At 66.8% G+C, this 57,671-nt stretch carries 49 protein-coding genes, 1 other RNA gene and 1 riboswitch (2 of these 51 cut by a window edge); of the genes, 31 read left to right on the forward strand and 19 right to left on the reverse strand.

Features of this window, described 5'->3' with window-relative positions:
* From ftsW to rsmI, 10 genes are all read right to left on the reverse strand, one after another.
* Positions 1-666 carry the 5' portion of a putative lipid II flippase FtsW gene (ftsW, locus tag IHE47_RS11440; RefSeq protein WP_192106012.1) on the reverse strand. The gene continues 573 nt to the left of window position 1, outside the view, so 666 of the gene's 1,239 nt are visible here — the first part of the coding sequence; the start codon lies at positions 664-666; its stop codon lies off the left edge, out of view.
* Positions 667-1,767 (reverse strand): phospho-N-acetylmuramoyl-pentapeptide-transferase, encoded by a 1,101-nt coding sequence (mraY, locus tag IHE47_RS11445; protein ID WP_192106013.1) that lies wholly within the window; start codon positions 1,765-1,767, stop codon positions 667-669. It abuts the gene before it with no gap.
* Complete coding sequence (murF, locus tag IHE47_RS11450; protein ID WP_192106014.1) at positions 1,757-3,154, reverse strand: UDP-N-acetylmuramoyl-tripeptide--D-alanyl-D-alanine ligase; 1,398 nt, start codon at positions 3,152-3,154, stop codon at positions 1,757-1,759. Before murF ends, mraY begins: the two co-directional genes overlap by 11 nt.
* The gene (locus IHE47_RS11455) at positions 3,151-4,626 is read right to left on the reverse strand and encodes a UDP-N-acetylmuramoyl-L-alanyl-D-glutamate--2,6-diaminopimelate ligase (RefSeq protein ID WP_192106015.1); all 1,476 of its coding nucleotides are present in this window, start codon (positions 4,624-4,626) and stop codon (positions 3,151-3,153) included. Before IHE47_RS11455 ends, murF begins: the two co-directional genes overlap by 4 nt.
* Positions 4,623-6,488: a penicillin-binding protein 2 gene (locus IHE47_RS11460; RefSeq protein ID WP_192106093.1), complete on the reverse strand. Its 1,866-nt coding sequence runs from the start codon at positions 6,486-6,488 to the stop codon at positions 4,623-4,625. Before IHE47_RS11460 ends, IHE47_RS11455 begins: the two co-directional genes overlap by 4 nt.
* Positions 6,488-6,760: a cell division protein FtsL gene (gene ftsL / locus IHE47_RS11465; protein ID WP_192106016.1), complete on the reverse strand. Its 273-nt coding sequence runs from the start codon at positions 6,758-6,760 to the stop codon at positions 6,488-6,490. The genes IHE47_RS11460 and ftsL overlap by 1 nt, the downstream gene beginning before the upstream one ends.
* Positions 6,757-7,692: a 16S rRNA (cytosine(1402)-N(4))-methyltransferase RsmH gene (gene rsmH, locus IHE47_RS11470; protein WP_192106017.1), complete on the reverse strand. Its 936-nt coding sequence runs from the start codon at positions 7,690-7,692 to the stop codon at positions 6,757-6,759. The genes ftsL and rsmH overlap by 4 nt, the downstream gene beginning before the upstream one ends.
* 44 nt (positions 7,693-7,736) lie before the next feature.
* Positions 7,737-8,183, reverse strand: a complete 447-nt coding sequence (gene mraZ / locus IHE47_RS11475) for a division/cell wall cluster transcriptional repressor MraZ (RefSeq protein WP_192106018.1) — start codon at positions 8,181-8,183, stop codon at positions 7,737-7,739.
* A 320-nt stretch (positions 8,184-8,503) separates the two neighbouring features.
* An RNA gene (gene rnpB / locus IHE47_RS11480) (RNase P RNA component class A) lies at positions 8,504-8,866 on the reverse strand.
* A gap of 50 nt (positions 8,867-8,916) precedes the next feature.
* Positions 8,917-9,744, reverse strand: coding sequence for a 16S rRNA (cytidine(1402)-2'-O)-methyltransferase (rsmI, locus tag IHE47_RS11485; RefSeq protein WP_192106019.1), 828 nt, complete (start codon positions 9,742-9,744; stop codon positions 8,917-8,919).
* A 77-nt stretch (positions 9,745-9,821) separates the two neighbouring features.
* Between rsmI and IHE47_RS11490 the strand changes: the two genes are divergently transcribed.
* From IHE47_RS11490 to IHE47_RS11555, 14 genes are all read left to right on the forward strand, one after another.
* Positions 9,822-11,693 carry a penicillin-binding protein activator gene (locus IHE47_RS11490; RefSeq protein ID WP_192106020.1) on the forward strand — a complete coding sequence of 624 codons (1,872 nt, stop codon included), beginning with the start codon at positions 9,822-9,824 and terminating at the stop codon, positions 11,691-11,693.
* Positions 11,693-12,046 carry a YraN family protein gene (locus IHE47_RS11495; RefSeq protein ID WP_192106021.1) on the forward strand — a complete coding sequence of 118 codons (354 nt, stop codon included), beginning with the start codon at positions 11,693-11,695 and terminating at the stop codon, positions 12,044-12,046. The genes IHE47_RS11490 and IHE47_RS11495 overlap by 1 nt, the downstream gene beginning before the upstream one ends.
* A gap of 504 nt (positions 12,047-12,550) precedes the next feature.
* Positions 12,551-13,009 (forward strand): hypothetical protein, encoded by a 459-nt coding sequence (locus IHE47_RS11500; RefSeq protein WP_192106022.1) that lies wholly within the window; start codon positions 12,551-12,553, stop codon positions 13,007-13,009.
* Positions 13,010-13,049: 40 nt separating this feature from the next.
* On the forward strand, positions 13,050-13,964 hold the full coding sequence (locus tag IHE47_RS11505; protein ID WP_192106023.1) for a type IV secretion system protein: 915 nt from the start codon (positions 13,050-13,052) through the stop codon (positions 13,962-13,964).
* Complete coding sequence (locus IHE47_RS11510) at positions 13,961-14,728, forward strand: TrbG/VirB9 family P-type conjugative transfer protein (RefSeq protein WP_192106024.1); 768 nt, start codon at positions 13,961-13,963, stop codon at positions 14,726-14,728. The genes IHE47_RS11505 and IHE47_RS11510 overlap by 4 nt, the downstream gene beginning before the upstream one ends.
* A 59-nt stretch (positions 14,729-14,787) precedes the next feature.
* Positions 14,788-15,915 carry a TrbI/VirB10 family protein gene (locus tag IHE47_RS11515; RefSeq protein WP_192106025.1) on the forward strand — a complete coding sequence of 376 codons (1,128 nt, stop codon included), beginning with the start codon at positions 14,788-14,790 and terminating at the stop codon, positions 15,913-15,915.
* A gap of 16 nt (positions 15,916-15,931) precedes the next feature.
* Positions 15,932-16,963, forward strand: a complete 1,032-nt coding sequence (virB11, locus tag IHE47_RS11520; RefSeq protein WP_192106026.1) for a P-type DNA transfer ATPase VirB11 — start codon at positions 15,932-15,934, stop codon at positions 16,961-16,963.
* A gap of 28 nt (positions 16,964-16,991) precedes the next feature.
* Positions 16,992-17,879: a lytic transglycosylase domain-containing protein gene (locus IHE47_RS11525; protein ID WP_192106027.1), complete on the forward strand. Its 888-nt coding sequence runs from the start codon at positions 16,992-16,994 to the stop codon at positions 17,877-17,879.
* Between the two features lie 199 nt (positions 17,880-18,078).
* Positions 18,079-18,492 carry a TrbC/VirB2 family protein gene (locus IHE47_RS11530; protein WP_192106028.1) on the forward strand — a complete coding sequence of 138 codons (414 nt, stop codon included), beginning with the start codon at positions 18,079-18,081 and terminating at the stop codon, positions 18,490-18,492.
* On the forward strand, positions 18,485-18,793 hold the full coding sequence (locus IHE47_RS11535; RefSeq protein WP_192106029.1) for a VirB3 family type IV secretion system protein: 309 nt from the start codon (positions 18,485-18,487) through the stop codon (positions 18,791-18,793). The genes IHE47_RS11530 and IHE47_RS11535 overlap by 8 nt, the downstream gene beginning before the upstream one ends.
* 48 nt (positions 18,794-18,841) lie before the next feature.
* Positions 18,842-21,331, forward strand: coding sequence for a VirB4 family type IV secretion/conjugal transfer ATPase (locus IHE47_RS11540; protein WP_192106030.1), 2,490 nt, complete (start codon positions 18,842-18,844; stop codon positions 21,329-21,331).
* Positions 21,332-21,356: 25 nt separating this feature from the next.
* On the forward strand, positions 21,357-22,121 hold the full coding sequence (locus IHE47_RS11545; protein ID WP_192106031.1) for a hypothetical protein: 765 nt from the start codon (positions 21,357-21,359) through the stop codon (positions 22,119-22,121).
* 82 nt (positions 22,122-22,203) lie between these two features.
* Entirely contained in the window at positions 22,204-23,319 is a 1,116-nt protein-coding gene (locus IHE47_RS11550) for a type IV secretion system protein (protein ID WP_225561781.1), read from the forward strand.
* Positions 23,320-23,324: 5 nt separating this feature from the next.
* Complete coding sequence (locus IHE47_RS11555; protein ID WP_192106032.1) at positions 23,325-23,798, forward strand: DUF4189 domain-containing protein; 474 nt, start codon at positions 23,325-23,327, stop codon at positions 23,796-23,798.
* A gap of 28 nt (positions 23,799-23,826) precedes the next feature.
* Here IHE47_RS11555 and IHE47_RS11560 read toward each other — a convergent pair whose 3' ends face one another.
* Complete coding sequence (locus IHE47_RS11560) at positions 23,827-24,012, reverse strand: hypothetical protein (RefSeq protein WP_192106033.1); 186 nt, start codon at positions 24,010-24,012, stop codon at positions 23,827-23,829.
* Between IHE47_RS11560 and IHE47_RS11565 the strand changes: the two genes are divergently transcribed.
* The 10 genes from IHE47_RS11565 (at position 23,990) to IHE47_RS11610 (ending at position 35,118) form a co-directional block, all read left to right on the forward strand.
* Positions 23,990-24,496, forward strand: coding sequence for a hypothetical protein (locus IHE47_RS11565; RefSeq protein ID WP_192106034.1), 507 nt, complete (start codon positions 23,990-23,992; stop codon positions 24,494-24,496). The two genes, IHE47_RS11560 and IHE47_RS11565, sit on opposite strands and share 23 nt — an antisense overlap.
* Positions 24,497-24,581: 85 nt before the next feature.
* Positions 24,582-25,856, forward strand: a complete 1,275-nt coding sequence (locus IHE47_RS11570; protein ID WP_192106035.1) for an XVIPCD domain-containing protein — start codon at positions 24,582-24,584, stop codon at positions 25,854-25,856.
* 81 nt (positions 25,857-25,937) lie between these two features.
* On the forward strand, positions 25,938-26,258 hold the full coding sequence (locus tag IHE47_RS11575) for a TrbM/KikA/MpfK family conjugal transfer protein (RefSeq protein ID WP_192106036.1): 321 nt from the start codon (positions 25,938-25,940) through the stop codon (positions 26,256-26,258).
* Positions 26,259-26,553: 295 nt separating this feature from the next.
* A complete protein-coding gene (locus IHE47_RS11580; RefSeq protein WP_192106037.1) occupies positions 26,554-28,365 on the forward strand; it encodes a type IV secretory system conjugative DNA transfer family protein in 1,812 nt (603 codons plus the stop codon).
* Between the two features lie 189 nt (positions 28,366-28,554).
* Positions 28,555-29,088 carry a hypothetical protein gene (locus IHE47_RS11585; RefSeq protein ID WP_192106038.1) on the forward strand — a complete coding sequence of 178 codons (534 nt, stop codon included), beginning with the start codon at positions 28,555-28,557 and terminating at the stop codon, positions 29,086-29,088.
* Positions 29,085-31,085 carry a hypothetical protein gene (locus IHE47_RS11590; protein ID WP_192106039.1) on the forward strand — a complete coding sequence of 667 codons (2,001 nt, stop codon included), beginning with the start codon at positions 29,085-29,087 and terminating at the stop codon, positions 31,083-31,085. The genes IHE47_RS11585 and IHE47_RS11590 overlap by 4 nt, the downstream gene beginning before the upstream one ends.
* Positions 31,086-31,195: 110 nt before the next feature.
* Positions 31,196-32,569, forward strand: coding sequence for an FAD-linked oxidase C-terminal domain-containing protein (locus tag IHE47_RS11595; RefSeq protein WP_192106040.1), 1,374 nt, complete (start codon positions 31,196-31,198; stop codon positions 32,567-32,569).
* Between the two features lie 35 nt (positions 32,570-32,604).
* The gene (locus IHE47_RS11600; protein WP_192106041.1) at positions 32,605-33,417 is read left to right on the forward strand and encodes a hypothetical protein; all 813 of its coding nucleotides are present in this window, start codon (positions 32,605-32,607) and stop codon (positions 33,415-33,417) included.
* Positions 33,414-34,022, forward strand: a complete 609-nt coding sequence (locus IHE47_RS11605) for a uracil-DNA glycosylase family protein (RefSeq protein ID WP_192106042.1) — start codon at positions 33,414-33,416, stop codon at positions 34,020-34,022. Before IHE47_RS11600 ends, IHE47_RS11605 begins: the two co-directional genes overlap by 4 nt.
* A gap of 190 nt (positions 34,023-34,212) precedes the next feature.
* Positions 34,213-35,118 carry a hypothetical protein gene (locus tag IHE47_RS11610; RefSeq protein WP_192106043.1) on the forward strand — a complete coding sequence of 302 codons (906 nt, stop codon included), beginning with the start codon at positions 34,213-34,215 and terminating at the stop codon, positions 35,116-35,118.
* A gap of 69 nt (positions 35,119-35,187) precedes the next feature.
* Here the strand turns inward: IHE47_RS11610 and IHE47_RS11615 are convergent, their stop codons facing one another.
* Positions 35,188-35,817 (reverse strand): homoserine/threonine efflux transporter, encoded by a 630-nt coding sequence (locus IHE47_RS11615; RefSeq protein ID WP_192106044.1) that lies wholly within the window; start codon positions 35,815-35,817, stop codon positions 35,188-35,190.
* Positions 35,818-36,087: 270 nt separating this feature from the next.
* Here IHE47_RS11615 and IHE47_RS11620 point away from each other — a divergent pair, with 270 nt between their 5' ends.
* Positions 36,088-37,365 (forward strand): nucleoside permease, encoded by a 1,278-nt coding sequence (locus tag IHE47_RS11620; protein ID WP_192106045.1) that lies wholly within the window; start codon positions 36,088-36,090, stop codon positions 37,363-37,365.
* Between the two features lie 24 nt (positions 37,366-37,389).
* Here IHE47_RS11620 and IHE47_RS11625 read toward each other — a convergent pair whose 3' ends face one another.
* A complete protein-coding gene (locus IHE47_RS11625; RefSeq protein WP_192106046.1) occupies positions 37,390-39,168 on the reverse strand; it encodes a GGDEF domain-containing protein in 1,779 nt (592 codons plus the stop codon).
* 107 nt (positions 39,169-39,275) lie between these two features.
* The gene (locus IHE47_RS11630) at positions 39,276-39,893 is read right to left on the reverse strand and encodes a flagellar basal body-associated protein FliL (RefSeq protein WP_192106047.1); all 618 of its coding nucleotides are present in this window, start codon (positions 39,891-39,893) and stop codon (positions 39,276-39,278) included.
* 55 nt (positions 39,894-39,948) lie between these two features.
* On the opposite strand from IHE47_RS11630, the gene dusB reads away from it, so the two are divergent.
* Complete coding sequence (gene dusB / locus IHE47_RS11635) at positions 39,949-40,935, forward strand: tRNA dihydrouridine synthase DusB (protein ID WP_192106048.1); 987 nt, start codon at positions 39,949-39,951, stop codon at positions 40,933-40,935.
* 25 nt (positions 40,936-40,960) lie between these two features.
* On the opposite strand, the gene IHE47_RS11640 is transcribed toward dusB, so the two are convergent.
* The 3 genes from IHE47_RS11640 to IHE47_RS11650 all read right to left on the reverse strand — a co-directional run bounded on the left by IHE47_RS11640 (position 40,961) and on the right by IHE47_RS11650 (position 44,978).
* Positions 40,961-42,328 (reverse strand): lysozyme inhibitor LprI family protein, encoded by a 1,368-nt coding sequence (locus IHE47_RS11640; protein ID WP_192106049.1) that lies wholly within the window; start codon positions 42,326-42,328, stop codon positions 40,961-40,963.
* 122 nt (positions 42,329-42,450) lie between these two features.
* On the reverse strand, positions 42,451-43,278 hold the full coding sequence (locus tag IHE47_RS11645) for a UDP-2,3-diacylglucosamine diphosphatase (protein ID WP_192106050.1): 828 nt from the start codon (positions 43,276-43,278) through the stop codon (positions 42,451-42,453).
* A complete protein-coding gene (locus IHE47_RS11650; protein ID WP_192106051.1) occupies positions 43,275-44,978 on the reverse strand; it encodes a lysophospholipid acyltransferase family protein in 1,704 nt (567 codons plus the stop codon). Before IHE47_RS11650 ends, IHE47_RS11645 begins: the two co-directional genes overlap by 4 nt.
* A gap of 153 nt (positions 44,979-45,131) precedes the next feature.
* A riboswitch (cobalamin riboswitch) is annotated at positions 45,132-45,513 on the forward strand.
* A gap of 205 nt (positions 45,514-45,718) precedes the next feature.
* On the opposite strand from IHE47_RS11650, the gene metE reads away from it, so the two are divergent.
* The 4 genes from metE (at position 45,719) to metK (ending at position 52,208) form a co-directional block, all read left to right on the forward strand.
* Complete coding sequence (gene metE, locus IHE47_RS11655; RefSeq protein WP_192106052.1) at positions 45,719-48,004, forward strand: 5-methyltetrahydropteroyltriglutamate--homocysteine S-methyltransferase; 2,286 nt, start codon at positions 45,719-45,721, stop codon at positions 48,002-48,004.
* Between the two features lie 128 nt (positions 48,005-48,132).
* Complete coding sequence (locus IHE47_RS11660; protein WP_192106053.1) at positions 48,133-49,443, forward strand: GGDEF domain-containing protein; 1,311 nt, start codon at positions 48,133-48,135, stop codon at positions 49,441-49,443.
* 92 nt (positions 49,444-49,535) lie between these two features.
* Positions 49,536-50,879 carry a GGDEF domain-containing protein gene (locus tag IHE47_RS11665; protein ID WP_192106054.1) on the forward strand — a complete coding sequence of 448 codons (1,344 nt, stop codon included), beginning with the start codon at positions 49,536-49,538 and terminating at the stop codon, positions 50,877-50,879.
* Positions 50,880-51,008: 129 nt separating this feature from the next.
* The gene (gene metK / locus IHE47_RS11670; RefSeq protein ID WP_192106055.1) at positions 51,009-52,208 is read left to right on the forward strand and encodes a methionine adenosyltransferase; all 1,200 of its coding nucleotides are present in this window, start codon (positions 51,009-51,011) and stop codon (positions 52,206-52,208) included.
* Between the two features lie 73 nt (positions 52,209-52,281).
* On the opposite strand, the gene IHE47_RS11675 is transcribed toward metK, so the two are convergent.
* Entirely contained in the window at positions 52,282-55,041 is a 2,760-nt protein-coding gene (locus IHE47_RS11675) for a serine/threonine-protein kinase (RefSeq protein ID WP_192106056.1), read from the reverse strand.
* A gap of 161 nt (positions 55,042-55,202) precedes the next feature.
* Positions 55,203-56,363: a D-alanyl-D-alanine carboxypeptidase family protein gene (locus tag IHE47_RS11680; protein WP_343227472.1), complete on the reverse strand. Its 1,161-nt coding sequence runs from the start codon at positions 56,361-56,363 to the stop codon at positions 55,203-55,205.
* Between the two features lie 191 nt (positions 56,364-56,554).
* Here IHE47_RS11680 and IHE47_RS11685 point away from each other — a divergent pair, with 191 nt between their 5' ends.
* Positions 56,555-57,671 carry the 5' portion of an ATP-binding cassette domain-containing protein gene (locus IHE47_RS11685; protein ID WP_192106057.1) on the forward strand. The gene runs 746 nt beyond the window's last position, so the window shows 1,117 of its 1,863 coding nt (coding positions 1-1,117); it begins with the start codon at positions 56,555-56,557; the stop codon falls past the right edge of the window.

Genomic DNA, 57,671 nt, shown 5'->3' on the forward strand with positions numbered 1-57,671 from the left:
CTTCATGCGGTAGCTCTCGCCGGTGGCCGCCATGTACAGCAACGGCATCAACGGCAGCCCCATGCCGCACAGGTAGACCGGTCGCGCGCCACCCAGCCACACCATCCCGATGGTGACCGTGATCACCAGCATGGCCGAACCGAAATCGGGCTGCAGCAGCAGCAGCACCACGAGGATGCCGGCCACCATGAGCGGCTTGATCAGGCCGAGGAACTCCGTCTCGATGCTGTCGCGCCGGCGCACCAGGTAGCTGGCCATGTACACCACCAGGATCAGCTTCACCGCCTCCACCGGCTGGAAGCTGGTCACGCCCAGATTCAACCAGCGCCGCGCGCCGTTGAGGCGCATGCCGAAGTGCGGCACGAACACCGCCAGCAGCAGCGCGAACGCCAGCGCCAGCAGCGGGAAGGCATTCTTCTCCAGCAGCTTGAGTTCGGTACGCATCGCCACGCCGGCCGCCAGCGCGCCCAGCGAGAGGAACAGCAGGTCCTTCTTCAGGTAGTAGAAGGCGCCCATGTTGCCGCTGTCGGCCACCGCGATGGAGCTGGAGGTCACCATCACCAGGCCGACGCTGGCCAGCCCGACCAGCGCGACCAGCAGCCACGGGTCGAAGCTGCCGCGCGGCCCCTGCCGCTTGACCGCCTGCGATGCGCCGAGGCCGAACACTCAGCGCACCTTCAACGTGGCGAGGCCGATCAGCACCAGCACGACGCTGATGATCCAGAAGCGCACGATCACCCGCGGCTCGGGCCAGCCCTTCAATTCGAAGTGGTGGTGGATCGGCGCCATGCGGAACACGCGCTTGCCGGTGGTCTTGAAGCTGGCCACCTGGATCATCACCGAGGCGGTCTCCAGCACGAACACGCCGCCCATCACCAGCAGCACGATCTCCTGCCGCACGATCACCGCGATGCAGCCCAGCGCGGCGCCGATCGCCAGCGCGCCCACGTCGCCCATGAACACCTGCGCGGGATAGGTGTTGAACCACAGGAAGCCCAGGCCTGCGCCTGCCAGCGCGCCGCAGTAGATCGCCAGCTCGCCCGCGCCGGGGATCGAGGGGATGCCCAGGTATTCGGAGAACAGCTTGTTGCCGGCGAGGTAGGCGAACACGCCCAGCGCACCGGAGACCAGCACGGTGGGCATGATGGCCAGGCCGTCGAGGCCGTCGGTGAGGTTCACCGCGTTGGAGAAGCCCACCACGATGAAGTAGGCCACCACCACGAACAGCACGCCCAGCGGAATCGCCACGTGCTTGAACAGCGGCACATACAGCGCCGTCTCCGCCACCGGCAGGCCGCCCACCGCCTGCGGCGCGGTGTAATACAGGAACAGCGCCGCGCCAAGGCCGAACACCGACTGCCAGAAATACTTCCAGCGCGAGGCCAACCCGCGGCTGTCCTTCAGTACCAGCTTGCGGTAGTCGTCGTAGAAGCCGATCACGCCGAAGCTCAGCATCACCGCCAGCACCACCCACACGTAGCGGTTGTGCAGGTCGGCCCAGAGCAGGGTGGCCACACTGACCGCAAGCAGGATCATCACGCCGCCCATGGTCGGCGTGCCGGCCTTGGACAGGTGCGACTGCGGGCCGTCGCTGCGCACCACCTGGCCCGCTTTCAGCGCGGCGAGCTTGCGGATCAGCGCCGGCCCCAGCAGCAGCGACACCGCCAGCGCGGTGAGCGCGGCCATGATGGTGCGGAAGGTGATGTACTGGAACAGGTGCAGCGTGGTGAAGTGCCGCGCCATCCAGTCCGCGAGTTCAAGCAGCATCGGATGCGCCCTCCTGCCTTGCAGCGGCCGGCTCCGCCACGGTTTGTCCAGGCGCGCCTTCGAGCGCCTTGACCACTTGTTCCATGCCCGCCGAATGCGAGCCCTTGACCAGGCAGGTCACGCCGCCATGCAGGCCGTCCTTCAATGCGGCGACCAGGCCCGCCTTGTCCGCGAAGTGCCTGCCGCCGGCGCCGAACGCCTCGACCGCCGCCGCGCCCAGCGGACCGACCGCGAACAGGCGCTCGATGCCCTGCTCGCGCGCCTTCGCGCCCACGCCCGCATGCAGCGCACGCGCGTCGACGCCGAGCTCGGCCATGTCGCCCAGCACCAGCCAGCGTTCGCCCGGCGCCAGCGCCAGCGTGTCGATGGCCGCGGCCATCGAGCTGGGGTTGGCGTTGTAGCTGTCGTCGATCAAGGTGCCGCCGCCCGGCAACGCGATGCGGCGCAAGCGGCCGGCAACCGCGCGCGCTTGCGCCAGCCCGGCCACGATGGTGGCCAGCGGCACGTCCAGCGCCAGCGCAATGGACGCCGCCGCCAGCGCGTTGGCCACGTTGTGGCGACCCGGCAGCGCGAAGTCGACTGCCGCCTTGCCCTGCGGCGTGACCAGCGTGAAGCGCGACCCGTCCGCGCGCGGCTCCACGTCCTCCGCCCCCACGTCGGCCTGGTGTTCCAGGCCGAAACGCAGCACCCGCCGCGTCCCGGCGAGGCCCGCGAAGAACCCGGCGAACGCATCGTCCGCATTGATGATGGCCACACCGTCCGCCGGCAACGCCTGGTACAGCGCACCCTTGGTCTCGGCCACACCTTCCACGCTGCCCATGCGCTCAAGGTGCGCCGGCGCGATGAGGTTGACGAGGCCGATTTCGGGCCGCGCGATGGCGGCGAGGTAGGCGATGTCGCCGGGCTTGCCCGCGCCCATCTCCAGCACCGCGTACTCGGCGTCCCCGGGCATCGCCAACAGGGTCAGCGGCAGGCCGATCTCGTTGTTGAAGCTGCCCGTGTTGACATGGGTGCGGCCGTGCAGCGACAGGATGGACGCCGTCAGCGTCTTCACCGTGGTCTTGCCGTTGGAACCGGTGATGCCGATCACCCGCGCATGGCGCTGCGCACGCACCGCGCTGGCGAGGTCGCCCAGCGCCGCCTCCACGTCGTCCACCAGCACCTGCGGCAACGGGCTGTCCACCTTGCGCGACACCAGCGCGCCGGCGGCGCCGGCGGCCTGCGCCTGCGCGAGGTAGTCGTGGCCGTCCACGCGCTCGCCCTTGAACGCGGCGAACAGGTCGCCGGGCCTGAGCTTGCGCGTGTCGATGGCGACGCCGCCCACCGCGGCGTCGTCGCCGAGCAGGTGGCCATGCGTCCACATCGCGATGGCACCGAGTTGCATCATGCGCGCCGCTCCAGGGCCGCGCGCGCGACCAGCATGTCGTCGAACGGGCGCTTGCCGGCCGCGCCCTCCTGATAGGTTTCGTGGCCCTTGCCGGCGATCACCACCACGTCGTTGGCGGCGGCCATGTCCAGCGCCTGCCCGATCGCGGCGGCGCGGTCGCGTTGCACGCCGTATTCGCGCGCCGCGCCCATGCCGGCCACGATCTGCGCAACGATGGCGTCGCCATTCTCGCCGCGCGGGTTGTCGTCGGTGACAAGGGCGACGTCCGCCAGGCGCGCCGCGATGGCGCCCATCAACGGGCGCTTGCCCGCGTCGCGCTCGCCGCCGCAGCCGAACACGCAGATCAGGCGCCCGCGGCAATGCGCGCGCACCGCGCTCAGGACCTGCTCCAACGCATCGGGCGTGTGCGCGTAATCCACCACCACCAGGGGCAGGCCATCGCGGCCGCCGAGCCGGCTCATGCGGCCGTTGACCGGCTGCAGGCTCTCCAGTGCGGCGACGATGCGGTCGAACGACTCGCCCAGCGCGCCAAGGCAGCCGGCGACGGTGAGCAGGTTGGCCACGTTGAACAGGCCCAGCAGGCGGCTCCTCAGCGTGTGCGTGCCCCACGGCGTACGCAGCACGAAGGCCAGGCCTTCGGCGGAGCTGACCACGCTGCCTGCCGCCACGTCCGCCGCCGCGGCGCCCTTCGCGCTCACGTGCAGCGCACGCACGTCGGCGGGCAGCTGTTCCAGCAACTGCGCGCCGAACGCATCGTCGCTGTTGACGACCGCCGCGCGCAGGCCCGGCCACGCGAACAGCCTGGCCTTGGCCGCGCCATAGGCTTCCATGCTGCCGTGGTAGTCCAGATGATCGCGCGTGAGGTTGGTGAACGCGGCGACCTCGAAATCCACCGCGCCGACACGGCCCTGCTCCAGCGCATGCGAGGACACTTCCATCGCCACGTGGGTGGCGCCGGCGTCGCGGAAGTCGGCGAGCAGGCCATGCACGCTGATCGCATCCGGCGTGGTGCGCTCGCCCTCGCGCAACCGGCCATGCAGGCCCGCGCCCAGCGTGCCGATGGTCGCAGCGCGATGGCCGAGGAACTCCAGCGCCTGCGCCAGCAGTTGCACGGTGGAGGTCTTGCCGTTGGTGCCAGTGACGCCGATCACGCGCAACGCCTCGGACGGGCGTCCATAAAAGCGCGAGGCGATCTCGCCGACCTGCGCATGCAGGCCTTCGATCCACAGCACCGGCACATCCAGCGGTGCGATCTCGACGGCGGGTGCCTCGGCCAGCACCACGGCCGCGCCGCGCTGCACCGCGCCGGCGGCGAACTGGATGCCGTGCCCTTGCGTGCCGCGCAGGGCGAAGAACGCCTCGTCGCGACGAACCTTGCGCGAATCCAGCGCCAACCCGGTCACCTCGATGCGCGCGGCAGCCGCCGGAATGTCGGCGATGCCCAGCAGCAGTTGGTCGAGGCGGCCGGTCATGGCGCGTTCCCTTCCGCCGGCGCTTCGTCCACCGGCGCTTCGTGCACCGGCACATCGTTGGCCGAAGGCTGCGGCGGCGGCGTCTGGCTGCCGACCAGGCCACCGTTGCCCTGCAGCGGGCCGCCCACGTACCAGCGGCCGATGTTGTCCGGCGGGATGTCGAGCAGGCGCACGGCGCCGCCCATCACCGCGGAGAACACCGGCGCCGACACCGTGCCGCCGAAGTAGCCGCCCTTGGTGGTGCCGTTGACCACCACCACGGCCACCAGCTGAGGATTGCTGGCCGGCACGATGCCGGCGAACAACGAGTTGTAGGTGTCCTTGGAATAGCCGCCGGCGATCGCCTGGTGCGAGGTGCCGGTCTTGCCCGCCACGCTGTAGTTCGCGATGCGCGCATTGGCGCCGGTGCTGTTGGGACCTGTCACCGTCTCCAGCATGCTCACCAGCTCGTGCGCCACCTGCGGCGAGATGATCTGCCTGCCCGGGCTGTCGTCGCCCTTGATGAAGGTGGGCGTGTGCATCACGCCGCCGTCGGCGATGGTGGCGTAGGCGTTGGCCAGCTGCAGCGGCGTGACGTTGAGGCCGTAGCCATAGGCCATGATGGCCTTCTCCAGCGGGCGCCAGTCGCGGCCGACGCGCAGCAGGCCCGACGATTCGCCCGGGAAGCCGCTGCCGGTGCTGTTGCCGAAACCGAAGGCGCGATAGGTGTCGTACATCAGCGACGTGTCGAGCGTCATCGCGATCTTCGCCGCGCCCACGTTGCTGGAGCGCGTCAGCACGCCGGTGGGCGTGAGCGTGCCGTTCGGGTCGTCGTCGTGGATGTCGTGGCCGTAGAAAAACCAGTGGCCGTTGCCGGTCTCGATGGCGGGGCTGGTCGGCGTGTACTTGCCGCTGGACAGCGCCGCCGCCAGCGTGAACGCCTTCATCGTGGAGCCCGGCTCCACCACGTCGGTGGCTGCGCGGTTGCGCCGCTGCACCGGCTTGCTGCCGGCCAGCGCATTGGGGTTGTAGGTCGGCAGGCTGGCCATCGCCAGGATCTCGCCGGTGTGCACGTCCATCACCACCATCGAGCCGGAGGCGGCGCTGTACTTGTCCAGCGTGTTCTTCAACTCGTGGTAGGCGAGGAACTGGATGCCGCGGTCGATGCTGAGCGTGAGGTTCTGCCCCGGCTTGGGCGCCCGCACCTGCTCCAGTTCCGCCACCACGTGGCCCTTGCCGTCGCGGATCACGCGCTTGCTGCCCGGCTTGCCGGCGAGCCAGTCGTCGTAGGCCAGCTCCAAGCCTTCCTGGCCGTGGTCGTCGATGTTGGTGACGCCCAGGATGTGCGCGGTCACTTCGCCCGAGGGGTAGAAGCGCTTGAATTCGCGCTGGCCGTTGACGCCGGGGATGTCGAGGTCGAGCACGGCCTGCGCCGCCTCCGGCGGCATCTGCCGGCGCAGGTAGACGAATTCGCGGTCGGAACGCTGCTCGAGGTATTGCTCGATCTGCTGCGGGTCGCCGCCCAGCGCCTTCGCCAGCGCGGGGATGCGGTCGGAGTTCGCCAGCAGTTCGGCCGGGTTGGCCCAGATCGAGGTCACCGGCGTGGACACCGCCAGCGGCTCGCCGTTGCGGTCGAAGATGGTGCCGCGCGACACCGGGATCGGCACCTCGCGCAGGAAACGCGCATCGCCCTGCTTCTGGTAGAACTGCTTGCGCACCACCTGCAGGTCGAACGCGCGCGCCACCAGGCCCAGCGAGATCAGGCCGAGCACGCCCACCACCAGCACCATGCGCCTGCGCGCGCTGGGGCCGGTGCCGCGGCGCCGGCCCGGCGACGACTTGGCGCGCTGCGGCTGCGGACGGGTGCGGTCGCGCCACTTCATCATCGGCGCAGCAACCGGATGTCTTGCGGGCGCGGATCGACCATGCCCAGCTGCTGCCGCGCTTCCTCGTCGATGCGGCGCGGTTCGGCGAACGTGGCCTGCTCCAGCTCGAGCCGGCCGTATTCGATGTTCATGTCGTCGCGCTGGTTCTGCAGCGCGGTCAGCTGCACGAACAGCACGCGGCTCTCGTGGCGCGACCACACCACGCTGATCGCGCTGCCCAGCACGGCGGCCAGCAGCGCGAGCATGAAGATGGCCTGGAGCACCCTCATGCGCGTCCCGCCACGGGCAACTTCTCCGCCACCCGCAATACCGCCGAACGCGCGCGCGGGTTCACGGCCAACTCCTCATCGGAGGGGAACTGCGCCTTGCCCACCGCCGCCAGTTCGGCCGGCTTCGCCGCCACCGGCGGACCGCGCCGACTGCCTTGCACCCGCCCGGCATGGTCGCGGATGAATTGCTTGACGATGCGGTCTTCCAGCGAGTGGAAGCTGATCACGGCCAGCCGGCCGCCGGGCTTCAGCCGCGACAGCGCGGCGTCCAGCCCGCGCTGCACGGCGTCCAGCTCGCCGTTCACGCGGATGCGCAGCGCCTGGAAGCTGCGCGTCGCCGGATGCTTGCCCGGCTCGCGCCGGCCCACCACGCGCTCGATCAGCGCGGCGAGTTCGCCGGTGCGCGTGACCGGGCTTTCGGCGCGGCGTTCGACGATGGCACGGGCGATCTTGCGGCTGAAGCGCTCCTCGCCGAACTGCCACAGCACGTCGGCGATCTCGCGCTCGGCGGCATGCGCGAGGAAGTCCGCCGCGCTCTCGCCCTGGCTGGTGTCCATGCGCATGTCCAGCGGCGCGTCGGCCATGAAGCTGAAGCCGCGCGCGGCTTCGTCCAGCTGCGGCGAGGACACGCCGAGGTCGAGCAACACGCCGTCCAGCCCTGCGGCGGTCTCGTCCCACTCGGCCATGCCGGAGAAATTGGCATGGCGGATCGCCACGCGCGGCTCGGCGGCGAACGACTGGCGCGCCTCGGCGATGGCCTGCGGGTCGCGGTCCATCAGCAGCAGGCGACCGCCGGGGCCCAGGCGCGACAGCACGGCGCGGGCGTGACCGCCGCGTCCAAACGTGCCATCCAGATAACGCCCGCCTGCCTGCACGGCGAGGCCCTCCACCACTTCGTCCAGCATTACCGGGATGTGCCGCAACTCGGCCATGCCGCACCCTCCCGTCCCGTTCGCCCGAAAAACTTCGCGCCGCGTCAAAGCTGCAACGCGGCCATGTCGTCAGTGATGTCGTCTTCGCCGATGGTCTGGCGGATCTTGGCCAGGTGGGCCTGTTCGCTCCACAACTCGAACTTGTTGCCCATGCCCAGCAGCACCGCCTTCTTCTCGATGCCGGCCGCCGAACGCTGGCTGGCCGGCAGCAGGATGCGCGCGGCGCCGTCGGGCTCGAGCACGGTCGCGGCACCCACCAGCTTCATCTGCATGTCGCGATGGGCAGCCTTGACCTTGGGCAACGCATTGACCTGGTCGCGCACCTTTTCCCACTCGTCGTGCGGGAACAGCCACAGGCAGCCCAGCTCGAACGGGTTGTAGGTGACCACCAGCCGGTTCGCGCAGGCGCCCGCCACCAACTCGCGGTACGCGGTCGGTATGGCCAGGCGGCCCTTGTCGTCGACGGTGATGGCGGTCTCGCCCTGGAACACGAAGGAACTCCACGATTACCCACGATTTCACACTGAAATCCACGATAGTCTCGCCCCGTGAGACTGTCAAGGGATTTTTGCTTGTGAATCAATGAGAAAGGCGAAGTTATGACTGTGTTTCCAGCATTTTCTCAGGAACACGTCCAAGGTGTTTGAATGCAGGGAAATTTTTCCGCAGCGCACTCGGTACACAGTGCCCCGGAAACCACCCGCAGCGGCCACAACACCGGCCATGGAATGAACAGCCATTCACGCCACCGCACGCCCGCCCGCCTGCCCGCCCCGGCGCATGTCGCACCGGGGCGGGAGGAGAAAGGGAAAGGTGGAGTCGGCCTGTAAGCCGGGTTCTGTACGCCTTGCGGCGCGACAGTCATTCCTCTCGGCCAGGCGTCGCCGCCTGGCTCCAGCAACCTACCCGGGGACGACGCGGGCCGCGCCAATGTCCCCCTATTTGGTCTTGCTCCGAGTGGGGTTTACCGTGCCGTACGACGTTGGCCCCGTACGCGGTGCGCTCTTACCGCACCCTTTCACCCTTGCCTGTGCCCTTGCGGGCCATCGGCGGTCTGCTCTCTGTTGCACTGGCCGTCGGCTCGCGCCGCCCAGGCGTTACCTGGCACTCTGCCCTGTGGAGCCCGGACTTTCCTCGACGCGCTTGCGCGCGACGCGACTGCCCGGCCGACTCCGCCGACCATTGTAATGGGCGGGATGCGGAAAAGCGCGCCCGCGCGTGCCGTCACGATTCGTACAAGGCCTTGCGCGGCGCGCCGCTGATCGCCGCGGCAAGCTTCGCCGCCTTCGCCGGCGGCAGTTCCTCGCGCAGGATGGCGAAGATGCGCTGCCCTTCGGCCAGCTTCGCATCGGCTTCCTCGCCACGGCCGGCCACCAGGACCACGCATTCGCCGCGCTGCTGGTCGGGATCGTTGGCCACGCGCACGGCCAGCTGCGCCAGCGGCTCGTCGATCACCGTCTCGAACATCTTGGTGAGTTCGCGCGCCAGCACCGCCTCGCGCCCGTCGCCGAACACCACGCGCATGTCGGCAAGGCTCTCGGCGACGCGGTGCGAGGATTCGTAGAAGATCAGCGTGCGCGGCTCGCCCGCCAACTCCTGCAAGCGTGCGAGCCGCGCCGCGGATTTCGGCGGCAGGAAGCCCTCGAACACGAAGCGGTCGCTGGGCATGCCCGCCACCGACAGCGCGGCAATCGCCGCACAGGCACCCGGCACCGGCGCGCAGCGCACGCCGGCCGCGCGCGCCGCGCGGACCAGCCGGAAACCGGGATCGGAAATCAGCGGCGTGCCCGCATCGGAAATCAGCGCCACCGACTCGCCACCCTGCAGGCGCCGCACGATGGCGTCCACCACCTCGCGCTCGTTGTGCTCGTGCAGGGCGACCAGCGGTGTGGCGATGTTGTGGTGGAGCAGCAGCGGCTTGCTGTGGCGGGTGTCTTCGGCAGCGATCACCGCCACCTCGCGCAACGTGGCGATGGCGCGCGCGGAGAGGTCGTCGCGATGGCCGATCGGCGTGGCGACTACCCACAGGCAGCCGGGTTGGATGGAAGGCATGTGCAGGACCGGGTCACGGAAACGATGGGCTATCATCGCTCACACTCGACGCAAACATGCCGACATTGAGAGTCCAGATGCGCCTGCGCCCCGTCACCCGGTCGTCCCTGTCGCCCCTCGGCCCCGTCCTGTTGCTGGCCTGCACGCTGGTTCTGAGCAGTTGCGTCCCCGGCAACACCAAGCCTTCGCCGGCCGAGACCGCCGCCGCGGACGGCGCCGCCGCGCTGGTGCGCCAGGGCCAGTTCGACCAGGCCGCGCAGGCATATCTCTCGCTGGCCTCGCAATACGGCGGCCACGCCGACCAATACCGCCTGCTGGCCGCCGAAGCCTGGCGCGAGGAAGGCCGCATCGACGCCGCCGCGCCCACGCTTGCGCAGATCAGGCGCGAGAACCTGCAGGGCGACGATGCCGTGCGCTACGACCTGCTGCGCGCCGACCTCGCATTGCAGCGCCACGACGCCGCCACCGCGCTGCAGCTCACCACGCAACCCACCGTCGCCGTGCCGGAAGCCCTGCAGCTGCGCCTGTTCGAACTGCGCGCCCGTGCGCAGGCCGCCACCGACGACCACTGGGGCGCCGCACGCACCCGCGTGCAGATGGACGATCACCTGCAGGGACTGGATCGCGCGGAGAACCGCAAGCTGGTCCTCGCCGAACTGGCCAAGCTCGGCGTGAATGCCCTCAAGCAGCGCGCCGCCGCGATGCAGCCGGGCGACCTCATGCTGTCCTGGACGAACGAAGCGCTGAGCCAGCACGGCGTGGCCGTGGCGCAGCCCACACCCTCCCTGCAGCAGCCGGTGGGCACCCTGCTGCCGGGCGCCAACGCCGACGTGCGCGAGGGCTACAAGATGCCTGCCCGCGTGGCCTTGCTGCTGCCGCAGAGCGGCCCCTACGCCGCTGCAGGCAACACCATCCTCGAAGGCTTCTTCGCTGCCTACGCGGAGACCGCGCGCACCCACGCGCCGCGCGCCTCGGTGCATATCTACGACACCCAGGGCGATACCGACGGCGCCATCAAGGCCTACCAGCAAGCCACCAAGGACGGGGCGCAACTGGTGGTCGGCCCGCTCACCCGCGGCGCAGTGGCCGCCCTGTTCGGCCAGCCCGCGCTGCCGGTGCCGGTACTGGCGTTGAACCATCCGGACAACAAGCAGATCCCGTCCAGCGGCGCCAGCGAATTCGGCCTGCTGCCGGAAACCGAAGGCGCCCAGGCTGCCGACCACATGGTCGACCGCGGCCTGAACCAGGCCTACGTGGCGATCTCCAGCGACGACTTCGCCCAGCGCGCGGCCAACGCCTTCAAGGCCGAGCTGCTCGCGCGCGGCGGCAACGTGCTCGGCATGGCCACCGTACCGGCCACCGACACGAACTACGCCAGCACGATCGGCCAGCTCAACATGGCCAACGCGGGCAGCGACACGGGCATCTTCATCAGCATGCACCCCAGCCAGGCGCGGCTGCTGGTGCCGCAATTGCAGATCGCCAAGATCACCCTGCCGGTGTTCGGCACTTCGCACATCTACGCAGGCAGCGACAACCCCACCGCCGACGGCGACCTCAACGGCGTGGAGTTCTGCGACGCACCGTGGCTGTTCAATGCCCAGCCCGGACTGCCGGCCCACGACGACATCACTACCCAGCTGCCCTCCGCACGCGCCGGCAACGCGCGACTGTTCGCGTTCGGCATGGATGCGTGGAGCCTGGTGCCCTATCTCGACTGGCTGCGCGATCATCCCGGCAGCTATCTGTCCGGCGCCACCGGCCAGCTCACCGCCGACCAGTTCGGCCGCATCCGCCGCGTGCTGACCTGGGCGAAGTTCGACAACGGCCTCGCCCGCCCGCTCAGCGGCAGCCTGCAACTGGACGACCAGCCGGCATCGTCCGGCAGCGCTCCCGCCCCGGCCGGCAGCAGCGCGCAACCCGCCGCGGCCTCTTCAGCCGGCAACTGATGCGCAGCACCGGCGCAGCCTTCGAGCAACGCGCCAGTGCCGAACTCGAGCGCGCCGGCCTCAAGCCGCTCGCGCGCAACTACACCACTCGTCATGGCGAACTCGACCTGGTGATGCTGGACCGCGACACCGTGGTCTTCGTCGAAGTGCGCTATCGCGTGCACGCGGGCCACGGCGACGCACTCGCCTCCATTACGCGCGACAAGCAAGACAAACTGATACGTACCGCGCAACTCTGGCTGGCCTCGCATCCGCAACACGCGCAGCGCGCCTGTCGCTTCGACGTGGTCAGCTACGACGGCCCCGGTGCGGATGCACGCATGCAATGGCTTCGTGCTGCATTCGAAGCATGATGCCTTGTAGCCGATGGACTACATAACGTCGGCACAATCCGACGCGCATTTCAGTGCGTCTTCTTACAGGCTCCAATTCATGCGCGTCCTAACATGGGCATCGCGCGGTTTTGGGATGCACTCGACGAAACACACGCGCATGGCGTGACAGCATCCCCGGACGCGACAGGCTCCACCTGCGCTCAAGGGATTCGTCGACCAACTCGATTCGGCATGCACCAGAGCGTGGCACCGCCCTGGGTTCCCACATGCGTATGGTCAATGACTCTGGATTCATCTGGACTGGATGCACGAATGGATATCGCAGTGCGCGGACGACGCAACACATCGCCACGAAGGCAGCCCTTCGGCAACGCCTGCACTGATCCCTCCGAACAAACCCTTGTTTCAAACATCGCCAACGGCCATGGCGCCTCGCCATGCCTGCACGGCATGTGGGCGATGGCATCCAAGCCACGCTCGAGACATCCACATTCACCCTCATCCAGCGGACCAGCCGTGGACATGGATCTACCGAAACTGCCCCGCGCGGGCGCCATGCTGCTTGTCGTCATGGCATTGGCCGGTTGCGGCACCCCGCCAGCCAAAAACTTCAGCGGCCCGTGGAAGCCCGTCAATCACTTCCAGAGCACGCCCACCGAAATACCGCTGAATCCGTCTTACGTGTTCTACGCGTCGCCGATGGACGAAACGCTCAAGGCGATGCTTTCGCGTTGGGCCAAAGACTCGGGCAGGGAACTGTCATACCAGCTTCCTTTCGACGTGACGCTCTACCAGCCCGTCGCCGGCATCCACACGACGGATATCGACAGCGCCGTCGCGCAACTCGACTCCATCTATGCGGCACAAGGCGTTTCCGTCACTGCCAGCCTGCGGCGAATCGAAGTCGGGACGGCCGCCGCCAGCAGCACTGGCGCATCCGCCGGAGGCCCTACCCCCGCGACACCTGCCGGCACGAAATGACCATGAATGCCACGACCACGAAAGGGGTGGGAACCCGCCCATGCTGAAGAAAAACGCCTCCAGCCGGAAAGTAGACGAAGCAGTCACCAAGTCGGTCAATTTCGAATTGACCATTGCCGATCTCGCCAGGCGCAGCGAACGCCGCGCATGGATGGTCGCGTTCGGCGCCATCGGCATGTCGCTCATCCTTGCCGGCGGCTATTTCTACATGCTGCCGCTCAAGCAGAAAGTGCCCTACCTCGTCATGGCCGATGCCTACACCGGCACCAGCACGGTTGCCCGCCTGACGGACGACGTGACCCTGCACAGGATCAGCACGAGCGAAGCGATCAACCGCAGCAACGTCGCGCACTACGTGCTGGCACGCGAATCGTATGACCTGGCCCTGCTCAACCTGGGCGACTGGACGACCGTCCAGACCATGTCTTCGCCCGGCGTCAGCACCGCGTATACCCAGCTCTACTCGTCGATCAACCCCAACGGTCTCTACAAGAGGTACGGCAAGGACACCGCCATACGCATCAAGCTGCTGAGCATCGTACTTGCCGGCGGCGGCCCGGGCATGACGCCCAAGGGCGCCACCGTGCGCTTCCAGCGCAACCTCTACGACAAGCGCACGGGTGGCACGCAGCCCCTCGACAACAAGATCGCGACGATGTCGTTCACCTACAAGTCCAATCTCGACATGGACGACCAGAGCCGCATCCAGAATCCTCTCGGCTTCTGGGTCACCGATTACCGCGTCGACGACGACTACTCGTCGGCTCCGCCCGCCGAAGTCCAGAACACCGTTCCGCGCGCCGCGCCAGCCCAGGGCGTCGACCCGGCAGCGGCCCCGGCGCCAGCTGCCACAGCCACGGAGGCGCTTCCTCCTGCCTCCGTCGTCGCCAACCAGCCCACGCAGGCTCCCGGACAAGCCACCGGGAATTCCGTCACCGGAGTAGGTCGCCCATGAATCGATCCCAGCTGCTTGGCCTGACTCTCGCGACGTGCGCGGCCTGCTTCGGCCTGCCGGCACCGGCGAGTGCGCAGGTCGTGCAACAGTACGAATACCAGCCGGACCGCATCTATCCGGTGCGCACGGGCCTCGGCATCACCACTCAGATCGAGCTCAGCCCGCAGGAGAAGATCCTCGACTACAGCACCGGCTTCAGTTCCGGCTGGGACCTCACGCGCCGCGACAACGTCTTCTACCTCAAGCCGAAGAACGTCGACGTGGACACCAACATGATGATACGCACGGCGACGCACTCCTACATCTTCGAGCTGAAGGTGGTCGCCACCGACTGGAAGACGCTGGACCAGGCGCGCCGCAACGGCGTGGAATACAAGATCACGTTCAACTATCCGGCCGACACCAGCTTCGCCAAGGAAATCCAGAAGGACACCAAGGCATCGGCGCTGAATACCAACCTTGTCCCCGGGCGCAGCTACAACTTCGACTACGACTATGCGACGCGCAGCAAGGCCGCCCCGTGGCTGGTCCCGGTCAACGTCTATGACGACGGCCACTTCACCTACATCAAGATGAGCGATCTCAAGCAGTTCCCGACCGGGGACTTCCCCGCGGTATTCATGCGCGAACAGGAAAAGGGCGAGGACTCGCTGGTGAACACCACCGTCGAGGGCAACACCATCGTCGTTCACGGCACGTATCCCTACCTGGTCATCCGCCACGGCGACGATGTCGTGGGCCTGCGAAGGAACACCCAGAAGTGAACTCCAATACTCCGAACCAACCCGGTGGTGATTCCACGCACCCGCAGGATTCGCACGGCATGCCAGGCAACCAGGCCGATCCGCTGGCCGGCAATCCTTATTCCACCCGCTACCAGCAGGCGGGCACGCCCGATCTCGACGCCGGCGCGCCTCAGCTGCGCTCGCACGATTTGAGGCGCATGAACCAGCGCGCGCTGCTTCTGCTGGGCGCGGTCGTGCTGCTCCTGCTGTTCGTCGCGTACTGGATGATCACCGGCACGGGCAAGCGCAGCGAGCCAGTCAAGCCACGCGAAGAAAGAGTCACGGTGGCGGAACCGCCCAGGTCGCTGGCCTTGCCTCCGTTGCCGCCGTCGACTCCGGCGCCGCAACAGGCCGCGGCCATTCCGCTCGTGCAGCCCGCGGCCGCACCATTGCCTGCCGCACAACCCGTGCCGGCACCGCCCCCCCAGCTGCCATCACTGGTGCAACGCCGGATCTCCGCCGCCGAAGATGCAGGCTCCGCCCAGGCCGCTCCACCCGCCGCCGTACCGGCCGCCACCGGCGTCGGCGCCCCGGGGAGCCTGCACGATTCGAACATCACCAGCGCCCAACCGCTGCGCCGTCCGGACGTCCTGATGCAACGCGGCACCTACATCCGTTGCGTACTGGAGACACGCATCATCTCTGACATCCCCGGCTATGCGTCCTGCCTGGTCACCGAACCGGTCTACTCCTTCAACGGCCAGCGCCTGCTGCTGCCCAAGGGATCGAAGGTGCTCGGAACCTACGACAAGGGTCCGACGGGTGATCGCATGGCGGTGATCTGGGACCGCATCATCACGCCCAATGGCATCGACGTGAACATGGCCAGCCCGGGCATCGACAACCTGGGTGGCGCCGGCATCCCCGGCTATTACGACGCCCACTGGGGCCAGCGCATCAGCTCGGCCCTGCTGATCAGCATGCTCAGCGACGCCTTCAAGTACGAGGCCGCCGAACACGGCCCGAAGACCACCACCATCGGCTACGGCGTGGCGACTGAACAACCGTTCGAGAGCAACACTGCGCAGACCGTGCAGAACCTGGCCAATCAGGCCGTGCAGGCTGCCGCCAATCGCGCACCAACCGTGACCATCAACCAGGGCACGATCGTCTACGTCTACGTCGCCAAGGACGTGGATTTCAGTGGCGTCGTGGCCCGCTTCTGACCGATCCACCGAGCCCATGCAGGAACTGGACGCACACGTCTCGAGCGAATTCCTCGCCTACCAGTATGAGGTACTGGGAGTACGGGAGTTCATGTCCTCGCCGGACGTCACCGAGATCTGCATCAACCGCCCGGGCGAGTTGTACCTGGAAAGCCGCGGTGCGTGGCGCCGTGTCGAAGTACCCACACTCACGTTCGAACGGGCGCGCCAGTTCTGCACGGCGGTTGTCAACGAGAGCAACACCGGCCAGCGCATCACGGACACCGACCCGGTGGTGTCACTGACCTTCCCCACCGGGGAGCGCGCGCAATTCGTGATACCGCCTGCCTGCGAAGCGGGCCGCGTGTCCATCACCATCCGCCTGCCGTCCAAGCAGACGAAAACACTGGCCCAGTACCAGCAGGACGGCTTCTTCGACGAGATCGTCGAAGTGGGCCGGGGCATCAGCGCTGTCGATCGCGAATTGCTGGAATTGCGCGCCAGCCGCCACTACGCCGACTTCTTCCGCAAGGCGGTGCTCAACAAGAAGAACATCGTGGTTTCCGGCGCCACCGGCAGCGGCAAGACCACGTTCATGAAGTCGCTGGTGCACCACATCCCCGACAACGAACGTCTGGTGACCATCGAGGATGCACGCGAGCTGTTCATCGCCCAGCCCAATGTCGTGCACCTGCTCTATTCCAAGGGCGGCCAAAGCACCAGCAACGTCACTGCCAAGAGCTGCATGGAGGCCTGCCTGCGCATGAAGCCGGACCGCATCATCCTGGCCGAACTGCGCGGTGATGAGTCGTTCTACTTCATCCGCAACTGCGCCTCGGGCCACCCCGGCTCGATCACCAGTTGCCATTCCGGCAGCACGGAACAGACCTGGGACCAGCTTGCCCTGATGGTGAAAGCCTCCAACGAAGGCGCCGGGCTGGAGTTCGCCACCATCAAGCGCCTGCTCATGATGACCATCGACATCGTCGTTCACATCAAGGCGCATGCAGGGCGTCGTTGCATCACCGGCATCGATTTCGATCCTGCCCGCAGCTTTTCGCCATCCTGATCCGCGCACTGGCACGGGAGTCCACGACATGTTCGCTGCAATCGGATTGATGGCTTGCCCCAAACTGGCCGTATCGGCCGAGGTGATGAGCCACGTCGTCGACGTCGAATCCGGCGCCAATCCCTATGCGATCGGCGTGGTGGGCGGCCAACTGGAACGCCAGCCCAGGAGCCTGGCCGAGGCGCTGGCCACCGTGCGCATGCTCGACGCCAAGGGTTACAACTATTCGCTGGGCGTGGCGCAGGTGAACCGCGCCAACCTCGGCAGATACGGCCTGGATTCCTACGAAAAGGCCTTCGACACCTGCCCCAACCTCGCTGCCGGCGCGCAGATCCTCGCCGCGTGCTACGCCAGCTCCGGTGGCAACTGGGGCAAGGCCTTCAGCTGCTACTACTCGGGCGACTTCGTCACCGGCTACCGCGACGGCTACGTGCAGAAGGTGTACGACTCCATCAATCGCAACAGGGGTAACGACGTCGGCGTCGGCGCTTCGCAGGCGATACCCCTCAAGGCCGCATCGGCAGCTGTTGCCGGTGGCACACAGGCACCGGATACCCCCGACTACCGCGTGGCGATCCGCAGCGTGTCGTTCTACACGACGACAACGTCTACACCCCCACCGGGCAGTTCACCAGTCCACGACAGCGTGTCGCCCTCCGTCTCGGTGCAGGCACCAGCCAAGCCCTCCGCCACACGGTCGATGGTATCCACACCATCACCCATTCCCGCCAGCGACGCATCGAACCATGTGGATGCCGCCACTTCGGTCTTCGTGCCGCAAGTGACCGGGCCAAACGACCCGCCCCCCTCCACGCCGACCAGCCCGGCGGTCTCGCCACAGTCGACATCCGTAATCGCCAGCAGCACTCCCGCCGCCTCCGCGCAAGAGCAATCCGATGCAGCTTTCGTCTTCTGAAACCGAGGCATGCGCGGTCAAGCGCATGGCTCGCCCCAGTCTGCGGATTCGCCCATCCGCGCCGGTGGCCGCATGGCCGCAAGACCAGCTCGAGTCACTCGAGACAACTCGCGGCAAATCCGGCTGCATGTCACGCAGCCATTCCTGAGACGTCAACGCCAGACCGTCACAACATCCACCCCCACCAAGGAAATCCGACATGGCACCGAACCAGATCGTCACCGACAGCCTCCTCCGCTCCAGCCGCGCCCGTCTTGGCACCTTCCTGTATCTCGCCGTGCTCATCGCCCTGGTCATGCCGGGCATCGCGTTTGGCCAGGACGCCGGCGACACCATCAACACCACCTGCAACTTCGCCAACAACATCAACAAGATCCTCAACGCCATCTCCATCGTGGTGGTGACCATCGCGGTGATCTTTTCCGGTTACCAGATCGCCTTCGCGCACAAGCGCATCGGCGATGTCGCCCCCGTGCTGATCGGCGCCGTGCTGATCGGTGCTGCCGGCCAGATCGCCAAGATGTTCCTCGCCGGCAGCACCACGGCCTCCGGCGCCACCCAGTGCTCGACCACGGCGAGCCTGATTTCACACGCATTGAGCCACTATGCATAAGAACGCGCTGTTCCGCGGCTGCACCCGCCCGCCCATGTTCATGGGCGTGCCCTACGTACCGTTCTTCTTTGCGGTGGGCGGGGTGTTCCTGCTGTCGGTGTACACCAACTTCTTCTACCTGCTGCTGATTCCGCCAGTGATCTTCGTGATGCGCCAGATGGCTCGTCGCGACGAGATGATCTTCCGCCTGCTCGGACTGCGGCTGCAGTTCCGCACCCGGATTCGCAACCTGCAGGAACACGATGGCATGTGGGTGTTCACACCCAACAGCTACCGCGGCCAGTCGAAAGACAAAACGTAAGCCACCCAGGCGCCCCGGATTGCCGGGGCGCCGTCCTGGATCCACATCATGCCCAAGCCCAGCTTCGTCCCCGATGCCGCGATCAGCGAATTCGTTCCGCTGTCCACCCATGTATCGCCGACCGTGCTCAAGACCACGGGAGGCGATTACCTGATGGTGTGGCGCCTGGGCGGCCTGCCGTTCGTAGGGCGCGAGGAATGGGACATCGAGCACCGCCACAACACCTTCAACCGCATGCTGCAGACCCTGCGTGCGCCGGATTTCGTGAACGTGGCGTTCTGGGTGCACGACGTGCGCCGCCGCCGCCGCTTCAAGGACCACAGCCGCTTCGCGCAAGCCTTCAACCAGAGCATGTCGGATGCGTATTACGACGCGCTGTCCGCGCAGAAGCTGATGCAGAACGAGCTGTACCTCACCCTGATCTACCGCCCCATCGTCGAGGGCAAGCGCTTCGCCGAGAAGTCCAGCGACATCGCCCGGCTGGAGTCCGAGCAGTTGCAGGCCGTCAATACCGTATTGGAACTGGCGGGCAACGTCGAGGCCGTACTGAAGGACTACGCGCCCTACCGGCTCGGCATGTACGAGGCCAAGAACGGCGTGGTTTTCTCCGAGCCGCTGGAGCTCTACGGCTACCTGCTCAACCGCATCGACGAGCCGGTGCCGGCGTTGCCCGCACCGGTGTACAGCTACCTGCCGGTGAGCAAGCACCGCTTCTCCGCCAAGACCGGCGACTTCGTCATCACCGCACCCGACGGCGCCAACCAGTTCGGCGCCATCCTCAACATCAAGGAATACACCGACGGCACGTATCCGGGCATCCTCAACGGACTGAAGTACCTCGACTTCGAATACGTCGTCACCCACTCGTTCAGCCCCATGGGCCGCCACGACGCGCTGAAGGCGCTGGACCGCACCAAGGGCATGATGATCTCCTCCGGCGACAAGGCCTTCAGCCAGATCGCCGAGCTGGACCACGCCATGGACCAGCTGGCCTCCGGCAACTTCGTGCTGGGCGAGTACCACTTCACCATCGCGATCTACGCGCCGAACCAGGAAACGCTCTCGCAGCAGATCGCCGCCACGCGCGCCGAGCTCTCCAACGCCGGCTTCGTCTCGGTGAAGGAGGACCTGGCCGTCACCGCCTCGTTCTACTCGCAGCTGCCGTGCAACTGGAAATACCGCACGCGCCTGGCCAACGTCAGCTCGCTGAACTTCCTCGGCCTCTCGCCGCTGCACAACTTCGCCACCGGAAAGAAAGAGAACAACCCCTGGGGCGACTACGTCACCACGCTGCAGACCACCAACGGCCAGCCCTACTACTTCAACTTCCACGCCACCCACCCGGCGGAGAACTCGCTGGGCGAGAAGGCCATCGCCAACACCATGGTCATCGGCAAGTCCGGCACCGGCAAGACCGCGCTGATCAACTTCCTGCTCAGCCAGGTGCAGAAGTACACGCCCTCGCCCACGATCTTCTTCTTCGACAAGGACCGCGGTGCGGAGATTTTCGTGCGCGCCTGTGGCGGCAACTATCTCGCACTGGAAAACGGCCAGCCCACCGGCTTCAACCCGTTCCACTGCGAACGCACCGAAGCCAACGTGCAGTTCCTCGCCGAACTCATCAAGGTCCTCGCCGGCAAGAGCGTCTACAGCTCGCGCGAGGAGGAAGACATCTTCCGCGCCGTCGAGAGCATGCTCGACACGCCGATGCGCCTGCGCAACATGACCAACTTCCAGAAGAGCCTGCCCAACATGGGCGACGACGGCCTCTACGTGCGCATGCGCAAGTGGACGGCCGGCAACTCGCTGGGCTGGGTGTTCGACAACCCCGTCGACACCATCGACCTGACCCACGCCAGCATCATCGGCTTCGACTACACCGACATCATCGACAACCCCGAAGTGCGCGTGCCGGTCATCAATTACCTGCTGCACCGCCTGGAAGCGCTGATCGACGGCCGCCCGCTGATCTACGTGATGGACGAATTCTGGAAGATCCTCGACGGCAAGGGCGGCCTCAAGGAATTCGCCAAGAACAAGCAGAAGACCATCCGCAAGCAGAACGGCCTCGGCATCTTCGCCACCCAAAGCCCCGAGGACGCGCTGGCCAGCGACATCGCCGCCGCGCTCATCGAGCAGACCGCCACCATGATCCTGCTGCCCAACCCCAACGCCAGCCGCGAAGACTATGTCGAAGGCCTCAAGCTCACCGAAGCGGAATACCAGGTGGTGGTGAGCCTGGATGAACGTTCGCGCCGCTTCCTCGTCAAGCAAGGCCATGCCAGCGCGGTCTGCCAGCTCAACCTGCGCGGCATGGACGATGCCCTGTCGGTGATCTCCGCCTCCACCGACAACATCGAGATCATGCACCAGGTGCTGCAAGAGCGCGCCACCGCGGCAGGCGTGAGCGTGGACGACCTGCGTCCCGAGCAGTGGCTCAACGATTTCTACGAAAACCGCAAGGGCAGCGGCAAGTCCAGGCCGACCCAGCCGATGCGCCCGCCCCAATCCGCACGCACCACTATCCAATCAAGCTAAGCCAAGGCCGAGTGAGGAAAACGCCATGAGCAAGACAATGTCTCGTTCCGCCGGGCGCAACGCCGCCCTCGCCGTCGGCCTGTCGGCCGCTGCAACCCTGTTCGCATCGCCTGTGGCTGCACAGATCCTGGTTACCGATGGCGCATCCATCACGGCCAACAATGCCGGCTTTGCGGCGCAATTGGCCAAAACCGTCGCCCAGTATGTACGACAGGCCGAACAGCTCTACCAGGAAACCCAAACCACCTTGCAGCTCATCTCCAGCGTCCAGGGCCTGACAAGCAACATGAGTTTGCTTCCCAACCAGATGCAAGAGATCACGGATGCCAGCCCTATCATCGAAGCCAACTGCGGAAGCAATCTCGGCATCGTGGGCGACTTGCTGAACAACGTCACCTCGTTGATCAATCAGAATATTACGCAACGCCAGGCACAAATCTGCGCACAGATCGTCCAGACACAAGTGGACGAGTACAACCTCAACGTGCAGATGTTGCAACGCTTGGATCAGTACAGCGGCTACTTCAGCCAAGTCGAAGGCATCATAAGCAAGGCAAAAACCTTGGGTGATGCAAACAGTGCGAACAATCAGGCGCAGCAGTACGACGCGTCCATGAACACAGAGATGAATAACTTCCGGACCCTGATCCAGGCCAAGGAAAGCACGATCCAATCGCTACAAGGAATCCAGTCCGCCTTGGCTCAACAAGCCATGCGCGGTAACTCCAGCCTGATAGGCAATGCAGTTCAAGGTGTCGCGCTTACCGCCGCATTCACCATAGATCAATAATTTTCGGCGTATTTGCCATGCATCCACTCCAGCACCGCAACACCACGAATAACCGTGCCTCCCTCGAGGACAGGACTGCGTCATGAACCTTGCCATCTATGTGCTGGTATACAACTACATCAACCACGCCATCAACAACTTCATGGATCAGATCATGACCCAGGTCATGACTTGGGTAAGTTTTGTTGCGGTAACGGTTGTAACGCTGTGGATACTCACTACCGGTTACAAAGTCATCACCGGCCAGATGCGCGAATCGCTGATGGCTGTAGTGGTCAACATGACGCGCATCGCCTGCATCGTCACCGTCGCCGCCAGCATGTCCGTCGGCAGCGCGAGCATCCATGATCTGTTCGCCAGCCAGTTGCCCACCGCGTTGAACCAGTTGTTCACCGGCAGCACTGACAGCATCCCAGACACCATCAACAAGAACTTGGCGCTCACTGTAACTGCGATGAGCGCCATTGACGCGGTGCAGGCGCCCTCCAACGACGTCGTCACGGTCACCCAGAAAGCCCGCGCCACCGATCTGGCCATCTTCGGCACCGCCAGTCCGCCCATGGCAGCGGGCGCCATGCTGCTGATGTACAACTTCGCCATCGCCCTTGTCGTGGGCCTAGGACCATTGTTCATCCTCTGTCTGATCTTCGACCAGACCAAACCATTGTTCCAGAAGTGGCTGATGTATGGCATTGGCACGGTGTTCTCGCTGGCCATGCTGAGCTTCATTTCCACCATTGTGCTCAACGTCACCGCGCGAGCCGCCGCTGCACTGTGGGGTAGCAACCTCATCAACAACATGATTGGCACCAACAGCGAAGGCTTGTCCACACAGTCGCTGGAACAAGGCGGCATCGGCCTGCTGATGACCATGCTGATCATTTCCGTACCTCCCATGGCGGGCAATTTCTTCTCGGCCACACTGGGCAACTTCAATCCCTACAACGTCTTCAGCCGAGCAGGCCAGCCGGGGCCAGCTGGGCAGCCACCGGGGTCATATGGGTATGGTGGACATGGGCCATCGCAAGCAGGCATTGGACAAACTAACGCTGGGCAACTAACTGGAACTGGGGGCTTTAACACATTACCAAGTTCAGCTTCCTACAGTGGCGCTCACTTAAGTAATTCGGGATTTGCGACAGGCAATGATGTAACCAAGCAAGGTGGCGGTTTGGCCAACCCGCTGACAGGAAGGTGATAGTCATGAAAACTCTTTGCTTCCTCACGCTTTTATTGGTCGCCACCTCCACTCATTCCCAAGACTGCGCCGGAGTGAATGCGGGCGGCGTATGCGTCCCCCCCGACGTGGCGATGCCGGGTTATCAGCAACAAGCCCCGCAGCCGCCTCCGCAGAAATGGGTGGATCATTGGGGCGCGATTGCAACCTATGAGCCGAATGGAAGTCTCGGAGCAGCCACCAACATGCCGAGTCAAAACAGTGCTGAACAGGCCGCCCTTGCGGATTGCCAGTCGAAGCACGGATCTGCATGCAAGATTCAACTTTCATATCGCAATCAATGTGCTGCAATGGTGGTGAGTGGCAAAGGATATAACGTGACTCCTGCCGCCACCGTAGATCTGGCTGTAGCGAAAGGCATGAACACTTGCACTAATTCGGGCGACCCCAACTGCCACGTCTATTACACAGCCTGCAGCCTACCCACCCGGATTCAATGACTATGCCAACCATGAAATTGCTGCTTAGTTACACCGGCATGATGCTGATTTCAGGCGCACTGCTGTGCGCATGCGACTCTTCCAATTCGCCGTCAAGCGCGCTGGCGTCTTCAACATCGAGCGCACCTCCTACGTCAAGCGTTTCCGCGACCGCGCCTTCATCGGCGTCTACCGCCACACAAGAAAAACCCATGGATGACTTGAAGACCTTCATTGGCAACAACCACCTACTGGACTCCAAGGCCGGCGACCTCAATGGCAGCGGCAAGCCAGGCGTGCTGCTGGTGCTCGATCCAGCCACTGGCGGTACTGGAAAACTGGGCGAAGGCCCGTCACGCACGGTGTTGCTACTTGTGCGCGACGCCTCCGGGCAACTGGAAAACGCCGTGCAAAACGACAAATTTGTGCCTTGCGCACAATGTGGCGGCATAGCAGGCGACCCCTACAGCTACACGCAGATAGGCAAGGGCCAATTCACCGTGGTGACTGAAGGCGGTTCGCGCGAGCACTGGTCGAATGAATACACCTTCGCCTATGTGCCCGCGCAAAACGGCTGGCTACTGCATGAAGTGAAGCGCGAGGTGACCGACCAGGAAACCGGTAAGCACAAGACACTGGATCTGACATCAAAGGATTTCGGCGCAGTGCGTTTCCAGGATTTCGACCCTGCCAACCTGCCGGAGGCCACGCTGCCTTGAGTAGTTGATTCACGCCAGGGTTGGCGGGAATGTTGCAGACAGGGAACGCAGTCGCCCCTTCAGGAATTCGGTCAGGAGTTATTGCATGGCTACCGATAGAGAGACCCAGTTGTTGCAAGCCGCTTATCAGGCGGGCATCACGTCGCCGAAGGAATTGGCGAATTTCATGGCGCAGGTGAACGCTGAATCCGGCGGGCTCAACAAGCTGGACGAAAGTTTCCGCTATACCACGGGCGTTTCGCAGATCCCTGTGAAATACGCCCATCGCGAAGGCGACGCGACACTGGAGGCTGCCCGTGTTAGTGCATTAAAAGGGCACCCCGAGGAACTGGCCCGGCTGATGTATGGCGGGCGCAATGGAAACAACGACACGACCGATGGGTACACCTATCGTGGGCGCGGCTATATCCAGCTCACCGGCAAAGACAATTACGAAGCTGCCGGCAAGGCATTGCATATTGACCTGGCGCGCGACCCCGACCTCGCGGCCCAGCCCGAGAACGCCGCCAGGATCGCCGTGTGGTACTGGCAGAATCGGGTGCCTGACACGGCACACAAAGATGTAGAGGCCGCGACATTAGCCATCAACGGTGGTTATAACGGCCTGGATACGCGGCAAACGCAGTTCGTCAAATGGGAAAAGATCCTGACGTCGGGAACGATGCAACATCTGGCCAAGGGGGAAGCTCCCAGCCTACCGGCGGAATCGGCAACGAGGCATGCAGGAAAGCATGCCAGCTTGGGACAAGGTGTCCATGGCGACAATGTCAGGAAGCTGCAATCGGAACTGGCCGCATTGGGCTACAAAGACAGCAAGGGCCGCCTATTGGGCGCGGACGGCAACTTCGGATCGGACACCCGCCACGCCGTGGAACGCTTCCAGCACGACCATCAACTCATCATAGACGGCAAGGTCGGCCCCCAGACCCAACAGGCGATGCACTCGGCGCTGCAACAACAGGCCACTGCCCATGACCTGACCGGCCCTCGCCATCCCGATCACGCCCTGTACGAGCAGGCACTGACCGGCGTGCGTACCCTTGACGCCCAGCACGGCCGCTCTATCAACCAGCAAGACATCAACCTTGCGGCCGCATTGGCCGTCGAGGCCAAGCACCAGGGCATAACGCGCATCGACCAGGTAGCTCTCGGCGACAACGGCAGTCGGGTCTACATTGCCCAAAACCCGGCATCACCAATGGAAATGGCGAAGTTCGGTTCCGTCGATACGGCCAGCGCCTTGCAGACCCCGCTGGCCCTGAGCTCCGCCACGGCAGCATCCATGCCGTCACCTGCCTCGATGTCACCGGCTGTTGTGCAGCCATCCCAACCGAGTCAGGCCAACGCCCTGGCCATCTAGGTCCACACCATCGCATATCCGCATCACGCGTCCGGCTGAACCAGCCCCCGTCGCCATTTCATCAGCACAAGGAGTCAAGCCATGAAACTGCGCCCACTGTTTGCCGCTCTCGCCATCGGCGCCACCGGACTGACCACCGGTACCGCGCACGCCCAAGGCGCGGATCCCTGTTCGGTCTATACCTGCATGGCGGGCCTCTCCGGTTCGGGCGCCCCGGGCGGAGCGGCATGCACCGCCCCCATCGCCACCTTCCACGCGATCCAGGTGTGGTCGCCGCACTTCAACAGCTCGGCTACCGCCGCCGCGCGCCGGCGATTCCTGATGAAGTGCCCGGGAGCCCAGGAGCCCACCAACCTGGTCATCCTCAATGCCATCATCGCGGAGTGGGGTTACAGCCCCTGAATCACGCCGCATGCTGCATCCCACGGCCCCGCTCCCTGCCTGGCGAGGCGATTTTCCCGGCATGTAATGCATGCCTGTCCCTCGCTCCGGCAAACCAGCGCATTTGCCGCGCGAAACTGCACGTGCGCATCCGCGGACATCGCCTACGCAGGCCGTCTCCAGCCAGGAGCGTTCGTCCGCAAAAAGGATCCGGCCCACCGGCCTGTCCGACCATCCCGCCTGACTGCATGCCCATGGCATGCACTGCTTTTCAATCCATGTTCCACCAGCGGAACGTTCGACGAGGCACTGAAGGATGAGCCAAGGGAAACTGGTTTTCACGGCACTGCTGTTCGCGGCCGCCCTGCTCGGCGGCCTCTGCCTCGCCAACTGGCTCACGCTGTGGCTGCTTGGCCTGAAGGGCTCGCCCCCGGCCTGGAACACCTGGTGGCAGTACCACCAAGCCAGCAACCTGCCGCCGTACGCACCGTATGCCGGCAAGATCAAGCTGGCAGGAGGACTCGGCTTCGGCCTGCCCTTGCTGACCTGGCTGCTCCTGCTGATCCCGTTGTCCCGGCGCAAGGCCGAGTCCCTGCACGGCGACGCACGTTTCGCCGGCCTGCGCGACCTCAAGAAGGCCGGGCTGCTCGCGCAGACTCCGCAAGGCATCCTCATCGGCAAGTACAAGGGACGCTATCTGTGGTTGAACGGCACCCAGCACGCCATCGCCATTTCCCCCACGCGCTCCGGCAAGACCACGAGCATCGCCATCCCGGCATTGCTTTCCTATGCCCAGTCGATGGTGGTGCTCGACCTCAAAGGCGAACTGTTCAAGGCCACCAGCGGCTGGCGCGAGGCTCAAGGCCATGCCATCCGGGTGTGGGCACCTTACGACGATGCGGGGAACACCCATCGATTCAACCCGATGTCCCTCATGGCCGGCATGGATCCCGGCAAGCGCCTTGGCGAAATCCAGACCATGGCCGCCATCCTGTACCCGGACGAGACCGGCAAGGATCCCTTCTGGACCAGCCAGTCGCGTGCAGCCTTCAGCGCCTTCGCTTCTTTCATGTTCGAAACCTGGGATGCCCAGGTGCTGGCCCGGCATCGCGCCGGCGTCCCCGCCTCGATGCAGCTCGACCCGAACACCTCGATCCTGTTCCCCAGCCTGGAACGCATCCTGCGCCTTTCCAGCGGCATGGACGGCAAGAGCACCAGGGAAACGCTGCAGCAGATACTCACCGAGCCCGTCCACGCCTGCGTCAGTCCGCAAACCCGCACCGTGTTCGGCAATCTCCTGGGGCTGGCCGAGCAGACCTTCTCCTCGGTCATCGCCACCGTGCAGGCGCCGCTGCAGCAGTTCCTGAGCCCGATCCTCGCCGCCGCCACCAACGCCACGGATTTCGACGTGACCGCGTTGCGCAGGCACCCCGCCACCCTTTACGTCATCATCCCCACCAACAAGCTGGACGAGAGCAGCAAGCTGCTGAACATCTTCTTCAGCACCGTGATCGGCGCCAATCTCGGCAAGCAATTGGGCGAAGAGCCCGGCCTCAAGTACCAGTTGCTGATGCTGATGGACGAGTTCACCGCGATGGGTCGGGTGGATGTATGGGCCAAGCGCATCTCGATTTCCGCCAGCTACGGTGTCCGCGACCTGTGCATCGTGCAGAGCCGGGCGCAGTTGCGCTCGGCCTATGGCGACCATGACGCCCAGAACTTCATCACCAACCACGGCGCGCAGATCGTGTTCGCCCCGCGCGAGCAGGCCGATGCCAATGAATACAGCGAAATGCTCGGCTACAAGACGCTGCGCAGGCAGCAACGCAGCACCAGCCGCGGCCGCGACAGCCGCCAGGTATCGATCAGCTACAACGAGGAGAAGCGCGCCTTGTTCCTGCCACAGGAAATCAAGCAACTGCCGCAGGACGAGGAGATCATCTTCTACGAAGGCTGCAAGCCCATCCGCGCACGCAAGAACTGGTTCTTCAAGGACAAGGAACTCAAGGCGCGCGCCGACGTGCCCCCCGCAAGGATCAAGCCGATGACGTGCCCTCCTGCAGGCGAAGCGACCAGGAACATCGTCCGTCCGCAACAGGAACAAGCCGCGGCATGGCTGGCGCAATAGGTCGCGCCACGCCCCCGGCAGGCCACGGCCCGACCTGCCCCAGGCTCGATGGCGAAGCATCGGCACCGCTTCCTGAGGATCCCATCGCCACGCCACCGCCTCATGCCTGCACGGTGATCACTTCCGACCATGAAACCTCGAATCCAATCCGTCTTGCTCCTCACCTTGACCGCGATCACAGGATGCTCCATGGCACACGGCGACCCCAGCAACCCGAAGAAAAACCCGCACCCCGTCAAGCGCTATGAAGTCATCGCCACGGCGGATGCGCCAGGGCCGTGGGATTCAGTGAGCGGCACGGTGTTTTTCGATATCGTCAACGTGGACTGCGTGCCGCAGGGCTCATTCACCGGGGGACGGAACATCCCGAATGCCAGCCATGAATTCGAGATGGCCCGCACCGGCGAAAAAACCTGGAAGGGCCATTTCCATCGCGACCTGCTGCTGGACGAAGATTATTTCGGCAAGGGCGTTTGCCATTGGGATGCGACGGGGATGGGGCCGGTATTCGTTGCGCATGGCGCGACGTTCTCTCCGACGCGCGGCCTGAAGCAGGCGATGCAGGCCGGTTCGTACACTGAATACTTCAAGAAGAGCGCCTACAAGGATCACTCCTTTACCGGCATGGGCGCACTGGAGTTCCTGCCCGACTCTCCTGAAGTCGCCAGGCATCCCGAGGACTTCTTCCCGATCACGGTCACCATCAAGGAGATCGGGCCGTGAGCCCGACCGCCAGGGCACAAGCCGACGCCGCCAACGACGCCTACACCAACCGCCCGAACTACCTCCACGACAACCGGCCCGTTTACCTTGGCGGCTCGGAGTACAAGATCATTGGCTACAGGGATGATCCGGCCACGGGCTTCCATGCCACCGCCTACCAAAGCGTGGCCACGCACGAAATCATCATCACCTACCGCGGCACCGATCCCGCCATCAGCGACATCACGGGCCACACCCTCACGACGATCCAGGACATTGCCGTCGATGTCACGATGGTGCGGGATCGAATCAACCCGCAGGAGGCAGCCGCAAGCGACTTCACCAGGGAAACGATCGCCAAGGCGGAAATGCAGGGCATCTCCAGGGACCGGATCACCGTGGCCGGCCACTCGCTGGGCGGCACCCTAGCCGAAATCGAGGCGTCCAGGTACGGACTGCGTGGCGCGACCTTCAACGCCTATGGCGCGGCAGGCCTGGGCCACGGCGTGCCCGAAGGCGGCAGCGAAGTGATCGACTATGTGATGGCTGGCGATGTGGTCAGCGCCGCCAGCCGTCACCATGGCCGCGTGGTGACGCTTGCCAGCCCGGACGACCTCGCGAGCATGCGGGCCGGGCGCTATCTGGACGCGCCAGCCGGTGCGCAGGCACCCAATCCCTTCCTGACCATGAGCCTGGGCGACCACAGCATCAAGCATTTCGCTCCCGATCCCGATGACCACGCGACGAGCGTGCTGGATCCGGCGACGTTGACGCGATACGGGAAGAATTACGCGGACAACAAGGCCGCCATCGACGCCTACCGCAACGACGTCTACCGCGAGCGCGAGGAATTGTCCGTGGCGTTGCGCCAGGCCCAGGACCATGATGCCCATGCGCAATTGCCCGCGGACATCCGGAGGCAGCTGGACGAATACCTGGCGGCAAACGTGGACCCGGCCATCCGCAGGAAGATCGAGCAGAACAGCGTCGTGCAAGATGTGGAACACGGACTGCAGACAGGCGCCGATGCGCTGCGCGCGGGCGGCCGATACGCGCAATCACGGTATGAGCGCGCGGCGGCGGCAGTGCATGCCGCAGGCAGCGCAGCAGCGCCAGCCAACCCCGTTGCGCCCCTGGCTGGCGCTGTGATCGGCGAGGCAGCGCATTTGCAAGGGCAGGCGGCAGGCGCCGTTGGCGACCTTGCCGCGGATGGCCTTGAAGCAGCCAGGCAGACGATCGGGCATGGTGCGCACGATGCCGCACAGGCGATCAATGGAGCCATCCACGCCCCCGGACTCCAGGCAACCACGATCCACCTCGTCAACGGCGTCGTCGACACCTACCGAACCGCCGAAAACGTCGTGCACACGGCCGAACAGGCGTTCGACCATGCCAGGCAATCCGTGTCACATGGCATGGATGCCGCCAGGCAGGCTGGCGACGACGCGCGACAGGCCGTGGCGCACGGCGTCGACGACGCCAGGCACACCGCCGCGCGAGCCTGCGATGACGCCCGCCAGGCGATGGCGCACGGCATCGATGCCGTCGTGCATGCCGCCAACACGGCCTACGACGCACTCACGCACGCGGAGTCATGGATCGGGCGCGGCACGACACCCTCACCCGCTCCGCAACCCCGACACGCGCGCACCGACCCGACTGCGGAATCCCTCCATACGCGCGACGACCCGCGCCATCCGGCAAACCCCGATCACGCGCTGTACCGGGAATTGCACGAACGCATCCCGGCCGCCAGCGAAAAGCGCCTGTTGCAGTTCACCGCGGCCTGCCATGCCGGCGGCATCACCCACGACAACATCGGTCCGATCGCCTATGACGAGCACCGCGGCATCATGCATTTCATGACCGCGTCGGAACTCAGGCCGCCCGTCGCGGTGGACGTGAAAGCGCCCTCGCCCGACCCGCAGCATTCCATCCAGCAGATCCAGCTGGCCAACCAGCCGCGGCCTCCTGTCCACGGCCAGCCGCAGACCCAAGGCGCACAAATCGGGCAATAGCGGAGCCTCGCCATGGACCGCGCCACCGGGCCGCTCGCGGCTGGCGGGCCAGGCCCGGATCGCCCACCCCGCGAACCACCCGGTCGTGCATACCTCGCTAAACTGGCGCGATGCCACTTGCCCCCGCCATGCTCGACCGGCTGCACGAGATCTTCCCGCCCGGTGCGGCTTCCGTCGCCGAGGCCGAACGCCTCGCCTACGCCTACGACAATTCGCGGCTCAATGCGCTGCCTGACGCGGTGGTGTTTCCCACGGAGCACGCGCAGGTCGAGGCGCTGGTGCGTGCCTGCCGCGCGCACGGCACTCCCCTGGTGGCGCGCGGGCGCGGCAGCAACACCACGGGCGCCACGGTGCCGGTGAATGGCGGCGTGGTGGCCAGTTTCGAGCGGATGAACCGTATCCTGCGCATCGACCCGGACAACCGCCTGGCGGTGGTGGAGCCGGGCGTGCTCAACGACGACCTGCAGAAGGCGCTGGCGCCGCACGGCTTCTTCTGGCCGCCCGATCCGTCCTCCGCGCCCTGGTGCAGCATCGGCGGCAACCTCGCCTGCAATTCGGCCGGGCCGCGCACGGTGAAGTACGGCAGCCCGCGCGAGAACACGCTGGGCCTGCGCGCGGTGGCCGGCAGCGGCGAGGGCTTCCGTTGCGGCACGTACACCAGCAAGGGCGCCACGGGTTACGACCTGACGCGCCTGCTGATCGGTTCGGAAGGCACGCTGGCCCTGATCACCGAGGCCACGCTCAAGCTCACGCCGAAACCTTCCGCTGTGCGCACGCTGCGCGCGACGTACCGCGACGTCGGCGCGGCCGCGCGCGCGGTGGCGCGGATCATGGCGCAGCCGGTCACGCCCTGCGCGCTGGAATTCATCGACGACGTGGCGCTGAAGCTCGCGCGCGACCACGCGCCCGATGCCGGCGTGCCGGAAGCCGGTGCCCTGCTGATGATCGAGGTGGACGGCGAGCCGGACGCCTTGCCCGCCGCCGCCGAAGCGGTGGCGCGCGCCGCGCGCGGCGACGGGCTGGTCGAGCTGCGCGTGGCCGGGACCGCCGCGGAAACGCAGGCGCTGTGGAGCGCGCGCAAGGCGCTGTCGCCTGCGCAGCGCAAGCTGTCTCCCCACAAGATCAACGAGGACGTGGTAGTGCCGGTGAGCCGGCTGCCCGAACTGGTGGACGGCGTGAAGCGCCTGGCGGCGAAGCACGACCTGCCCATCGTCAGCTTCGGCCATGCCGGCAACGGCAACCTGCACGTGAACCTGCTGCCGCGCGACGAGGCCGAGCGCGAGCGCGCCCACGCCGCGCTGGCCGAGCTGTTCGCGCTGGTCATCGCGCTCGACGGCACGCTGTCGGGCGAGCACGGCATCGGCATCGCCAAGCGGGAGTTCATGCCGCTGGCGCTGTCCGGCGAAACGCTGCAGCTGATGCGCGGCGTCAAGGCCGCGTTCGATCCCGATGGCATCCTCAACCCGGGCAAGCTGTTACCGTAGCCGCTCGCCGCGCGGCGGAATCCGAAGGGGAAGCGATGAAACGCGCATTGTTCTGCGTACTGGCCATGTCGTGTTTCCTGCTGGGCGCCTGCAACCAGCAATCGCTGATCGACAAGTTCGCGCCGAAGGCCGATTCCGCCACCGCCAGGTCCATCATCGACCGGCTGCGCCAGGGCGATACGGAAGCCATCGAGGCGCAGCTCGATCCGCGCTACCGGACGCCCGACGTCACTGCAAAACTGCACGAAATCGCCGCGGCCTTTCCCGCCGGCCAACCCGTTTCCGTGAAGACCGTGGGCTTCAACGAAAACACCCTGCTGGCCCATGGCGAGTCGTCCAGCACCACCAATCTCACCTTCGAATACCAGTTCAACGACGCATGGGTCGTCGCCACGGTCGTGCTCGCGAAGAAGGGCGACGCGTTGACGATCGAAGGCCTGCACGCCGAGCGCCTGGCCGAATCCCTGGAAACCCGCAACGCGTTCACCTTCCAGGCCAGGGGTGCCGCGCACTGGCTGATGCTGCTGTGGGTCATTGCCAATACGGCGTTGTGCCTGTGCGCTTTCGTGCTCTGCCTGCGCACACGGATCGCACGGCGCAAATGGCTGTGGGCACTATTCACCCTGGTCGGCGTGAGCACGCTGCGTTTCGACTGGAGCAACGGGCACTTCGCATTCCAGCCGCTCAGCGTGCAGCTGTTCGGCGCATCGGCGATGGCGCAACCTTATGGGCCATGGATACTGGGCGCATCCATCCCGCTCGGTGCGATCTGGTTCCTGGCCGTGCGGCGCCGCCTGGCCGCCGCATCCGTTCCGCCGGCATTGCCGGGGGCCGACGCAACGCCATGACCGCGCCCCTCCCCCGCGACACCGTCGCATTCGAGGCCCTGCTCGCCGACATCCGCGCCTGCCGCCTGTGCGCGGCGCATTTGCCGCTCGGGCCACGGCCGGTGGTGCAGGCATCGCTGCAGTCGCGACTGCTGATCGTGAGCCAGGCGCCGGGGCGCAAGGTGCACGACACCGGCATCCCGTTCAACGACGCGAGCGGCGACCGGCTGCGCGAGTGGCTGGGCACCGGCAAGGACGTGTTCTACGACGCCACGAAGATCGCCATCGTGCCGATGGGTTTCTGCTTCCCGGGCACCGGCAAGGGCGGCGACCTGCCGCCGCGTCCCGAATGCGCCCCGACCTGGCATCCACGCCTGCTGCCGCTGCTGGGACAGGTGCGGCTGACGCTGGCGATCGGCCAGTACGCCCAGGCGGGCCTGCTGGGCGACCGCCGCGGACGCACGCTTACCGACACCGTGCAGGCGTGGCGCGAACACCTCGCGCAAGGCGTGCTGCCGTTGCCGCATCCCAGCCCGCGCAACCAGCTCTGGCTGAAGCGCAACGCATGGTTCGAAACAGAGTTGCTGCCCGAGCTGCGCAAGCTGGTAGCCGCGGCACTGCGCTAGGGAACCCTGCATCCGTCACCGCGCGTACTGCACCAAGCGCACGCGCGAGCGATCTTCGGCGACCACTTGCAGGCCAGTATGATCGGCCACGTCCCGTCGTCGGCCTGCGGCAACCGCCCCGGAACGGGCATCTCTCGCTCGCGGATAAAGCCACTACGCATTCAGGTCAACACATACAGGGGAGTCAGGCATGGAAACCGTTTGTCAGGCTTGCGGTTATCAAAGGAAGCCGACGGATCAGGCACCCGAGTGGGAGTGTCCCGCCTGCGGCAAGGCGTATGTGAAGACCTCGCATCCATCGGCCAGTCCGTTGGTGATTTACCCGGGCAGTCCTTCTGTCGAGGCAGGCAACGGGCAGTACGGAAGAGCCACGCCCCCGAGTGCGCCGAAGGAAACAGCCAAAAACAAGCACGGAATACTCATCGGAGTTTCTTTCTTGCTTTTGATCTTTGTCCTCCCCCTGCTTTTCAATCCATCGTCAGCATCCGACATGATTCTGCATAGTGAGCGTGGCTTTATTGCACTCATTTGCACCGCAATGTTGGCGGCGCTGGTCGTCGCTGGCCGCATGAGTGAGAGAGGTGGTCCCGATGACCGCAAGTCCGCAGCTACACTTGCCGCCACATCTATCGGACTCGCTGTTGCAGTGCTTTTTTTCGGCATCGCAATTTCATCGCACAACGAGGCACGCGCCGAGGCCAGCATCCAGCGTAATGGCGTGCGCGCCACAGCGGATGTCGTCCGCATCTATAACGGAGGATGCGGAAGAGCGGGATGCAACATCTACGTGGAATACGCGTTTACGCCGCCGACTGAAACGCAATCCGTGCATGGCCACGCATGGCTCGGATCGACGGGAGGCTCTGACTCACATATCGCTTACGCACGTACAAACAGGCAGGTTCCCATCGCCTACGAAATTGGCCACCCTGAAGTCTCGGCACTGAACTTCAACGACGATGTTTTTCGCCTCGATCATGACGACAGCGCGATGGCCTTGTTGGGCAAGATCCTTCTGGGAATCCTGCTGCTGGCACTTGCAGTAGTAATCCTTATCGACTGGTTGCGTTCAAGCAAGAAACCGAACGCCGTTTGACCCAAGTCTGACAAGGCCTTTTGCAAGTCGATCCACAGGCGCCCGCTTCCGAACCGAAGCGGATGCGCCTCAGATCGCGCGCCGCGCGAAGATCAGGTGCAAGCCGAACAACACAAAGATCGCGCCGGCGCAGCCGTCGATCCAGCGGCTCAGGCGCAGATAGCCGCGACGCATCGCGGGCAGGGCGAACACGCCCGCCACCAGCACGAACCACAGCAGGGTCTCGGCCACCACCATCACCCACAGCCCCCAGCGCGCGCCGGCGGCGAGGCCATCGCCGACGAAGGCGGAGAAGATGCTCCCGAAGTACACCACCACCTTGGGATTGGCGAGGTTGGTGAACAGGCCGTTGCGCAGCGCGCGCCACGGGCCGTTGACCAGATGCACCACGTGCGTGGAAGCGCCGGCGGCAGGCGCGGCCAGCGCGCCGCGCAGCATCTTCAATCCCATCCAGCACAGGTAGGCGCCGCCGCAGACGGCGATCGACCGCTCCAGCCACGCCAGCCGGTGCAGCAACAGCTGCAGGCCGAGCAGCGCCAGCGCCGCCCAGATCGCCACGCCCAGCGTGATGCCCGCCACGCCGGCCAGCGCCTCGCGGCGCGAGTGGCTCACCGCGGTCTGCGAGACGTAGAAGAAGTCCGGCCCCGGGCTCATCAGGGCGATCAGCTGTACCACGGCAAGACTGAGGAAAACGCTCATGCGCCGGCTCCGTTCACGATGCGCGCAGTGTAGCGGTGCGGCACGCCGCTGATGCTGCGCGCGCCTTGCAGGAGCGCACCCTGTGCGCGATGGTTTTGATGGTTGACTCAGGGCAAGGGCCTTCGCGCACAGGGTGCGCTCCTGCGGCGATGCCATGGACGGCGCGCTGCCGCAGCATGCCTTGCCGCATGAGCGAGGCTTCCTCTAACCTGCCGCGATTCCAGACACATGCGGTTGCGGACCGCCCGCACCGACAGGGGAACACCATACATGAGCCTCAAGCAGCGCCTCGTCGTCCTGAATTTCCTCCAGTACTACATCTGGGGCGCCTGGCTGCTGACCATCGGCACGTGGTGGTTCCAGACCCTGCACTGGTCGGGCACCAGCTTCGGCGCGATCTTCTCGACCATGGGCATCGCCTCGCTGTTCATGCCTTCGCTGGCGGGCATCGTGGCGGACAAGTGGGTCAATGCCGAACGCCTGTACGGCCTGTTCCAGATCCTGGGCGCGGCGGTGCTGCTCGCGATACCGCTCGCGGGCGACCCGCAGCGGATGTTCTGGGTGGTGCTGCTGTACATGTGCTTCTACATGCCCACCATCTCGCTCGCCATCACGGTGGCGTACAACGCGCTGAAGCAGGAAGGGCTGGACGTGGTGAGCACCTATCCGCCGATCCGCGTGTGGGGCACGGTGGGTTTCATCGCCGCCACCTGGACCACCAGCCTGCTGGGCTTCAAGGCTTCCGCCGCACAGTTCCACGTGGCCGCGGGCGCCTCGCTGCTGCTGGGCCTGTACGCCTTCACCCTGCCCAAGTGCCCGCCCAGGCTCGATGCCGCGCACAGCCGCAGCCTGACCGATCGCCTGGGCCTCACCTCGTTCGTGCTGTTCAAGAACCGCAACATGGCGGTGTTCTTCGTCTTCGCCATGCTGCTGGGCGCGGCGCTGCAACTCACCAACGCCTATGGCGACGCCTTCCTCAGCGACTTCGTGAAGATCCCGACCTACGCGAACCTGCTGACGGTGAAGTACTCCACCATCATCATCTCCATCTCGCAGTTCTCGGAAACCGCGTTCATCCTCACCATCCCGTTCTTCCTCAAGCGCTTCGGCATCAAGGCGGTGATGACGATGAGCATGCTGGCGTGGGTGCTGCGCTTCGGCCTGTTCGGCTTTGGCAACCCGGCCGGCGGCCTGTGGATGATCGTGCTCTCCTGCATCATCTACGGCATGGCGTTCGACTTCTTCAACATCTCCGGCTCGCTGTTCGTCGAGGGCCAGGCCGACCCGAAGATCCGCGCCAGCGCGCAGGGCCTGTTCATGCTGATGACCAACGGCGTGGGCGCGGTGCTGGGCAGCCTGATCGCGGGCTGGGCGATCGACCGCTTCTTCACCGACCACGCCTGCGACGACACCCTGCTGATCTGCAAGGACTGGCACGGCATCTGGTTGGCCTTCGCCGGCTATGCGCTGGTGATGGCGGCGCTGTTCGTGCCGCTGTTCAAGCATCGGCACGATGCGGCTGCCGCGCGCGGCGCGCCCATGCACTGAGCCCCGGAGCCTGTTCAAGGGCACTCAGCCCACCAGGCGGCTCTCCATCACCCGATCGCGGCCAGCGGACTTGGCGGCATACAGCGCGAGGTCGGCGGCGCGCATCCAGCTCGACAGGTCGTGGCAACGCACGCCGTCGAAAGGCGCCACGCCGATGCTGATCGTCAGGCGTTCCAGCGGCAGGTCGTCGGGCATGGCCAGTGCAGCGGTTCCCGCGCGCAGCTGCTCGGCCAGGCGCATGCCTGCGGCGAGACCTGCCCGCGGGCACAGCACGGCGAACTCCTCGCCGCCGATGCGCGCCACGAAACAGGGGGCGCCGACGGCGCCAGCCAGGTAATCGGTGAGGATGCGCAGCACCCGGTCGCCCTGCGGGTGGCCGATGCTGTCGTTGATGTTCTTGAAGTGGTCGATGTCGATCAGCAGCAGCACGTGCGCCGCCGTGCCCGCTTCGCGCGGGCCGTCCAGCAACTCGCCGGCCCGTTGCTGGAATGCACGCCGGTTCGCGATGCCGGTGAGCGGGTCGCGCAACGCCTGCGCGCGCAACTCGGCGGCATGGCGGCGCTGCGAGCGCAGCAACAACACGAGCAGGCCGACGATCAGCGACAGGGCCGCCGCCAGCAACGCGATCATCGCGTTGGCCAGCCGCTGGCGCTGCTGCTGTTCGCGCCGGCGCTCCGCCTCGGCCTTCGCCGCCTTGAGCTGCAGGTCCTTCAGCTCGTTGGCGTGCTCCAGCTCGCTGATGCGCAGCTCCTTCTCACGGGTGGCGTAGCGCTGCTCCAGTTCGGTTTCGACGAGGCGCTGCGCCGGCGTCTCGGCCGCATCGTTGAGCCGCGACGCCTCGCGCTCGTCGTCCAGCGCCTGGCGCAGGTCGCCGACCTGTTCGGCCATCCGGCTCTCCACCTGCAGCATGCCGATCAACTGGCCGTTGATGCCGGCCTGGCGGGCACGCGCCACGGCTTCGCGCATCCGCGCATAAGCCTGGCGATGCTGGCCCAGGGCGGCCTCGGCCAGCGCGATGTCGGTAGTGGAGTCCAGCGAATCGCTGACGCGCCCGGCGGCCAGCTCCTGCTTGAGCGAAGCCTGCGACAACGTCATCGCCTCGCGCGGGCGGCCTTGCTTCAGGTACATCTTCGCCAGGTTGTCGCCCACCAGCACCACCAGCTGGCCCGCCCTGGCCCTGACATAGTGCTGGCGCGCGCGCACGTAGGCCGCGGCTGCCTCGTCAACCTTGTCCTGCGAGGCCAGCGCGATGCCCGTGTCGTTCTCCACGTCGCCCAGGCCGAACTCGTCGTTCAGCGCGCGATAGCCCGCCAGCGCCTGCTGGCACACGGGCAACGCCTTGTCCGGCTTGTCGTCGAGGGTATAGGCGTCGCACAACTGGTAACGCGCCCAGGTCACGATCCGCGGGTCGGACTGCCCCAGCACCTTGTCCGCCGCCTGCAAGGCTTCGCCCAGGCCCGAAGTGATGCCGTTGGCGATGTCGTGGCGCGCCTGCAGGAAACCGGCGGCCGCAGCGGCCACCGGATCGTGCGTCACCGTGGCCAGGCTGTCGAGGCGCAGCGTGGCCTCGGCCAGCGCGGCATCGTCGTTGTTGTTGATCGCGGCCGTGCCCATGCCCCACAGCAACTCGCGTTCCCGCTCGGGCGGCAGGGTGGCGCCGGCCTGGTCGAGCTGCCGGCGGACCGAGGCGATCAGGGCATGCGGGTTCGTCACCGCGCGCTCGCGGAACGCATCCATGGACGCGGCGGCGGCCGGCATGGCCACCAGCATCCCCAGCACACCCAGCCACGCCCCCTTCGGCATCCTAAGCCCGCCCTGTCCGGTACTTGGTCTGCCGGGATTTTAGGACTTGTCCGGCATCCCCGCATCCCGGCGCCGCCGGCCGGCACGGCCGTCCACGGAACCGCGCGTCAACCGCCGTCGCCCGGCAGCAGGTGCTCCTGCACCCGCTGGCTGTGTGCGGCATCCAGATGGCCGTCGGCGTCGAAGCGCAGCACCACCAGCCAGTCGTACACGTCGCCAGGCCAGGTCTTGCGGCCGGTGATGGCCTTGGCGTCGCCACCGAAGGCATCGATCAGCTTGTCGATGTGGCCGTGGTGCCAGGCGATCAGCACCACCGGCGCCTGGTTGTCCTTGCCCAGCGACTTCACCAGCTTGTCAACGTCGGCATCGGCATACGGTTGCTCGATCGGCAGGCCGAGGCGCTGCGACAGCGGCGTCAGCGTCAGGCGCGGCCGGATGCTGTCCTTGCTGTCCTTGGTGGCGATCAGCCGCCCGGGCACCAGGCTCTGACCATCGAGCCGCAGCGGATCAAAGTAGGTTGCATAGGCCTGCGCACGCTGCTCGCCCTGCGGGCTCAGCCCGCTACCCGAGGCCGGCTTCTCGGCGTGCCGCACGATCAGCACGGTGACATTGCTCAACCCGCGGCTGCCCTTGTCGCCATGGTCGTGGTGCGCCAGCGCCGCCGTCGGCAACAGCAGCAACAACGACAGGAACAGCCATGCGTGCTTGCGCCAGATCGTGCCCATGCGGTGCCTCCGTCGATTCATCGGGTCCAAAAGGGTAGCCGGGTACAATGCCCGCATGCAGATCGGCCCCTACCGCATCGACCCGCCGCTGGCGCTGGCCCCCATGGCCGGCGTCACCGACAAGCCGTTCCGCCTGCTGTGCAAGCGACTGGGCGCGGGCCTGGCCGTGTCCGAGATGACAACGGCCGACCCGCGCCTGTGGCATACACGCAAGTCGCTGCGCCGCATGGACCACGAAGGCGAGCCCGAGCCGGTGAGCGTGCAGATCGCCGGCTACGACCCGGCAATGCTGGCCGAGGCCGCGCGCTTCAACGTGGCCAACGGCGCGCAGATCGTCGACATCAACATGGGCTGCCCGGCGAAGAAGGTGTGCAACGTGTGGTCCGGCTCCGCCCTGCTGCAGGATGAGCCGCTGGTGGCACGCATCTGCAAGGCCGTGGCGGAGGCGGTGGAGGTGCCGGTGACGCTGAAGATCCGCACCGGCTGGGACCGCCAGAACAAGAACGCGCTGGCCATCGCGCGCATCGCCGAGGACGCCGGCATCGCCGCGCTCGCCGTGCATGGCCGCACCCGCGCCGACAAGTACGAAGGCGAGGCCGAATACGAAACCATCGCCGCGGTGAAGGCCAGCGTGCGCATCCCGGTATTCGCCAACGGCGACGTGGTGACACCGCAGCAGGCCAGACACGTGCTGGCCGCCACCGGCGCGGATGCGCTGATGATCGGCCGCGGCGCGCAGGGCCGGCCGTGGGTCTTCCGCGAGATCGCCCACTACCTCGCCACCGGCGAACAACTGCCCGAGCCCACGCCCGCCGAAGTGGCGACGATCCTGCTCGGCCACCTCGAACACCTCTACGCCTTCTACGGCGAACAGGCCGGCGTGCGCATCGCGCGCAAGCACCTGGGCTGGTATGCGAAGGACCGGCCCGAGAATGCCGCGTTCCGGCAGGTGGCGAATCGCGCCGAAAGCGCGCAGGAGCAGTTGCGGCTGGTGCGGGATTATTTCGAGGCGCTGGCGGCGGGGGAGTTGTTGGCGGCTTGATGGATTTGGGCATCCAAACGCATGGTCAATTTGCGTATGGATTGGCCCATGTCGCCAACAGCGCCTTGGTGCGTTGCGCTTCGGCAACCATGCCAAGCACCGGCGTAAAAGTGTGGCCATCCCAGCGCCATACGCCAAGCAGCCAGTCAGCATCACTGGTACGCCAGCCCATCGAGGCATGACCAACTCGGCCAAGCAACCACTCGCCCTGCCAGTGAATGGGGAAAAACATGCTGGTGTTGTCAAATCCATCCATGCCGACGTAGAACCTTTTTGGCGTATTGCCCCAAGGCAACTCATAGACGTCGCCTTTCACAGCCAGCTTCCGCTCTACTTCAAATTGCATCCGCACATCGGCTGGAACTTGGCCAGCCAGCGCATCAGCATCGAAATCTTGCAGGTAACGGACTAACACCTTGCTCACCTGTGCGGTCAACTCGGCGCAGTCGGCCAGCGCACAGTGCATGTACTTAGGCAACGTGCTGTAGTCCCAACGCACATGCATTCGATTGAAGGAACCCCAGCCACCCCCTTCCCACCGCTGCACGATAATGTCAGTTGACGCGACACTGCGACCGCCCAACTGCATGGCATAGGCATGTCCTTGGAACTCAATCAGCGGGCCACCCGACATCCCGCAGTCCTGATTAAACATTCCCGGTGCAGCGACGGGCTTGATCGTCCGACCATGCCAACTGAAAAACATCACATCTATGCAATTGGCCGTACCCTCCCAAAAATAAAGCGCGCCAAAATGGAGGTCATCGAGAAGTGACAATCTCATGCTCACAGCATTGAGGCCGTCCGGATCAGTCATCTGGCCAGCCATCTTGACCAACGACTCCACATCAAACGGCTGCGGCTTCGACGGGTCGAACATTTGCTCTGTAGCCACCTTGAACACCGATCCATCACCACCCAACACCCGATTCATGTCCTCATCGCGCTGAAGCAGCGCTGCCGATGATGGATTGGCAAGGTACTTCACGATGGCAGCAAGCAGCGGCGTATCTGTTGGCGGCGCATCTAACACATGCTGTAGATACTCGATGCGATCCTGATAGATGGCTTCGCCAATCTCATAGACGGCCTTGTCACTTTTCCCTTGTGCCATCCTCTCATTGCGCTCACGCAGCCAGTTACGCTGATCGCGCACCAAGGCATCCGCTTGCGGCCCGGCCTTGGCACGTGCCTGCTCGAAGGCTTGGTCCATCTGACTGTCGGATGCCGACAATCGTGGATCAGCGCAAATTTTCCGCTCCGCCGTGTTACTCGCCCTCGCGCAATCGAACCCCGCCGCCAATGCCAGCGGCACGACGCCCAGCAGTGCCAAGGCCAGCGACAGCTTCATCCAGATCGAGCGCACGTCCGTCCCCTTGCCGTCCAGCGGCAAGGGATTCTTTCATGCTTTTAGACACCCCCTGCGGCCGCGGGCAGGCAAGTTCGTGACAAGACGCGGGCAAACCACGCCAATCCGCCAAACCGTCCTCAGCGCGCGGACAGGAAACCAGACCGTCAGGCCGCCAGCTCCTGCGGCAACTCCAGCATCGTCAGGCGCAACCGCGGCGGTATCTCGGCAAGCACCTCGCCGCGGTGCCCGAGCAGGCGCAACACGCCGTCCGCGTCCTCGGTCAACGCGGTGAGGCTTTCCACCCAGTCGCCGTCGTTCGCGTAGATCAGGCCGTCCCGCTCGATCAGTCCGGCGCGGTGGATGTGCCCGCAGACGATGCCGTCCAGCTGGCGCCGCGCGACATCGTCCAAGCCGGCCTGCACGAAGCGCTCGATGTAGCGTTCGGCGGCGTTGCTGCGCCGCTTCACGAACTCCGACAGCGACCAGTAGCGCAGGCCGGCGCGCCGGCGCGCGATGTTGAGCCAGCGGTTGCAGGTGAGGATGCGGTAGTACAGCCAGTCGCCCAGGCGTTCCTGCAGGCCGCCGAACTGGGTGACGTTGTCGTAGTCGTCACCGTGCGTCACCAGCAGGCGGCGGCCGTCGGCGGTGACATGCACCGCGCGCCGCCGCACGCGCATGCCGGGCAGCATCAACCCGCACACGCGGCGCAGCGGGCGGTCGTGGTTGCCCGGCACGTAGATGATTTCCGTGCCGCGCGCATGCAGCGCGTGCAGCGCCTCGATCACCCGGGTATGCGCACCGCTCCATTGCGAGCGGCGCTGCGCCATCCACCACAGGTCGACGATGTCGCCCACCAGGTACAGCTGCCTGCAGCGCAGGCCGTCGAGGAAGTCCGCCAGTTCCGCCGCATGGCAATGCCGCGTGCCCAGGTGCACGTCGGAGATGAACACCGCGTTCCACGGCCGCGGCACCGCTGCGATCACGCGCTTCATGCCGGCATCCTCCTGGCCTGCAGGTAGCGCTGGCGCTTGCGTGGCCGTACGCATTCCAGGTCCACCTCGATCAGCCCGTCGATCGTGCCGCTGAAATCCGGGTCCACACCGAAGGCGAGGAAGCGCGCGCCGCCGGGTTCGCACAGCTCGGTGTATTGCTTGTAGAGCATCGGTACCGAGGCGCCCAGCCGGTCCAGCGCCGCCTTCAGCGATTCGTACGCCGCCGCGCCATCCTGCTGGTCGAACCCGGGCATCTCGCCGGCGGGAACGAACGGCCGGCGGGCGCTGGCCAGTGGTTGCGCACTGCCGTGGTAGTGCTGGTAATAGGCCACGATCTGCTCGCTCGCGGCAGGCGGCAGCGCGGCGCTGATCGACACCGCGCCATACAGGTAGCGCACGCCGGGGTAACGCTGCAGGTAGGCGCCGATGCCCTGCCACAGGTAGTCGAGGCTGCGACTGCCCCAGTAGTCGGGCACCACGAAACTTCGTCCCAGCTCCAGCCCGGTCGCCAGCCGCGGCACCGCCTCGTCGGCGTAGCGGAACAGCGATGCCGTGTACAAGCCGGCCAGGCCGCTGCGCGCCAGCGCCTCGACGCCGCGCATCACCCGGTAGGCGCCGGCGATGCGCGCGGCCTCTGCGTCCCACACCAGGATGTGGTCGTAGTGCGCGTCGTAGGCGTCGAGGTCGCGGCTGCGGCCGGTGCCTTCGCCAACCTCGCGGAAGGTCAGTTCGCGCAGCCGGCCGATCTCCTGCAGCAGCGGCGAACCGCCGGCATTCCGCGCCAGGCGGATCTGCTTGCCATCGCTGGTGCAGCCGAGCAGTTCGGTGGCCGCCATCGCCGTCGCCAGCGCGTGTGCATCGACGGGCGGCGCCAGCGGCGCAGGCCCCGTCGCGACCACCGTTTCGCCGCAGCCGATGGCATACAGCGCCTGGCGGATGCGCCGCAGCGCATCGTGCTCGCGCTCGTCGTCGGCGATCCGCATCGGCTCGCCCACGTGCAGGCGCACCGGGCGACGTCGGCGCGCGAACATCTCGCGCGCCAGCAGCGCGGTCGACGCCGGACGGCACAGCGCGGATATGCCGTAAAACAGCGCCGAATTGCGCGCCTCGATGCGCACCGGCAACACCGGCACCGACAGGCGGCGCGCGAAGCGCAGGAAGCCGGGGCGCCAGCGCGGATCGCGCACACCGCGCGGGCCCAGCCGCGAGACCTCGCCGGCGGGGAACACGATCACGCATTCGCCGTCGCGCAGGACGCGTTCCACCCGGCGCAGGCTGGCTGCGCCGGCGCTGCCGCCGAACACGCGTACCGGCAGCAGCAGTTCCGCCAGCGGCTCCACCAGCGCCAGCACCTCGTTGGCGACGATGCGCACGTCGCGGCGCACCCGCCCCACCATGTCCAGCAGCGCCAGCGCGTCGAGCCCGCCGCAGGGATGGTTGGCGACGATCAGCAGCGGACCGGTCGCCGGGATGCGTGCCGGCGCGTCCACATCGACGTGGTAGCGCAGGTCCAGCCGCCCAAGGGTCGCCTCGACGAAGGCGAAGCCGCGCAGATGGCCATGTTCGGCGCAGATGGCATCGATGGCACTGAACCTCGACCAGTGCGCCAAACCGTGCAGTAGCGGCACGGCCAGACGCCCGCGCCCACCCCTGAACCAGTGCGGATAACGTTGCTGCAGACGCTGCTCGATGGCTTGCATGGCGAGTCTCCCGTCTTGGCCTGCCGCAAGATTCCGCGACTGTCGGGACGACTGCGTTGCGCTGCCGGGTCAACTCCGTGACAGCCGCCGGATCGAATCGGCCGCAATGGTTTGGACGGCCATACATCCATTGACGGATCCCCCGACGCGCCGTATCGTGCGCAACGCCGAGGTTTTCATCCTTTCATTCGAATGAAGAGATGAAATCAAAAGGGAAGCCGGTGCGAATCCGGCGCTGCCCCGCAGCGGTATGTGGAAACGACCTTCGCCACCAGCACTGGATCAAGGAGCCTGGGCCACAGAAATCATCCGGGCTGCAAAGCCCGCGACGCGGTGCATATTTCCGCCGCTTCTTGCCCCATGGGACCACCATGGGGCGGCGAACCGTCGAAAATCTGCCCTCGCGCCGCAGGCTTTTCGCCTCGGATATTCCTGTGGTCCAGGCTCCCGCCCGGGAAGCGGCGAACAGTAGGCGGCCGGTAATCACCTGCCATGTCCACGAGCCCGAAGACCTGCCTTGGCCGGAATCCGGATGCCCCGCGAAATGCGGTGCGCACGGGTTTCGTTCGGCCTGGCTCTCCGCGGGGAGTGCCGCGCCCGCCGCATGCATCGCGGCGGTTGCGTCGTGCCCGCGTGAGCCGGTTCGCCCGCGGGGGCGAAGGTCAACGGCGCGATCATTCGACCATTCACGCCAGCCACCCTTCGTTCCTCTTTGCCCCTGACCGCAAGAGGAATCATCCATGTCACTCACAACCCATCCCGGCTTTCCACGCATCGGCCTGAAGCGGGAACTGAAGCGCGCACTGGAAGCGCACTGGCGCGGCGAAGCGCCCGCCGCAGCCCTGCCCGACACCGCACGCGCGCTGCGTGCGCGGCACTGGCAACTGGCCCGCGACGCCGGCGCCGACGTCGTGCCTTGCAACGACTTCAGCCTGTACGACCACGTGCTCGACACCGCCGTGCTGTTCGACGCGATCCCCGACCGCTATCGCCCGGTGTTCGCCGAAAGCCGTCTGGACGGCTATTTCGCGATGGCGCGCGGCCACAAGCGCGGCGGCCACGACCTGCACGCGCTGGAAATGACCAAGTGGTTCGACACCAACTACCACTACCTTGTGCCGGAGCTGCATGCCGGCCAGCGCTTCGCCCTCGCCGGCGACAAGCCGCTGGCGGAATTTCTGGAGGCCGGGGCGCTGGGCCACCGCGCGCGGCCCGTGCTGCTGGGGCCGGTATCCCTCCTGCTGCTGTCCAAGACCGTCGACGGCAGCGACCGGCTGGACCTGCTCGATGCCTTGCTGCCCGCCTACGCCGAGCTGCTGCGCAAGCTGGCCGAAGCCGGCGCGGAGTGGGTGCAGCTGGACGAACCCTGCCTCGTGCTCGACCAGGACGCCGACGACCACGCCGCCTATCGCAAGGCCTACGCGGCACTGGCCGCGGCCGGCGGCCCGAAGGTCCTGCTCGCCAGCTACTTCGGCGCGCTGGGCGACAACCTCGCGCTGGCCGCAAGCCTGCCGGTGGCCGGCCTGCACGTCGACCTGGCGCGCGCGCCGCAACAGCTCGATGCCGTGCTCGACGCGCTGCCCGCCGGCCGCGTGCTGAGCGCCGGCGTGGTCGATGGCCGCAACGTCTGGCGCAGCCGCCCCGACCACGTGCTGCCGCTGCTGCGCAAGGCGCACGCGCGGCTGGGCGACGCACGGTTGTGGCTGGCGCCGTCCTGCTCGCTGCTGCACGTGCCGATCGACCTGGACGCCGAAACGGCCCTGCCCGCGGAACGCCGCGTATCCATGGCCTTCGCGAAGCAGAAGCTCGAAGAACTGCGCGCCTACGCCGACGCGCTGGCCGGCCACGCCGAAGCCGAAGCGGCCCTGCAGGCGCAGCAGGCCCGGCTCGACCGTCAGGCGCAACAGCCCGGCGTGCAGAACCCCGCCGTGCGCGCCCGCCTCAACGCGCTCAGCCCGCAGGCCTCGCTGCGCCGCTCGCCCTACGCCACGCGCCGCGTCGCGCAGGCCGGAACACTGGCGCTGCCGCAGCTGCCCACCACCACCATCGGCTCCTTCCCGCAGACCGACGGGTTGCGCCAGGCACGCGCCGCCCATCGTGCCGGCAAGCTGGCCGATGGCGACTACGAGGCACTGCTGGCGCAGGAAATCGAACGCGTGGTGCGCTTCCAGGAAGGGATCGGGCTGGACGTGCTGGTGCACGGCGAACCCGAGCGCAACGACATGGTGGAGTACTTCGGCGAGCAACTGGACGGCTATCTCTTCACCCGGCTGGGCTGGGTGCAGAGCTACGGCTCGCGCTGCGTGAAGCCGCCGGTGATCTGGGGCGACGTGGCGCGGCCCGCGCCGATGACGGTGCGCTGGTCGACGTACGCGCAGTCGCTCACCGACAAGCCGATGAAGGGCATGCTCACCGGGCCGGTGACCATGCTGCAGTGGTCGTTCGTGCGCGACGACCTGCCGCGCGAGACGGTGTGCCGGCAGATCGCGCTGGCCCTGCGCGACGAGGTGCACGACCTGGAGGCCGCCGGCATCCGCGCGATCCAGATCGACGAACCCGCGCTGCGCGAAGGCCTGCCGCTGCGCCGCGCCGATTGGCCGGCCTACCTCGCCTGGGCGGTGGAATGCTTCCGCATCACCGCCGGCGGCGTGCGCGACGCCACCCAGGTCCACACCCACATGTGCTACTCGGAGTTCAACGACATCATCGAGGCGGTGGCCGCGATGGACGCCGACGTGATCTCGATCGAGACCAGCCGCTCGCGCATGGAGCTGCTGGATGCGTTCGTGCGCTTCCGCTACCCCAACGGCATCGGCCCCGGCGTGTACGACATCCACTCGCCCCGCGTGCCGACGCCCGCGGAGATGCAGGCCCTGCTGCGCAAGGCGCTGGAGGTCCTCGACGCTGGGCAATTGTGGGTGAACCCCGACTGCGGCCTGAAAACCCGCGGCTGGGCCGAGGTGGAGCCGGCCCTGCGCCGCATGGTTGACTGCGCCCGCCAGCTGCGTGCCGGCATCGCCACCTGATGTCCCGCGGGAGCCGGCGGAAACGCCCGGGCGCGTTTCCGCCGGCCCCGCACCCCGTGCATGACGCGCGACAAGGCGAACGCCCGGAACCGGTTTAAGATGCCGGAAGTCCTGCCGATAGCCTGCCGATGGATACCACCCCACCAAGCACCAACCCGCACGACAAAGTCGAAATGCTCAAGCTGCGCGAAGCGCAGTGGCGCCACGTGGGCAGCCTGCTGCATCGCCTGCTGTCGCACCTGGCCGGCCCGGGCGACCTGCGCGGCCAGGCGCTGGAGGCCACGCTGGGCGAACTGCGCGGCGTCATGCACGAACCGGGGGGCGACAGCCGCATCCCCACCCTGCTCGGCACGCTGGCCAAGGCGGTGCAGTCGCAGGACACCCATGCCCCGCGGAGCGAACCGTGCGCCGCGCCGTCGACGCCGAACGAACTGCTGCTCGCCGTGCTCGACTACCTCGCGCTGGAGGAACCCGCCACCGAGCTGGCCGAACTGCGCCAGCAGGTCGCCGGCTGCACCGAGGCGCCGGCCCTGTGCGAACACGGCAAGGCACTGGCCGCGCTGGTCAACCGCCGCCTGCAGCAGCTGGCGGAGGAGCGCCGCGCCGCGGCCCAACTGCTGCACCACGTCAACAGCCACCTGGGCTCGCTGGCCGAATACCTCGACCAGGCCGAAAACGCCAATCGCGAGGACGACGCCGCCCGCCACGAGTTGAACGAGCGCATGCTCGACGAAGTGCATGCGCTGGACGAATGCGCGAGCACTGCCCACGACCTCGCCAGCCTGCGCCGCGACGTGCAGGCGCGGCTGGCCGTCATCCGCGACCACCTCGTCAGCTCGCGCAGCCGCGAACTGGAGCGCGAACACGACTGGCAGAAGCGCCTCAAGCGTTCGCGCCACCGCATCCGGCAGCTGGAAGACGACGTCGAACGCATGGAAACCATGCTGGCGGCAAAGGGCCATCTGGTCGACACCGACGCCCTGACCGGCCTCGCCAACCGCCGCGCGCTGGAGGCGCGCATGCCCAGCCTGTGCGAGGCGCCCGTAGGCACCACCAGCCTGCTGATGATGGACATCGACCACTTCAAGGAAATCAACGACCAGTTGGGACACGGCGCCGGCGACCGTGCCCTGCGCATCGTCGCCGAGCAGTTGCTGGCCACCATGCGCCCGGGGGATTTCCTCGCCCGCTACGGCGGCGAGGAATTCGTGGCCATCCTCGATGCCGGCCCCGCGGAAGCCATCCTGGTGGCCGAGCGGCTGCGCGAACGGATCGAGCGCACGCGCTTCCGCAGCCAGGACCAGCCCGTGCACGTCACCCTGTCCTGCGGCGTCGCCACCGCACTGGCCGGCGACACTCCAGAAAGCGTATTCGACCGCGCCGACCGCGCGCTCTACCAGGCCAAGCGCGCCGGCCGCAACCGCTGCATGGCGCTATGAGGGCTTGCAGGTAAAGTGCCTGCCGGAGAGGCTCAAGCCCCGGGCCTTTCCGGCGATACGATAGGGCACCACGATCCGCGGAACCGCTGCCGATGGCTGCCGACCACTCCGAGTCCGCCCCCTACGACGCCCTCGTCCTGCTCGAGCGCGAGCAGGAACGCTGGCGCGACCTCGATGCCCTGCTGCGCCGCCTGCTCTCGCGCCTGACCTATGCCGCGGAAGGACGCAACGCCGGCCTGGACACGGTCCTGGGCGACCTCCGGCTGGCCACCCGGAACACCCTCGACGAAGAGCGCCTTGCTCCGTTGCTCGACGCGCTGACCGATGCCGTGGCCTCGCTGGACGAGAGCCACGCCCGGCCGCCACGGGAAACCTTCCTGCCGCCCCCGCCGCCGCAACCGGCGGAGCCCGTCGTGCTGGACCGCCTGCTGCTCGCCATCCTCGACCGCCTGCCGCTGGGCGAGGCCGCCGGGGCCGAGCTGGAGTCGCTGCGCCGGCGCATCGTCGGCTGCCACGACGCCGGCAAGCTGCAGGCCCACGGCGAGGCGCTGGCCGCGCTGGTCGCGCGCCACATCGAGCAGCTCGAAGAGGCGCAGCGCACCGCCAGCCGCCTGCTGGACCACGTGGACAGCGAGCTGACCGCGTTGACCGAGCACCTCGACGAGGACAACCAGTCGCGCAACGACGCCGTCGTGGCCCGGCGCGAACTGGGCGAGCGCATGGCCGGCGAGATGCTGGCGCTGCGCGAACGCGCGCGCGCCGCCGCCGACCTGCCCAGCCTGCAGGCCGACGTGCATGCGCGGCTGGCCGCGGTCGGCGCCCACCTCGCCACGCTGCGCGAGCGCGAACAGGCGCGCGAGCAGGCCTGGTACGAACACACCGCGCGCATGCGCGAGCGCATCCGCGAACTGGAATCCAGCACGCGCAACATGGAGGCGACGCTGAAGCAGAAGCTGCAGCTGGCCGACACCGATCCGCTCACCGGCCTCGCCAACCGCCGCGCGCTGGAGGCGCGCATGGCCTCGCTGCACGAGTCGAACGCGACCGACATCAGCCTGCTGGTGCTGGACATCGACCACTTCAAGTCGATCAACGACCTGCTCGGCCACGCCGCCGGCGACCGCGCGCTGCGCATCGTGGCCGAGCAGCTGCAGGCCGCGCTGCGCCCCGGCGACTACCTCGCCCGCTACGGCGGCGAGGAGTTCGTGGCGCTGCTCGCCGCCGACGCCTACGAGGCGATGCAGGTGGCCGACCGCCTGCGCATACGCATCGGGCAGGCGCGCTTCCACAGCCAGAACCAGGTAGTGCCGATCACCCTGTCATGCGGCATCGCCACGATGCGCGACGACGACACGCCCGAATCGCTGTTCGAGCGCGCCGACCAGGCGCTCTACCGCGCCAAGGACAACGGCCGCAACCGCTGCGAGGCGGCGTGAAGCCGCTGGCAGATAGCCGTCCATCCGTCCAAAGCCCGGTTCAGCCGGGGGTACAACGCCGGCACGGCACAATGCTATGATGGCGCACTTTCTTTTATCTCTTTATCCGTACACGAGGATATAAACCCGATGTCCAGCCATCTGTTCACTTCCGAATCGGTCTCCGAAGGCCATCCGGACAAGGTCGCCGACCAGATCTCCGATGCCGTGCTCGACGCGATCCTCGCGCAGGACCCGCGCGCCCGCGTGGCCTGCGAAACCATGGTGAAGACCGGCGTGGCCATCGTCGCCGGCGAGATCACCACCAGCGCATGGATCGACCTCGAGGCGATCACCCGCAAGGTGATCCTCGACATCGGCTACGACTCCAGCGAAGTCGGCTTCGACGGCGCCACCTGCGGCGTGCTGAACCTGATCGGCAAGCAGTCGCCCGACATCAACCAGGGCGTGGACCGCAAGAAGCCCGAGGAACAGGGCGCCGGCGACCAGGGCCTGATGTTCGGCTACGCCACCAACGAGACCAGCGAGTACATGCCGGCGGCGATCCACTACGCCCACCGCCTGGTCGAGCAGCAGACCAAGATCCGCAAGAAGAAGAACTCGCCGCTGCCGTGGCTGCGCCCGGACGCGAAGAGCCAGGTCACCCTGCGCTACGAGAACGACAAGGCCGTGGCGATCGACGCGGTGGTGCTGTCCACCCAGCACGACCCCAGCGTGAAGCAGAAGGACCTGATCGAAGGCATCCGCGAGTACATCCTGAAGCCGATCCTGCCGTCCAAGCTGCTGCACAAGGGCACCAAGTTCCACATCAACCCGACCGGCAAGTTCGTGATCGGCGGCCCGGTGGGCGACTGCGGCCTGACCGGCCGCAAGATCATCGTCGACACCTACGGCGGCTGGGCCCGCCACGGCGGCGGCGCGTTCTCCGGCAAGGACCCGTCCAAGGTGGACCGCTCGGCCGCCTACGCCGCGCGCTACGTGGCCAAGAACATCGTGGCCGCCGGCATCGCCGACCGCTGCGAGGTGCAGGTGAGCTACGCGATCGGCGTGGCCGAGCCGACCTCGATCTCGGTGACCACCTTCGGCACCGGCAAGATCAGCGACGAGAAGATCGAGAAGCTGATCCGCAAGCACTTCGACCTGCGTCCCTACGGCATCATCAAGATGCTCGACCTGATCCACCCGATGTACCAGCGCACCGCCAGCCACGGCCACTTCGGCCGCATCCCGCAGGAAGTGAAGGGACCGGACGGCAAGAGCTACACCACGTTCTCGTGGGAAAAGACCGACAAGGCCGAGGCGCTGCGCGCGGACGCCAAGCTGAAGTAAGCCGGCGTCCGGCACGCCACCGGAACGGGCCGCGCAAGCGGCCCGTTTTCGTCTGGAGGTCCAGACGCCGGGCTCAGCGCAGTGCCAGGTCCGCCCGCCACTGCGAGTCGGCCGGGAAGGTGCGGTCGAATACCGGCCGCAGCGTCTTCTCCAGCCGGTCGGCCTCCCCCGTCTGGCCGGCCTTGCGCAGGTCATGCGCCCACAGCAGCCCGAAGCGCGCGGTCTGCGGATGCCCGGCGCCGAGGTGGTCGCGCAGGATGGACCACGCCAGCTCGTCGCCCGCCAGCGCGGCGGCGAGGTCGCCCTGTTGCAGCGCCATCGTCGCGCGCAGTGCGGCGGCGCGCACGCGGGGCCAGAACTCGTGCCCCGCATCGAGCCCGTCCACCCGGGCCAGCAGGGTCGTGGCGGCGGCGCGGTCGCCGCGCAGGTATTGCAGGCGCGCCTGCCCCACCAGCGCATAGGCGAGATCAGGATCCGAGTGATGCTGGCGGTAGCTGGCCGCCGCACTGTCCAGCCACGCGGCGGCCTCCGCGTCGGCCTTGCCCTGGTCGAGCAACAGCGTGGCCGCCACCTCGCGGGCGCGCGCAAGACCCAGGTCGTCCGCGCTGAGCAGCTTGCCGCGCACCTCGATGACCTTGCGCATCGCCGCCAGGGCCGCCGCGCAGTGGCCCAGCGCGCTGCGCACGTTGGCCACCTGGAACAGCAGGCTGGCGTAGCGGGGCGCCTGCTCGCCGCCCAGCCTGGCCTGCGCCGCCAGGGCGAAATCGATGTGCTGCTGCGCCTCGGCATAACTGGCCTGGCCGTTGAGCATGCGGGCGAGGTCGGTCTGGTAGTACACCGAGGAGCCGCTTTCCTTGCCGTACAGGTCGTCGCTGAGCGCGAGCGCCTGCCGGTCCAGTGCGATGGCGGCGGCGAAATCGCCGCTGCCCTCCACCGCATGCGCGTAGTTGCCCAGGCGGACCAGGTGCCCGCCGGTGTGCAGCTCGCCACGGTCGCGGTCGATGGCCAGCGCCTTGCCGAAATAGCCCTTCGCCGCCGGCTGGTCGCCGGCGTGCGAGGCGATCAGGCCCAGGTTGTTGAGCGCCACCGCGATGCGCCCCTGCTCCGCCGGCAGCTTCAGCAGCATGTCGTAGGCGGTCTGGGCGGCCTGGCGTGCCTCGGGATACTGGCCGTCGCGGTCCAGCGCCACCGACAGCACGATCCACGAGTTGGCGATGTCCTCCGAACCCGCCGCGCTCAGCCGTTCGCGCAGGGCCAGCGACTGCCGCGCCGCGGCCAGCGCGTCCTTGGAGGAAAAGCCGCCGTTGGAGAGCGCGTTGGAGAGCGCCTCCAGGCTGCGCGCCGCCGCCAGCGGCTGGTTCACTTCCGCCCCCAGGTCGAGGCCGGCGGCCTCGCGCAGCAAGGGCACGGCCTTGCCCTGCAGTCCCATGTGCCGATAGGCGTTGCCCATGGCCTCGAGCAGCCGCGCACGCACCGCCGGCTCGCCGGCGAGTTCGGCATGCACGCGAGCAGTGCCGTTGTCGAGCACCTCGCGCGCCGTGAGGTCGTGGTGCAGGTTCTGGTTGACGTCGGAATCGGAGGCGGCGAACACGGAGACCAGGTAGTCGGTGACGCGCTCGGTGATCGCCACCTGCTTCCGTGCCTCGCGCTCGGCCAGCACGGTACGCCAGGTAAAGGCCCCGCCCAGCAGCAGGATCGCCGCCGTCGCCGCAAACACCGACCAGTGCCGGCGCAGCAGGCGGCCCGACACGTAAGGCCAGCTCTGGCGGCGCGCACGCACCGGCTGGTGCGCGCCGATGCGCTGCAGGTCCTCGGCCAGCGCGGCGGCGGAGGCGTAGCGCTGGGCGGGATCGAGCGCACAGGCACGCGCGACGACGGCGTCGATGTCACCGGCCAGCCGGCGGCGCCAGGGCAGTTCCGGCGCGGCATCGCGGCTCGGGCGCGGCGGTGGCGGCGCGGCCTCGTTGCCCGGGGCGTACGGCGGCGGCCGGTTCGCCACCAGTGCATACAGCAGCAGGCCCAGTGCGTAGATGTCCGAGGACATGCTGACCGGCCCGCTGCGGATCTGCTCCGGGCTGGCATAGCGCGGCGTGAGGTACTGGTGCTCCCGGCCCGAACCGGCGCCGCTGCGGTCCAGCGCCTGAGCGATGCCGAAATCCAGCAGCTTGGGTTGCCCCTGCCCGTCGACCAGGATGTTGGCGGGTTTCAGGTCGCGATGGATCACCAGGTTGCGATGCGCATAGTCCACCGCCGCGCAGACCTTGAGGAACAGCGCGATGCGCTCGCGGAGCTGGAGCCCGTGCCGCTCGCACCAGGCGTCGATGCGCTCGCCCTCGACGTACTCCATGGTCAGGAAGGGCTGGCCGTCGGAGAGCACGCCGCCGTCGAGCAGGCGCGCGATGCCGGGGTGCTCCAGCCGCGCCAGCAGTTGCCGCTCGCGCGTGAAGCGCTCCAGCAGCGTGGGCGAGCCCATCGCGCCGGTGTTCAGCACCTTCAGCGCGACCTGCTGCACGAAGTCGGCATCGTCGCGCTCGGCAAGATAGACCACGCCCATGCCGCCCTCGCCCACGCGGCGCACCAGGCGGTAGCGACGCGGCGCGTTGGCCTGCGCATCGTGGCCGCTCAGGTCGACCGTGTCGCCCGGCTGCAGGGGCAGCGTGGCGGTGTGGCTGCTCTCGACCGCGTCGACCATCCAGCGCACTTCGCGCGCCATCGCCTCGTCGTCGCCGCATTCCTGCGCGATCGCGGCGGCGCGCCCGGACACGCCGAGCTCCAGCACACGCATGGCGATGTGCTTGGCGCGCAGATAGCGGTCGGTCAGCTGACCGGTCATGGGCTCCCCTGCATGTACGGCGTGATGTGCAGCCATGCAGGCGATCCCGCATGGCGCATCCGTACATCGAAGGATAAGCGATCAGGCCGGCACCAGGCCGATACCCTGCGCCACTGCCACTACGGCCCCGCTGCGGGGCGGCCGGAGATCGCGGGAGGCCCTCAGCCGTCCGTGTCGTTGCGCGAAGCAACCACCACGGCGGGCTTCTGCCCGGCCCGCGGACGGTGCGCCGCCAGGCGCGGCGCGGCATGGCGCGTGCGGCGATGCGTGGCGGCGCTGCGACAGGCGGCACTGCTGCTGCGCGAGCAGCCGCGGCTGGCCACGGCCGCCGGCTTGCCGCCGCGCACCGAGCGGCCCGCAGCCGGGCGGCGCTGCGCCGCCGGCACGGTATCCGCCTCGGCGGTCTGGATCGGCGAGATCGCCTCGAGCAGGCGCGCCGCGCGGCTGCCGGCGCGTACGCCACCGGCTTCGGCCACCAGGATCGGCGGGGTCTGCTGGCCGGCGAAGCCGTCGTCCAGCAGGCGTGCCATCAGGCGGTCGCGGCCGCCTGCGGTGCGGCTGCCCAGCACCACGGCGAACAGGCGATGGCCGTCGCGCACGGCGGTGGAGGCGAGGTTGAAGCCCGAGGCGTCGGTGAAGCCGGTCTTCAGGCCGTCCATGCCCGGGTAGCGGTACATCAGATTGTTGTGGCCGCGCACGATGTGGCCGTGGAACACGAATTCCTGCGTGGCGAAGAAGTGCGCGTACTGCGGGAAGTCGCGGTACAACGCCATCGCCAGTTTCACCAGGTCGTGCGCGGTGGAGGTGTTGTCGGGATCGGGCAGGCCGGAGGCGTTGGCGAAGTGCGTGTCGGTCATGCCGAGCAGCGCGGCCTGCGCATTCATCATGTCGGCGAAGTGCTCCTCGCTGCCGCCGATGCCCTCGGCCATCACGCTGGCGGCGTCGTTGGCCGACTTGGTGATCATGCCCAGGATGCAATCCTGCACCGCGACGGTCTGCCCGGCGCGCAGGCCCAGCTTGGTGGGTGCGCGGCTCGCCGCCCAGGCCGACACCGGCATCGTCTGGTCGAGGCTCAGCTTGCCGCCCTTCAACTCCTGGAAGGTGATGTAGAGCGTCATCATCTTGGTCAGCGAGGCGGGGTAGTCGCGCTGGTCGGCGTTGACCTGCTGCACGATCTGGCCGGTTTCGCCGTCGACCACGATGGCCGCGTAGCCGGCATGCGCCGCGCACGCGAAACTGCCGAGGCCGCACAGCAGCACCAGCATCAGCATCGCGCGCAGACGACCCAGCGTCCGCCCCAGCCCCGTCGATTCGATGGCCACCCGACTTCCTCGCAAACAGACTGCAACCAAATGGAAACCCCGCGTGGCCGCGACCTTAACCCAAGGTGGCGAAAATTTCTACAGGCAAGACTTGAAATAATTTCGTTAAATCCATGTTCCGCAACGGATTGTTCAAGCCATTCGCCAGCGCATGCAATGGCTTCGGCATGACCGCCCGCTAGAATGGGCGGATGTCCCTGATCCAACTCCATCACGTCGATTTCAGCATCGGCGGCCCCCTCCTGCTCGAACACGTCGACCTGTCGATAGCCCGCAACGAGCGCGTGTGCATCGTCGGTCGCAACGGCGAAGGCAAATCCACCCTGATGAAGCTGATCGCCGGCGAACTCAAGCCCGACGACGGCGAGGTGCGCGTGCAGAACGGCATCGTCATCGCGCGCATGGCGCAGGAGGTGCCGCACGGCACCGCCGGCACCGTGTTCGACGTGGTCGCCGACGGACTGGGCGATCTCGGCCACCTGCTCGCCCGCTATCACCACCTGCTGCACGAAGGCGACTTCGATGCGCTGGGCGACGTACAACACCAGATCGAAGCGCAGCACGGCTGGGATCTCGACCGCCGCGTCACCGAGGTGCTGACCCGCCTGGAACTGCCCGCCGACACCGACTTCGCCGCGCTCTCCGGCGGCATGAAGCGCCGCGTGCTGCTGGCGCAGGCGCTGGTGCGCAAGCCCGACGTGCTGCTGCTGGACGAGCCCACCAACCATCTCGACATCGAGGCGATCGGCTGGCTGGAAGGCTTCCTGAAATCCTTCGACGGCAGCCTGCTGTTCATCACCCACGACCGCAGCTTCCTGCAGGCATTGGCCACGCGCATCGTGGAGATCGACCGCGGCCAGCTCACCGACTGGCCGGGCGACTACGACAACTACCTGCGCCGCCGCGAGGAACGCCTGCACGCCGAAGCGCAGGCCAACGCGTTGTTCGACAAGAAGCTGGCGCAGGAAGAAGTGTGGATCCGCCAAGGCATCAAGGCCCGCCGCACGCGCAACGAAGGCCGCGTGCGCGCATTGAAGGCGCTGCGCGTGGAGCGCGCGGAACGCCGCGAACTGGGCGGCAACGTGAAGATGACCGCGGCCAATGCGCAGGCCTCGGGCAAGAAGGTGATCGACCTCGAACACGTGCACCAGAGTTACGGTGGCCGCGTGCTGATCGACGACCTCACCACCACGATCATGCGCGGCGACCGCGTGGGCATCGTCGGCCCCAACGGCGCGGGCAAGAGCACCCTGCTGAAGATCATGCTGGGCGAACTCCAGCCCGAGCGCGGCAGCGCCACGCTGGGCA

The sequence above is a fragment of the Rhodanobacter sp. DHB23 genome (assembly GCF_014842975.1).
Lineage (GTDB): Bacteria > Pseudomonadota > Gammaproteobacteria > Xanthomonadales > Rhodanobacteraceae > Rhodanobacter_A.

Excerpts from the sequence above, each read along its gene's own strand:
- murF (WP_192106014.1), bottom strand. The coding sequence starts at position 3,154 with ATGATGCAACTCGGTGCCATCGCGATGTGGACGCATGGCCACCTGCTC.
- rsmI (WP_192106019.1), bottom strand. The coding sequence starts at position 9,744 with ATGCCTTCCATCCAACCCGGCTGCCTGTGGGTAGTCGCCACGCCGATC.
- IHE47_RS11490 (WP_192106020.1), top strand. The coding sequence starts at position 9,822 with ATGCGCCTGCGCCCCGTCACCCGGTCGTCCCTGTCGCCCCTCGGCCCC.
- IHE47_RS11500 (WP_192106022.1), top strand. The coding sequence starts at position 12,551 with ATGGATCTACCGAAACTGCCCCGCGCGGGCGCCATGCTGCTTGTCGTC.
- IHE47_RS11675 (WP_192106056.1), bottom strand. The coding sequence starts at position 55,041 with ATGACCGGTCAGCTGACCGACCGCTATCTGCGCGCCAAGCACATCGCC.
- IHE47_RS11545 (WP_192106031.1), top strand. The coding sequence starts at position 21,357 with ATGAGCAAGACAATGTCTCGTTCCGCCGGGCGCAACGCCGCCCTCGCC.
- rsmH (WP_192106017.1), bottom strand. The coding sequence starts at position 7,692 with ATGGCCGAGTTGCGGCACATCCCGGTAATGCTGGACGAAGTGGTGGAG.
- metE (WP_192106052.1), top strand. The coding sequence starts at position 45,719 with ATGTCACTCACAACCCATCCCGGCTTTCCACGCATCGGCCTGAAGCGG.
- IHE47_RS11530 (WP_192106028.1), top strand. The coding sequence starts at position 18,079 with ATGGCACCGAACCAGATCGTCACCGACAGCCTCCTCCGCTCCAGCCGC.
- IHE47_RS11630 (WP_192106047.1), bottom strand. The coding sequence starts at position 39,893 with ATGGGCACGATCTGGCGCAAGCACGCATGGCTGTTCCTGTCGTTGTTG.
- IHE47_RS11585 (WP_192106038.1), top strand. The coding sequence starts at position 28,555 with ATGGCACACGGCGACCCCAGCAACCCGAAGAAAAACCCGCACCCCGTC.
- IHE47_RS11525 (WP_192106027.1), top strand. The coding sequence starts at position 16,992 with ATGTTCGCTGCAATCGGATTGATGGCTTGCCCCAAACTGGCCGTATCG.
- virB11 (WP_192106026.1), top strand. The coding sequence starts at position 15,932 with ATGCAGGAACTGGACGCACACGTCTCGAGCGAATTCCTCGCCTACCAG.
- IHE47_RS11595 (WP_192106040.1), top strand. The coding sequence starts at position 31,196 with ATGCCACTTGCCCCCGCCATGCTCGACCGGCTGCACGAGATCTTCCCG.
- IHE47_RS11495 (WP_192106021.1), top strand. The coding sequence starts at position 11,693 with ATGCGCAGCACCGGCGCAGCCTTCGAGCAACGCGCCAGTGCCGAACTC.
- IHE47_RS11550 (WP_225561781.1), top strand. The coding sequence starts at position 22,204 with ATGAACCTTGCCATCTATGTGCTGGTATACAACTACATCAACCACGCC.
- IHE47_RS11460 (WP_192106093.1), bottom strand. The coding sequence starts at position 6,488 with ATGAAGTGGCGCGACCGCACCCGTCCGCAGCCGCAGCGCGCCAAGTCG.
- mraY (WP_192106013.1), bottom strand. The coding sequence starts at position 1,767 with ATGCTGCTTGAACTCGCGGACTGGATGGCGCGGCACTTCACCACGCTG.
- IHE47_RS11555 (WP_192106032.1), top strand. The coding sequence starts at position 23,325 with ATGAAAACTCTTTGCTTCCTCACGCTTTTATTGGTCGCCACCTCCACT.
- IHE47_RS11605 (WP_192106042.1), top strand. The coding sequence starts at position 33,414 with ATGACCGCGCCCCTCCCCCGCGACACCGTCGCATTCGAGGCCCTGCTC.
- IHE47_RS11535 (WP_192106029.1), top strand. The coding sequence starts at position 18,485 with ATGCATAAGAACGCGCTGTTCCGCGGCTGCACCCGCCCGCCCATGTTC.
- metK (WP_192106055.1), top strand. The coding sequence starts at position 51,009 with ATGTCCAGCCATCTGTTCACTTCCGAATCGGTCTCCGAAGGCCATCCG.
- IHE47_RS11540 (WP_192106030.1), top strand. The coding sequence starts at position 18,842 with ATGCCCAAGCCCAGCTTCGTCCCCGATGCCGCGATCAGCGAATTCGTT.
- IHE47_RS11600 (WP_192106041.1), top strand. The coding sequence starts at position 32,605 with ATGAAACGCGCATTGTTCTGCGTACTGGCCATGTCGTGTTTCCTGCTG.
- IHE47_RS11620 (WP_192106045.1), top strand. The coding sequence starts at position 36,088 with ATGAGCCTCAAGCAGCGCCTCGTCGTCCTGAATTTCCTCCAGTACTAC.
- IHE47_RS11665 (WP_192106054.1), top strand. The coding sequence starts at position 49,536 with ATGGCTGCCGACCACTCCGAGTCCGCCCCCTACGACGCCCTCGTCCTG.
- IHE47_RS11505 (WP_192106023.1), top strand. The coding sequence starts at position 13,050 with ATGCTGAAGAAAAACGCCTCCAGCCGGAAAGTAGACGAAGCAGTCACC.
- IHE47_RS11650 (WP_192106051.1), bottom strand. The coding sequence starts at position 44,978 with ATGCAAGCCATCGAGCAGCGTCTGCAGCAACGTTATCCGCACTGGTTC.
- IHE47_RS11660 (WP_192106053.1), top strand. The coding sequence starts at position 48,133 with ATGGATACCACCCCACCAAGCACCAACCCGCACGACAAAGTCGAAATG.
- IHE47_RS11565 (WP_192106034.1), top strand. The coding sequence starts at position 23,990 with ATGGATGACTTGAAGACCTTCATTGGCAACAACCACCTACTGGACTCC.
- IHE47_RS11515 (WP_192106025.1), top strand. The coding sequence starts at position 14,788 with ATGCCAGGCAACCAGGCCGATCCGCTGGCCGGCAATCCTTATTCCACC.
- IHE47_RS11510 (WP_192106024.1), top strand. The coding sequence starts at position 13,961 with ATGAATCGATCCCAGCTGCTTGGCCTGACTCTCGCGACGTGCGCGGCC.
- IHE47_RS11625 (WP_192106046.1), bottom strand. The coding sequence starts at position 39,168 with ATGCCGAAGGGGGCGTGGCTGGGTGTGCTGGGGATGCTGGTGGCCATG.
- IHE47_RS11645 (WP_192106050.1), bottom strand. The coding sequence starts at position 43,278 with ATGAAGCGCGTGATCGCAGCGGTGCCGCGGCCGTGGAACGCGGTGTTC.
- dusB (WP_192106048.1), top strand. The coding sequence starts at position 39,949 with ATGCAGATCGGCCCCTACCGCATCGACCCGCCGCTGGCGCTGGCCCCC.
- IHE47_RS11610 (WP_192106043.1), top strand. The coding sequence starts at position 34,213 with ATGGAAACCGTTTGTCAGGCTTGCGGTTATCAAAGGAAGCCGACGGAT.
- IHE47_RS11455 (WP_192106015.1), bottom strand. The coding sequence starts at position 4,626 with ATGACCGGCCGCCTCGACCAACTGCTGCTGGGCATCGCCGACATTCCG.
- IHE47_RS11580 (WP_192106037.1), top strand. The coding sequence starts at position 26,554 with ATGAGCCAAGGGAAACTGGTTTTCACGGCACTGCTGTTCGCGGCCGCC.
- IHE47_RS11575 (WP_192106036.1), top strand. The coding sequence starts at position 25,938 with ATGAAACTGCGCCCACTGTTTGCCGCTCTCGCCATCGGCGCCACCGGA.
- IHE47_RS11615 (WP_192106044.1), bottom strand. The coding sequence starts at position 35,817 with ATGAGCGTTTTCCTCAGTCTTGCCGTGGTACAGCTGATCGCCCTGATG.
- IHE47_RS11560 (WP_192106033.1), bottom strand. The coding sequence starts at position 24,012 with ATGAAGGTCTTCAAGTCATCCATGGGTTTTTCTTGTGTGGCGGTAGAC.
- IHE47_RS11570 (WP_192106035.1), top strand. The coding sequence starts at position 24,582 with ATGGCTACCGATAGAGAGACCCAGTTGTTGCAAGCCGCTTATCAGGCG.
- ftsL (WP_192106016.1), bottom strand. The coding sequence starts at position 6,760 with ATGAGGGTGCTCCAGGCCATCTTCATGCTCGCGCTGCTGGCCGCCGTG.